Source organism: Sporosarcina sp. SAFN-015, assembly GCF_051966875.1.
In the GTDB taxonomy this organism is placed as follows: Bacteria; Bacillota; Bacilli; order Bacillales_A; family Planococcaceae; genus Sporosarcina.
Window position 1 is genome coordinate 476,893 of record NZ_JBQCKP010000002.1, and the last position, 48,088, is coordinate 524,980.

Genomic DNA, 48,088 nt, shown 5'->3' on the forward strand with positions numbered 1-48,088 from the left:
GCACTCACGCTCAAGAATCGCATATCGCCCCCGCGCTCAAGAATCCGCTTGCTCAACAAACGACCATCGCTCCACAGTCCGTCCATGCCTTCCAGTTGTCGTTTTTGCATGCATCAAGGATTGATAAACCGCTTCTTCCGTCGCCTCGATGGCTGCCTGGAAAAGTTTGTTCATCACTTTGGCATCGTCACGCAACAATGTATAAGTTACTGTATCTTCGTCTGCACCCGAATGTGGAATTGTATAAGCGTTAGAGAAAGCAATGATGATGTCTCCGCTGCCGTTATGGATATGAGAGCCTGTTCTACCGAGGCCGATAGAAGCGCGTTTCGCGAGCCGTTTCAATTGCCGGCTGTCAACCGGCGCATTCGTCGCAACGATGATCATGACGGAGCCGTCGGGTTTTTCGCTTTTCATCTCTGCGGAAGAATTCACTTTGTCAGCAGCCGACTTCAATTGTATTTCATTGCGCACAAGCCACTCATCAATCAAGCATTCTTCCGGACTACCGAAGTTTGTCAATGTTAGGACGCCGACTGTGTATGCATCATCTCCATGGGGAACGACTCTTGAAGAGGAGCCGATCCCGCCTTTCTGGCCGAAGCAGATCATCCCTTTCCCTGCACCGACATCGCCTTGCTCGAACTCGCCTCCGCCTGCATTCCGAATTGCTTCGATGGCATGTTCCGGTCTCACTTTCATTGACCGCATCGCATTTAAATAACTGTCATTACATTCGCCTACTACGATATTTAAAGAGCTTGTAGAATCGCCGATTGCGGTATTTTCCTCAAGCATATGACGCAGCGTCCCTTCGAGCACCGCCCCGACGCTGAATGTATTCGTAAGCATGATGGGGGATTCAATGACACCAAGTTCCTCCACTTGAATGAGTCCCGCTGATTTGCCGAAGCCGTTTAAGACGAAGCTCGCTGCAGGCAGTTTTTGCTCAAAGTAGTTTCCACCGTGCGGCAAAATGGCTGTCACACCTGTGCAAGCACTATCTGTATCGGGCTCTTCATATAAAGTCACATGTCCGACTTCTACACCCGGTACATCCGTAATCGCATTCCACTTTCCTCTTTGCATCGTTCCACACTCCTGTTTAACGTATTGATCAATACTCTGTTTCGCAATTTTATAGGAATGACTATCAAATTCCATACTGATGATTAAAACCCTTTATTTTTGAGTGAAATAAACAATCAAATGGTTGTTTGATTATCCTTGCATTCAGAAAAGGGGAAACATATACTGAATTATAATCAAACGATCATTTGAATGAGGTGTCGAAATGAATGTGAAAGATACATGTGATGTGACTGTTGTGCATGAAGATATAGTCAAAAATGTTCAAAAGGGACTGCCTGACGTTGGCGGCATGGTGCGAATTTTCAAAGCGCTGGCGGACGAAACAAGATTAAAAATCGCTTATTCGCTAACGTTGGAAGAGCAAATGTGCGTCTGCGACGTGGCAGCGGTCATCGGCGCATCAAACGCGACGGCTTCCCATCATTTGCGCTATTTGCGGGAGCATAGTCTTGCGAAGTCTGAGCGTAAAGGGAAGATGGTTTATTACTCCCTTGCGGACGCCCATGTATTTGATCTTGTGAAAATAGCCCATGACCATGCAGCGGAAAGGGAGGATGATTCGGATGGCCGCTAAAACAGAGTACAGACTTGAGAATTTATCTTGTGCAAACTGTGCGATGAAATTTGAAAACAATGTGAGGAGCATCCCGTCAGTAACGGAAGCGAACGTCAATTTCGGCGCGGCGAAGCTCTCTTTTGCAGGAGATGCAACGATGGAGGAGCTTCAGGCGGCAGGTGCATTCGATGGCATTCGAGTTGTGCCGTTGACGAAAAAAGAACCTGATCCGAAAATCCCGTTTTTCCGGAGGAAGGAAAATATCGTCACGTTGCTGTCCCTTATTTTCGTTATAGCGGGTATGTATTTCACCTATCGAAACGTCCCTTATCCAGCTGTCGCGACAGGCTTTTTTGCAGCCGCAATCCTGATCGGCGGAACGGGCATGTTCATTACAGGCATCAAAAACCTTGTAAGGCTTGATTTTGACATGAAGACACTGATGACGATTGCAATTATCGGCGCGGCTATCATCGGAGAGTGGCAGGAAGCGGCGGTTGTCGTATTTTTATTCGCAGTGAGTGAAGCTCTAGAAGCGTACTCGATGAATAAAGCGCGTCAATCGATCCGCCAGCTTATGGATATCGCGCCAGCATCCGCGCTAGTAAAACGAAATGGAAGCGTTATGGAGCTGTCGACGGAAGATATCCGAGTCGGCGACGTCCTGCTCGTGAAGCCGGGACAGAAAATTGCAATGGACGGCATCGTTCTGAGCGGTAAATCGACTGTCAATCAGGCAGCGATTACCGGGGAATCAGTTCCTGTATTGAAGCAGGCAGAGAACGAAGTATTTGCAGGCACGTTGAATGAAGAAGGTGCGCTCGAAGTGGCCGTAACGAAACTCGTCGGGGATACGACCATTGCGAAAATCATCCATCTCGTCGAGGATGCGCAAGCGGAGAAAGCACCGTCCCAAAAGTTCGTCGATCGGTTTGCGAAATATTATACGCCGATCATTATTGGCATTGCGATTTTAGTCGCCATCGTTCCGCCTTTATTCGGGGGAGATTGGCATACATGGATTTACCAAGGACTCGCAGTTCTTGTTGTCGGCTGCCCTTGCGCACTCGTAGTTTCCACCCCCGTTGCCATCGTAACGGCGATCGGGAATGCTGCCCGTCAAGGTGTCCTTATTAAAGGCGGCGTCTTTTTGGAGGAGATGGGCCGCATTCATGCAGTCGCATTCGATAAGACAGGCACATTGACGAAAGGATATCCCGAAGTGACGGATTTTATCGCAGAAGATGGAGAGAAGCAATCTATCCTACAAGCAGTCGCTGCAGTAGAATCGATGTCCCAGCATCCTTTGGCAAGAGCGATTGTCGACTTTGCGAAGGAACAAGGAACAGGCGCGGCCGAAATCCAGAACTTCCAGTCGGTCACCGGAAAAGGGGCTTTTGGGGAAGTGAATGGAACGATCGTCCACGTCGGAAGTATGAAGTGGGCGTCCGAACTTGCGGAACTTCCTGCAGAAATGAAAAAACGCGCGGAAGGCTTGCAAAAGGCCGGGAAATCCGTAATGGCGGTTGTTGTTGATCGTGCGTTCAAAGCGTTAATTGCGGTGACAGATCCATTAAGGGAGGAAAGTGCTGCTGTATTACGTCAATTAAAAGATGTCGGAATCCGGCATACAGTCATGTTGACGGGAGACGATGTAAGGACGGCCGAAGCGATTGCGAAACTAGCAGGCGTGACAGATGTGCGTGCAGGACTCATGCCTGAAGACAAGTTGACGGCTGTTAAAGGATTGATCGGTCAATACGACAGAGTTGCAATGGTCGGCGACGGCATCAACGACGCGCCAGCGCTTGCTGCGTCTTCAATCGGAATTGCGATGGGCGGTGCAGGGACGGACGCTGCTCTCGAAACGGCGGATGTCGCTTTAATGGCGGATGATCTTCGTCAATTGCCATATACAATGAAATTAAGCCGAAAAACGTTGCAGATTATTAAAGAAAATATTATGTTTGCATTAGGCTTAAAAATTGTAGCGCTGCTTTTGATCATCCCAGGATGGTTGACTTTATGGATTGCAATCTTCGCAGATATGGGTGCGACGTTGCTTGTCGTGTTAAATTCATTGAGGTTGATGCGGATCCATAAGTAATGTACGCAGCCCGAACGGGGGAATGAAAATGAAATTGCGAGAATGGACGATGGAAGAACAGGAACAGCTCATCCATTTTTTAACGACGAATACGTGGCCGTTTCATGGAAATGCACATCCGGAACGTGAATTGATAGAAAAAACGATAGAAGATGGCGGATATGAATCGGATGAAGTAAAGACGTTCTGGGTGCAAAACGATGAAGATGTCATCGTAGGTATCGTGAAAATCCATGATTTACAGGATGAAATTCCGTTATTCGATTTGCGGATTGCGGATCGTTATAGAGGATTCGGGTATGGACCAAAAGCGCTCCGCCTCATTACGGAGTTCGTCTTCGGAATGCCGGAGGAAAAAATCCGTTTGGAAGGCCATACGCGACAAGATAATTTAGCGATGCGAAAAACGTTTGAGCGCGCAGGGTTTGTTAAGGAAGCCCAATTGCGCAAAGCATGGTTTTCCCCGAAAGAGAATTCGTATTATGACGCTGTTACGTACGGGATGACAAGGGAAGACTTTTTAGCAGGCACAACAACGCCTGTCATGTGGGAAGATGCAAGCTATGGAGAAAAACCGAAAAAGCGAATTCCAAATGTCCCGACTGAAATCGAGTCGGAGCGGCTTATTATCCGGATGCCTGAAGTGGAGGATGCTCTTGACGTGTGGAATGCAATCCGTAATTCACAGCCTGCCTTAAAGGAATGGATGCCATTTGCGCAAAAGGCACCGGAACTTCATACGACGGAAGAAAATTTGCGACAGGCGATTGCGGATTTCATTACGCGGAAGGACTTGCGGCTGCATATGTTTTCAAAAGAAACCGGCGAGTTTGTTGGTTCGACTGGACTTCACCGCATTGACTGGGCAGTTCCGAAGTTTGAAATCGGTTATTGGCTCGACACGAAATTTGAAGGGCGAGGGCTTATGACGGAAGCTGTTGAGCGTTTGACTGTTTTTGCATTTGACGAGCTGGGCGCCCGAAGAGTGGAAATAAGATGTGATGAGGAAAATGTAAAAAGCCGTTCTGTCGCTGAACGGGCAGGATTTGAGCTTGAAGGGACGTTAAAATGCGATTCCCTTTCAGTGGATGGAAAGCAATTACGAAATACGTGCATATATGCGAAAATAAAATAAGAAAGGGTGCCCACGATAGGCACCCTTTCTTTAAACTGATCGTCTGCCGGTCAACAGCTGGATGACGAATATAATTCCTGCGATGACTAATAGTAGGTGGATAAGTCCGCCTCCAACCTTCATGACAAATCCAAGCAGCCAGAAGGCAATTAATGCTACGATAATAATCCAAAGTATTTTACCCATTATTTTCACTCCTTCGAAGTGGTATAGTGAATTTACCCGTAAGTTGTAAAATGTAAACTGCCTTGCATGCATGATTCATGATCAATTGGGCAGGGAATGTACATACTGGAGGTGGAACGATTGGCAACGCCAAGTATGGAAGATTATATCGAACAAATTTATTTACAACTTGAGGCGAGGGGAGAGGCCCGTGTCTCCGATGTGGCAGAAGCGCTTTCGGTATTACCTTCCTCTGTTACGAAAATGGCACAGCGGCTTGACCGTGAAGGGTATGTCGTTTATGAGCGATATAGAGGGCTGGAACTGACGGAAAAAGGTTTGGCGTTCGGAAAGAAGCTCGTCAGAAGACATGATCTTCTTGAACAGTTTCTTAGGATCATCGGTGTGGAAGAGAAGAACATCTATCAAGATGTTGAAGGGATTGAGCACCACTTAAGCTGGAATGCGATGGACCGGATTACGGATCTCGTGGAAGCGATGAGTGAGGACGAGGATTTCGTACGAAAATTGAAAGAACGGCAAAGCTTCTAAATGGAAGAGGGATTAGATGAAATGACAGAACACAAACCAGGGTATATTGCCCAACTGACCGTAATTGGCCAAGAAGGATCCAGATGGATTTTGGATGGCGGCGAACAAGAACAAAGGATTATGATCAATGCATCGGAATTCGATTCCCCGATCAAAGAGGGAGACGACGTTGAAGTTTTCCTTTACATGAACAGGAGAGGCGAACTAACAGCGACTGCAAATATTCCGAAGATGACGTGCGAATCATTCGGGTGGGGGAGAGTCATCCGGATCGATGAAAAGGAAGGCGCTTTTGTAGATATCGGTTCCTCATTTGAAGTACTTGTGAATAAAGCGGACTTGCCAAGAGTAAAAGCGTTATGGCCGAAGACGGACGATGAGCTGTTCATGACATTGCGCACCGATCTTGGCGGCAATATTTTCGGGCGTCTTGCGACAGAGGAGAGAGTGCTGGAATTGATTGCAGATGCACCTGAAACGACTTTCAATAAAAACTTGAAAGCGCGGGCATACCGTCTTTTGCCGGTAGGTTCCTTCTTTTTAAGCATTCCCGAAACATACCGTATTTTTGTCCATCATACAGAGCGATTGCAGGAGCCGCGTTTAGGAGAAGAAGTGGACGTCCGGATTATTGATGTGCGTGAAGATGGCACGTTGAACGGCTCGTTGCTTCCGAGGAAGGAAGAGCGTCTCGGTGATGATGCAGAAACTGTATACCGATATTTGACGGAAGTCGGCGGAAAGATGCCGTTTTCCGATAAGTCGACTCCGGATGAAATAAGTGAGATGTTCGGCATGAGTAAAGGCGCGTTCAAACGGGCGCTCGGCAAGTTGATGAAGGAAGGGAAAATCACGCAAAGTGAAGGCTGGACAACCTTGAAATAAAAGCTGGAACCTTTTTCAATTGCGCAACGTACTACTTCATAGTACTGGAGGGGAATACTTATGAAGAAATTATTGATGGCAGCGAGCGCATTGCTGCTTGTCGTTGGTGGAATGCTGCCGATGAATGCAAAAGCCGATACGGCCATTGATGAAAAATTAGGTGTGCCCATTGTCGTGTTAGGGGCAAACTTGACGGACGCGGAAAAAGAAAGTGTTAAAAAGAGCTTGAACGTTGAAGAGAATGCGGAAGTCGACGAAATTACGGTCGACGGAAATGATCTTGTGAAATATATTAAAGATGGAAATAGCCAGGCAAGAATGTATTCATCCGCTAAAATTACAAGGCAGGATGAAGGAAAAGGCCTCGTCATCAAAATTGTAACACCTGACAATATTACGCAAGTGACGAACGAAATGTATGCAACAGCGATGCTAACTGCAGGAATTGAGGATGCAATTGTTGAAGTTGCCGCTCCAAAGCCGGTGACAGGACATTCCGCATTAGTCGGGATTTATAAGGCGTATGAAGTATCCGGTGAAACACTCGATACCGAGCGGACGGATGTTGCGAATGACGAGTTGAATTTGGCGACGAAGTTTGCGAAGGATTCGGGCATCGATCAAGACAAAGTGGCAGAGCTTCTAACGGAAATTAAGAAGGCGATCGCTGATAACAAGCCAGCGACGAAGGAAGAAGTCGAGAAAATTGTAAATGATCAATTGTCGAAGCTGAATATCGAGCTGAACGAGGCCGACCGGCAAATGCTGATTGACTTAATGGACCGCATCCGGAACTTGGACATCGATTTTGGTAAATTGTCCGAGCAATTATCCGATATGGCGGCGACGATAAAAGAGAAGTTCGGCGAAATCGACCCGGGCTTTTGGGATAAAGTGAAACAGTTCTTTGAAGATCTTTTTGAATCGATCAAGTCTTGGTTCAAGTGATACATGCATGCAATATGATAGAATATTGTAAAAGGAGAGGATCACATGGAATTTGAATTTGTAGAGCTTGGCGGAGATGCCTTCGCATTCCGTAACGAAAAGGACGGGAAGATGCAAGCTGAAATCACATGGACGCTTCTCGGGGATGTCATGGTCATGGATCACACGTATGTGTCCGAAGAATTACGCGGCGGAGGCGTGGCGAAGCAACTGCTTGACCGCGCTGCAGATTACGCCCGTGAAAAAGGTTATAAAATGGAAGCCGTATGCTCCTTCGTCGTCTCGGCATTCGAGCGACTTAAGGATTACGACGATGTAAAGGCATAATCCCAAACCGAAGTCTAGACGATGAAAACAAAAAAAGGCAATCCTTCGATCATCAAAGGGTTGCCTTTTATTTATAATACCAATGAATTAAAGTCCCCATGCCATTGTAACGAAATAGACGATGCCAGTTAGGACAGATGCGCCTGCGACGGTGTAAAGCATGTCCGTCGAGGTGAACATTAGTTTTTTCCCCATATTTCATGCTCTCCTTTCGCTCCCTGTTGTAAATCCTTCATAGGAACATAGTACCCGAAATTAGTAATTCCAAAACTTCCCTTGTGAAAAGAATATAAGTGATATGAAACTTATTGTTTTATCTCTCGTATACTTGTTATGATTAAAAAAACTAGTAGAAGGAAAGGGTGCTTTACTTGAATCGTACAGCAGAAAAGGTATTATCAATCATTGCAGTCATAATGACTACAATTGGAGTAGTTTTTGGATTTTTAGGGATGGCGTTAATTAACTTAATGAAAAATGATCCGACATTCAAGCAGGAGTTCGAAATGGAAATGATGGCTGACCCAGCAATGACACAAGCTGATATGGACGCTATTTATTCAGTGTTTAGCGTCATGGGGGGGTTCATATGGCTAATCATCATCGGAATGATTATCAGTGTCGTATTGAATATTGTTGGGATCGTTAACATCTGGAAAAATAAAAATGCTAAGCTTGCAGGAATTATGTTCATTATCGCGGGTGTTCTTGGCGGGATTGTTTCGCTGCCTTCCATCTTGCTATATGTCGCAGCAATCCTTTGCTTTACGAAAAAGCCTACATTGCTGGATGATGTGCAACACGGAGATCAGTCGTATGACGGCGATGGAATGAGACCATTGTAAATATAAAAAGACGCTTTCCCACATCGGGAAAGCGTCTTTCGTTCTTATACGAGCACGGGCTCATGAATATAGTAAACATACTGAGCTGTTTCAACGGGATATCCTTCGAAATACTCCTCGAAGACTTCCAGCAATTCAAATCCTTGTTTTTCATAAAATGCACGACCGGCAGTATTTCGGCTATCTACGTAAACGAAAAGCTGTTTGGCGTTGCCAAGCATGTTGAGTGTTGAATCGAAAAGTTTTTTGCCATAGCCTGTATGTTGATAGGCTGGTAGGATATACATGGCAGTCAATTCTGAATCACCATCTTCGTCTTCCCTCGTAAAGTTGAGAAAACCTATCGGAGTCCCTTTATCACATTCAGCGACTAGCACATGTGTTTTTTCCATCCGTTTCATCATCATGGCATCGGAATAGTTGCTATTGAGAAATGCCGTCTGAATGTTTTCAGGAATGATCCCCGCATATGTATCATTCCACGTAATGTGGGCGATTTGTTGTATATAACTAATGTCTTCGGTAGTCATCGGTCTGATCATGACGAGTCACCTCCGCAATCCTTTTCGTTATCATAACAAAAATAAGGTCAATAAACTATGCTTGTAATCATAATGAAATATAAAAAAGTAAATTATCTAAAAAGTGAATATAATTAGTGAGGAATCAACTGAATTATTTGAAATGCAATTAGCTATGTGAGATGCTACTATCGAGGAAGATGCCCTGAATATCGAAATTGATTTCAGCTGCCTGAGAGTTTTCAAAATCGAGATAAGGGTATACTGCAAGTATAATACGATTTTTATAATAATGGAGGAATGATATTATGGCACGTAAAGGCGGAAATGGATTGCTTCTTGCTACGTTGGCAGCAGGTGCATACGCATATTTTAGTAAAAAGGAAAACCGGGACAAAGCTATGGTCGCGGTAAATAATATGAAAACAAAAGTTGATTCCTTTATACAATCGCAAAAATTGAACCGTTCCGATGATACGAAAGCCGGTCATTCGGATCCATACGATTTGCAAGATAATAAAATGGTGAGTGAAGGTGCACAAACAAGTGTCCATTACTATAACCAAGAAGTGGAAGATAAGTCCAAGGAGTCAGAAGTGGACGGTCTATACCATAAAAAAGAAGATCCAAGCCAAGCTCCACAAAACCAATAATAAAGTGAAACTTCACTCAGGGGGATCCTCCACTGAGTGTTAGTTGAACCAATCGTGCATTTTCTGGCAGTTGAACTCCCGCTAAAGTGGGAGTTTTACCGCCAGTTAATGCGGGACAAACTCGCTTCCGTTACGGAGGCGTTTTTTCTTTATTAGGATAAAATAGGATTGAAGCGAAAGGCGGAGACTCCCGCGGAAAGCACCTGCCTGTAGCGGAAATCCATTTAAATACTTACAAATAACGAACATTGATTGTAATTGCACAGTGAATTGATGTATACTTTTCAGTAGTTTGAAATAGTGAAGGTGAATTTATTGAAAAAGAAAATTGGTTTATTCACGATATTGATAACCGCTGCCGTTTTCTTGAGTGGTTGTTCCGGAGTCCAAAATAAAGAAGGAACGTTCTATAATATTTTCGTAAAGCCAATGGAATGGCTTCTTCATTATCTTGGTGAGACATTCAATGGGAGCTATGGGTTGGCAATCATTGTCATTACCGTTGCGATCCGTCTTGTGTTAATGCCGCTTATGTTGAAAAACTATAAGTCGCAGCAGGAAATGAAAGTAAAAATGGATGCTCTCCGTCCTGAAATGGAAGATATCCAAAAGCGTCTGAAAGCAGCGAAAGAAAAGGAAGATAAAGAAGAACAGATGAAACTTCAACAGGAAATGATGGGCTTGTATTCCAAGCACGGCGTCAATCCGTTGAACATGGGCTGTCTTCCGTTGATCATCCAAATGCCGATTATCATGGGTCTTTACTTTGCAATTCTTTACGCGCCGCCAGAAGTAAAGGAACATCAATTCCTATGGTTCAATTTGGGCGAGCCGGATAAAATTATGATGCTAGTTGCAGGTGCGGTCTATTTCGTCCAAGCCCGAGTGTCATTGTGGACGATGCCAGAGCAGCAAAAGCAACAGATGAAGCTGTTCATTTATATGTCACCGATTATGATCATGTTCATTTCATTCACAGTGATGGCGGCACTTCCGCTCTACTGGGCGGTCGGTGGGCTATTGCTTATATTCCAAACGTATTTGGGCCGGAAGTTTTATTATAAGGAAGTACAACCGGTCCCTGCTACGGATACGGAGAAAAAGAAAGATTGAACAAAGGCATACGAGAGGCTGGAGAGCAATCTCCGGCCTTTTTTGGAGGGATTTAACATGACGCAAAAGAAAGTGGGCATTGTCGCAATAGTTTTGTTAGGAATTGTGACTTTGTTTTTCGTCGTCAGAGGGAAATTAGATTTTGCGATTCTAACGATGATGGCTCTTTTTACGTTGACAAACGCATCGAGAGCAAAGTCGTTTAAGGAACAAGGATATGATAGAGAGTCCAAGTGGATGCGCTACCTATCCATCCTCTTCGCTATTGCATTCGTTGTCGTGTTATTACTCATTATTTTGTAAAAAAATAGACCCCCTTATGAAGGGGGACGTGTATATCAATAAGCTAATCGTTTACGAGTTACAAGTACAATAATGATAGCGGGTATTGAGCAGACGGTCATTCCTAAAAAAGCGGTTCCCGGTGAGATCTCATATAGATATCCGGCTGGGAACGTCAGGATCGCCGTGCTCAAACTCATTGCGAATGCGGCGTAAACCCCTTGCGCCGCAGCAATCTGCGAATTTGGAAGTTTTTTTGAAATATATTGGATGAATGCATAATGGGCAATGCCGAAAGATGCGGCATGCAAAACTTGCGTCGCGATAAAAACGATGGCGGTCGGGAAGAGAAAGACGAGCACCCATCGCAAAGTAGATCCGATTGCTGCAATCAGGAACATCGTTGAGATTCGAACGTCAGATAACAAGCGATCCGCTTTTGTGAAAAAAAGAATTTCAAATAAAATGGCGACATTCAAAATAATGCCGATATAAAACCCGTTGACATCCAAGTCATCGAGGAACAGGAAGCCGTAATTATAGTAAGATGCATGGGCGCCTTGCAAGAGGATAGCGAGTACCATGACGACTTGAAAGCCTTTTGTTGCAAATAACGTCTTCAATCCTATTTTTTGATTGCGAGAATCCTTTCGAACGGGCATGCTCTGTAAGGCGGCAGGCGCTGGACGGGAGTAGAAGATGGCTGCAAATGCGAGCCCGGCGATCATCATATATAGAATCGCTTTCTCAGTCCACAACGCTGTAGCGGCGCCGACGAGCAACAGTGCGATTGTATACCCGATCGAGCCGAACGAACGGCTTTTGCCATAATGGACATGCTCCTTTTGCATAAGGACGGACGCCCCGCTTTCGACAGCCGGCAAAATAATCGGATAAACGGCGCTGAACAAAACTGTAATAATAAATAATGCTATGAACGGCGAGTTGGGAATGTAGAGAATGGCAAGGAGCAATGACAATACAGTCATCCACTTCATGACACGTACATACGACATCCTTTCCGTCAAATACGGAAAGACGAGGAACGTTGAAAACGAACGGGCAATCATTCCGGCACCCATGACGATGCTTGCATCCTTTACAGTCAATCCTTTTTCAATCGTCAACCAGCCTGTCCAATAGGGAAGAAAAATGCCCCATGTAAAGAAAAACGTTAAAAAGCTTATCGAAAGCCACCGTTGATTATTCATAGATTACTCCTCGCGATCATTCATTTACACTTTAGCAAATAAATGATAGCATACACGGATTGGAAAGAACATCGTCATATGGCGATTTACTCATATTTGAAATAAGAGATACCTAGAATAGAAGGAAGGCCAACTAAGATGAATCAGAAACGAAAGTATAAAAGTCGGAAGAAATCCAACAAGACATTGACAATAACACTGCTTCTGACTGGCTTGATCATGACTGCAATTGTTGTGTGGATCGGTATGAACGGTTGGGATGTAAATAAAACATTGAGACAAGCCGGCGTCGGCGAAAAGCAAGCGCCACCTGTTGAAGAGCAAGTAATAGAGGAAGACACAAGCGAACCGGAAACGAATGAGGAAGTGGTTGAAGTGCCGGAAGAGGAAACACCGGTAGTCGAGGAGAAGCCTGTTGAAGAAGAAGAACTGCCTGCGGAAAAAGAAGAGACGGAAACAAAGGAGCAGGAGAAAAATGTGACTCCTGCAAAACCCGCTCCGAAAAAAGAAGAGAAGCCGAAAGTGACGAATCCGCCGGCAACCCCGAACAAAAGTGGCTATGTCGACGGTCAAAAGCTGCCTGCTGAACCGACAGTCATTGACGGGATCCTCATCGCGAATAAAAAACATCCTTTGCCGAGCACGTACGCACCTGGTGAAAGCAAAGAAGCCCGGGCTGCATTCGACGAGATGGCGGCTGAGGCTAAATTGTCAGGCATCAACTTGACGGCGTTCAGTACATATCGTTCGTTTGAGTACCAAACGTCGCTCTACGACCGGTACGTAAGCAAGGATGGTGTGGAGAAAGCGGACCGCTATAGTGCACGACCGGGCTATTCCGAGCACCAAACAGGTCTCGCGTTTGATATTGGAGAAGTGAATTACGAAAAGTATTGGGCTTCCAATAAATTTGCAGAAACGGAAGCTGGGAAATGGGTAGCGGCAAATGCGTACCGCTATGGTTTTATCCTCCGTTACCCGGAAGGCAAAGAGCACATTACAGGGTATATGCATGAATCGTGGCATTTCCGTTATGTCGGCAAAAGTCTCGCCGAAGAAATCTTTAAACGCAATATAACGTTAGAAGAATATCTTGGTTTATAATGAAAAAATCCTCCTCCATCCTATTACAGATGGAGGAGGATTTTTCTTTGTTTCGTTACAAAATAGGTGATAGTAATCGCGAAACGGATTCTTTAATTTTGATCCAACGTGTCCGATTCATATACATTTCATATGTCAGCTCTGTTGATAATTGCATATCCTGCTCGAATAGTTCGGCAAGTTCGTGGGACTTTTCGCGGTCATAAATAAATGCATTAATTTCAAAATTGAGCTTGAAGCTCCGTACGTCGATATTTGCAGTTCCGACGGTGGACAACTCGTCATCAACAACAATCTGCTTAGAATGAATGAATCCATTTTCGTAAATATACACCTTTGCGCCCGCTCTTAATAGCTTTCCGACGTTGGAATACGTCGCCCAGTAGACAAACATATGGTCAGGCTTATTCGGGATCATAATGCGCACATCGACTCCCGATAGACACGCAATCCGCAGAGCGTCAAGGAAGCTGACATCCGGGATGAAGTACGGCGTCTGGATATAAATATACTCCTTCGCCAGAAAAATCATTTTCAAATAGCCATCTTTAATCTGCTCCCACTCTGCGTCGGGACCGCTCGATACGATTTGCAGTCCTACCGATCCCTTTCGCGGAATTGCGGGGAAGTAGCGCTCGGCGTATTCGATATCTTCCATCTCGGCTGCTTGGTTCCAGTCAAGGATGAACCTTGTTTGTAGAGGGTGGATTGCGCTTCCTTCGATGCGAAGATGCGTATCGCGCCAATAGCCGAATCGTTTATTCAGCCCTAAATACTCATCACCGACATTGAAGCCGCCGACATACCCGACGCGCCCGTCAATGACAACGATTTTCCGGTGATTCCGGTAGTTAAGCCGAGGATTGATGAGTGGAAGGAGGGCAGGAAAGAACGCGGCCACTTCGCCTCCGCAATCGATCAACTCCTTTAAATGGTTGACGCGGAGTCCACGTGAACCGATATCGTCAAACAAGACGCGCACTTTGACGCCTTGCTTCGCCTTTTTGATCAAGACTTCCAATATCCGCTTCCCTAATGAGTCCAATCGTAAAATATAATATTGAAAATGGATATGGTCTTTCGCATTTTCAAGATCTTTCAGCAGGGCATCGAATTTTGCAACCCCGTCATTAAAAACCTGAACGTCATTATCTTGCGTTAAAACGGCGTGGTTATTGCGAAGATGTAGGTAAATCTTATCTTTGTAATGTGCGGTGTCATCCAGTCTGAAATCGAATGTCCCTTCTTCGATCGATTCGATTTGGTAATCGATCAATGTTTCAATTCCGATTCGGTTTTTTCCTTCCCATCTGAATAAATGCTTTTTCCGCAGCTTTCTTCCGAATAATAAATAGATGATAAAGCCGAATAATGGTACGAAGAAGAGGACGAGAATCCACGCCCACGTTGCGGTAGGATCTCTTCGTTCAAGGAAAATCAGCGCAATCGCAAGGAAGATGTTCAATATGAAAATGGATGTTACCGTAATCGTGATTAAACCGGCCATATAAGCCCTCCTTTAGTGACTGCTCATTATTAGTATACCGAAAACCAACCGAAAAAGAAGGGAATAACAACCACAAGTGGATACTATTGTAGTTTACACTCCACTTGTTGGAGAAGATTATAAGAAAGAGAGTTAATCCTACTTGACTGATATGATTTAAGGGTATATAGTCTATTATAGTTTTTTATTTATTCCTGAAGGGGGAAAAGAAGTGAATACAGTTTTATTACTTATAAATATAGTAGCGCTCTTGCTTTTAATAGGACTTCTATATACTATGCATCGGAAAAACGTTTCGTTTTCCAAAAGGGTTTTTACTGGGTTAGGACTTGGAATCCTATTCGGTTTCATCTTGAACATTGCTTACGGAGCCGACTCGGAAATACTGGCGAAATCGGTAAGCTGGTTTAACATTGTAGGGACAGGCTACGTTAAGCTGCTTCAAATGATTGTCGTTCCACTCGTTTTCATATCGATTCTTGGCGCATTCACGAAAGTGACAATCGGCAAGAACTTCGGAAAGATGGCGGGAATGATTTTAGGGATTCTCGTTGGGACAACTGCAATTGCTGCGGCGATCGGTATTTCAGCATCACTGTTGTTTGGCCTGGACGCTTCAGAAATTGTCCATGGCGATGCGGAAATTGAGCGCGGTGTCTCCATGGAAGAGCGTTCTGCGGAAATGGCTGGAAAAGCATTGCCGGATCAAATTCTCGACCTATTGCCAGCAAATCCGTTCCTAGACTTTACTGGCGCACGTCCGACATCAACGATTGGTGTCGTTATCTTCGCGGCGTTTCTTGGATTTGCCTATTTGGCATTAACGAGACGGGATGAAGAAAATGCAAGCCTAGTGAAGAAAGGGATTGACGCTCTTTATTCATTGATCATGGGTGTTGTACGGATTGTGTTGCGTTTGACGCCTTACGGAATTTTGGCGATCATCGCAAGGACTGTTGCAACGTCTGACTTTGCGGCAATTTATAGCTTAGGGAAATTTGTCCTTGCTTCGTATGCCGCTTTAATTGTCATGTATCTCATCCATTTGATCATCATTACGATTTCTGGACTGAATCCGATTACTTACGTCAAGAAGACAGCAGAAACGCTGCTGTTCGCTTTCTCGTCAAGATCGAGTGCGGGTACTTTACCACTTAACATCAAAACACAAACCGATCGTCTCGGTGTTCCAGATGGGGTTGCAAACTTTGCAGGCTCTTTCGGATTGTCGATCGGACAAAACGGTTGTGCTGGCGTGTATCCAGCGATGCTTGCTGTCATGATTGCACCGACTGTCGGCCAAAATCCATTGGAACCGACATTCCTGCTTACGTTGATTGCGATTGTGGCGATTAGTTCATTCGGAGTTGCTGGAGTCGGCGGGGGAGCTACATTCGCGGCAATACTTGTACTGTCTGCCTTGAATCTCCCGGTTGCATTGGCAGGTTTGTTGATTTCGGTAGAGCCGCTTATCGATATGGGCCGGACGGCATTAAACGTAAGTGGTTCGATGACTGCAGGTGTAGCCACTGCACGTATTAATGGCGAGTTGGATAAGGAAGTCTTTAACGGTCCAATTGAGCAACAATCAATTGAAGCATAATAGTAAAATGCCGAGGAAGCATATGTGCGCTTCTTCGGCATTTTTTATTTTTCGTGTAGCAGTTCATAAGTTTCCATAATGAAATCTTTATAAGGCGTGCGTGGCATATTGGACACATTCTTCACGGCAATTTCAATTGAACGGTGAGCTTCCGCTTTTTCCCCTAATTCTAAATGGCAAAGCGCGGCATATGCATCTTTTTCGAAAAAGATGGATAGATCGAATGGATGGTGGATATAGTCTGCAATCACCACTTTTTCAAAGCATGAAAGTGCCTCTTCATATCTTTTTATTCCATACAGTGCCTTTCCTTTTTCCACATAAGCATAGGCAGTGTATGAATTGGAGAGGTGGAGTTCATCGTAATAAGCGTCTAAAAGATGCGATGCCTCCTGATATGCTTTCTTGTAGGAAGTTAAATAATGGACACTCGCAAATTTAGTAAAAAGAACCGAATCTTCATCATCCGCAAACTCCCCATAGAGTAACAATTTTCGCTCGTAATACTCCATCGATTTTGTGTCTCTATTCATCATCGCATGAAAGGTCGCCAAGCGGTAAAGATGATCAATCCGATAAAAGACCTGTTTTTCCTTTGAGAATTCAACCCCTTCATTCATGACTCGAATTGCATCTTCCGAGTTACCAACTGCATAGTGCAGAACTGCTTCCAAATAATCAAAATCGAGACGTGTCAGGGGATCGATAAATCCATTTCTCGCTTCGATTTCGAATCGCTTTTCCAACAAAATTGAAAGGGCACTATTATAATCATGTTCATTGAACTTTACCATCGCAGGAAAAATTCCGACAGTTGCAAGGTGGCGCGTAATATTCAATTTATCGTAAATGTCCGCAGCTTTTTCTAAATACGCCATCCAACCGTCTTCTTTTTCATAATAAAGAGCGCGGCCGTAGATGTCATATAGTCTCGCAGCCTCGTAGCTTTGTGTCAATTTCTCAATATACGGCTCTATTAAAGCGAGAACCTGCTCATGTTCATCCGTTAGTTCATCAAAATCCACCCTTAAAAGTTGCTCAGCAGTTTTCAAAACATCCCGCAATTCCTGTGGATTCGTTTCTTCTAATAGCTCGGACGTTTCAACACCAAGCCGCTCAGCGATATACGATAGACTCTCCATCGAGGGATTCGCTTTATTATTCTCAATTAAACTGAGCATTCCTTTTGTCAGCTGCTCTCCCGCCAGTGCTTCCAATGTTAATTTTCGTTGTTTACGCAGCTTCCTAATACGTTCTCCTAATGTATTCAGCAGGAACACCTCCAATTATGTTTTGTATTTATATGAAAAACACATGTGTCTATCATTGTTTAATGATGAATGAGAACTCTTTGGTCGTAAATGAGAACTCATACACCAATAATGATTCATTTATCCCCGTTACACTTCACAAACAACCGTCATATTATAACTCTGTGAGTATTGTTTAATTATATTAAACTTTTGCTTGAAATGGAAGAGGGAGCATGATATTATTTGTTTAACTAAATTAAACTTATTGAATGGAGTGACTATTTTGAGTGAAGTGATAAAATTAAAGAGGGCGACGTATCATCTGTGGACGTTTACTATCAGTAAGCTGATTTCGTCATTCGGCGCGCAAGTGTATGCGTTTGCCATAAGTTTTTACATTTTACAACTGACAGGATCTGCAACCAGCTTTGCGACGAATCTGATTTGCAGCATTTTGCCGCGTACACTCATGGCGCCGTTTGCCGGTTATGTCGCGGATCGATATTCGAGGAAGACAATCGTCATAACTGCGCAGATTGCAACGACTTTAGCGATTGGCGGCCTTCTTACGGTCAGTCTTACTTTAGGGATTTCACTTCTCGCAATTTATGCAACTACAGCTGTTTTGGCTATCACTTCCACTTTTTCTGGTGTGACATTCAGTTCATCGATAACAGGACTGGTTGATGAAGCACGTATTCAAAAGGCGATGTCACTAAATCAAATGTCAATCTCCTTTGCTGCAATCGGCAGTCCGGCAATTGCTGGAGTGCTATATGGCACAGTCCCAATGCCTGTGTTCCTTATTATTTACATGACAGCTTCAATGATTGCAGTCCTTCTTGAATCTACGATGAATTTTAAGCTGTTTGCAAAAAGGAAAGAAGTCGTAGAAGGGGCGCCGAAAGAATCGATGCTGCAAAGTATGAAAGCAGGTTTTTCCTACTTGAAACTTCAGCCTGTGCTCATGGCAATCATTTGGATTTCGCTGTTTATCAACTTCTTATTCGGTGCATTCATGGTTGGCCACTCTTTCATCCTCATCGAAAAGTTGAAAATGGCACCGGAGCATTTTGGTCTAATTGATGGAGCATTAGCCGTTGGGATGTTGCTCATGTCGCTGTACTTATCAATGCGAAAAGAAGTGAAATTCCCTCTTTTAGTTGGAAAGCGAGGCATCATCGGAATGGCTTTTCTTATGAGCGGAGTAGCATTACCGCTTATCATTTCCCTGCCATATTCATTGATGTTCGCCTATTATGCAACGCTTTTGTTCGGTTTCGGATTGACTCAAATAATTGTCAATACACCATTGATGGTTATGATGCAAAAGACGATCGACGACGATTACAAAGGTCGTGTCTTTTCCATTCTCGAAACGATGGCAATGGCACTGATGCCTCTAGGAATGGTTTTATACGGGTTTCTGTACGATGTATTACCGGCACCGTGGATCCTGATTGTCTCTAGTCTGTTACTAATCGGGGTTGTCCTCGTATTGGCTAGGCCATCTGTTGTACGAATGGCGCATCCGGAATTAGATAAAACCAACATTGTAAAACCTGAAATTGTGCAAGAACAATAGAATGGGGGCAAAAGGAATGGAAAAGATCTTTAAGGAAATTGTGGATATTATGCATAACGATTATGCGGGTTGTCAGGATAAGCAAGGTTGTGACAGACCGGAGCATTTCCTCCGAATGATTAAAGGGAATGACCAGCTAACGAAAAAGGAATTCAAGGGGATTGTTGAAGATTACTTGTTAGATTTCAACGATCAACATATTCATTTCGTTATGGAAAGTGAAGGAAGTGAAACGCTGAAAAATCGTGGTTTCAAAGTACGCCGCTATGAAGAACGACTTTACGTTACGGAAGTGGATTCGGAGGAGCGTCTTCGGCCAGGAATGAGTTTTGTTTCGTTGGGGGGTAAAAGCATCCCTGAATTGAAAGAGCTGCATCATGCACGGTTGAATGAAAACCATCCAGAGCGGGAAAATTGGACGCCTTTACTGATGCTATACCCAGAAGGTGAAGTGGCAGACGAGAGTGGAAAGCGGACATTCACATTCGGCTCCTATGATAAAAAAACCTATGTTCCAACGTACACCGTAGAGAAAAGAGATGACGTGGTTTTCATTACGATGACCGACTTTGCAAACCCGGACGCCATTGTGGAAATGGTCGAGGGCAATAAAGAGCTCCTTGAAACTATGGATAAATGGATTATCGATGTACGCGTGAACTATGGGGGATCTGATTCCAGCATTTATCCATTACTGCCTTATTTGATGCCTGAAGAGGGCGTGGAACTTGCGGATTCTACTGGCGATAAAATGCTGTTCAATTGCACGGAAGCAAGTGCGGATCGTGTATTGCCTGAATTAAAAGAAATGCTCGAGGGAATAGATGATGAGCAAGCACGTCACGTACTGTCTGTTTTTAAGCGTGAATGGGAGCGCAACAGAGGAAAAGGCTTCGTCGAATTTAATTTTGGCGACATGGTCAGTGATACTTTCCTTATTGGAACGAAACACCCCTCGCAAATCATCGTATTGACGGATGTTTATTGTGGTAGTTCAGGAGATTCATTCGTGGAACTCGTGAAGAAATCTAATAAAGTGACGGTTATGGGCAGAGCGACGATGGGACTGAATGATTACGCAAACTTGGTGAGCATGAAGTGGGATGAAGGGTTTGAGCTAATGTACCCGTCATCGAGGCTTTCTCGAATTGATAAAGGGGAAGGGATGACTGGCATTGGCATCACACCGCATATCCACATCCCTTGGTCACCTGATCATATTGAAGTGGACGTTGACGTAAAGAAGGCCTTTGAGCTCTTATTACGAAACAATGCAGTGATAAATTGACGGTACTTCTTTGTAATGGTTAGGCATTTTGCATGATGGAATGAAACTATTTTCAAAATGTGCCGTATATTTATATGTTTAATTAACAGAAAAGTAGGAACAGGGGGAAGATTATGCTGAACAAAGCGCTTATTGAAGATGTGTTGCAAGCTGCACTTGAAACGGGCGGCGATTTCTCGGAAGTGTTTGTTGAGGATCGGTACACAAACCATATGGTCCTTCAAAATTCCCGATTGGAGAAGAATTTATCCGGACGCGATTTTGGCGTTGGGATTCGTGTATTTCATGGGCTGCAAAGCGTCTATGCTTACACGAATGATTTCTCAAGGGATGGACTTTTGAAAGCAGCTCGTACAGCTGCGAAAGCTATCCAAGGGAAAGAAGATGGAAAAACGACAATTATCCCGCTCCTTAAGGAAACGGCTCCGTTGCTCCATCCGATAAAAATCATGCCAACTGAAGCAGCGAAATCGCAAAAACTTGCTGTTATGCGAAATGCGAATGATATTATCAGAAACTACGATCCGGAAATCGTGCAAGCAATCATTAACTTGATTGACGAGGAGCAAAACGTGCTCATTGCCAATTCTGAAGGAAAGTTTGTGGAGGATCAACGCGTAAGAAGCCGAATGTCTATGGTATCGATCGCTTCAAATGGAGCGGATATGCAGACAGGTTTTTATGGTCCTGGCGCGTATCAAGGTTTTGAGTTTATTGAAAACCTTGATCTTAACCATTATGCGAAGGAATCTGCTCGGATTGCCAAAACGATGCTCCATGCTGATCCGGCTCCTAGCGGGAAGTTTCCTGTCATTATCGACAATGAATTCGGCGGCGTCATTTTCCATGAGGCTTGCGGCCATAGTCTTGAAGCGACATCAGTAGCAAAAAATGCTTCTGTTTTTGCGAATAAATTGGGCGAGAAAGTAGCGTCAGACCTTGTTACATACATTGACGACGGGACGCTAGAAAACGAATGGGGCTCACTCAATATTGATGATGAAGGGGAAAAATCCCGTAAAAATGTACTCATTGAGGACGGCATTTTGAAGGGATACATGATCGATAAGTTGAACGGCAGGCGGATGGGAATGGAGTCTACAGGCTCCAGCCGCAGGCAGTCGTACAGATTCGCTCCGACATCCCGGATGACGAATACGTATATCGCTCCTGGAAAATCCACTCCTGAAGAGATTATTGCGGATACAGAATTCGGCATTTACGCAAAATACATGGGTGGTGGTTCCGTCAATCCTGGAACCGGAGATTTCAACTTTGCCATCAATGAAGCGTACTTGGTCAAGAATGGCAAAATCGAGAAGCCGATCCGAGGAGCTACTTTGATCGGAAATGGAGCGAAAACAATTTTGAATATCGATCGCGTTGGCAATAATTTAGGCCACGGCGCAGGAATGTGCGGCGCATCCAGTGGCAGTTTGCCAGTGAACGTCGGGCAGCCGATGGTACGTGTCAGTGAAATTACAGTCGGTGGAAAGGAGGCGTAACAAATGAGCGTTGAACAATTGAAAGAGCGGCTGTTTGCTGAAGGTGAGAAATTGGGGTTTACCGATCTAGAACTATATTATGAGAAAAAAGAAAGTCTTACGATTGGTTTATATGAAGGTGAAGTGGATAAATACGACTTCTCCGATGTTCAAGGGGCATCTATCAGGGGGATGCATAATGGGAAAACCGGTTACGCCTTTACTGAAAAATTTGATGAGGATTCGGTTGCATTCTTGCTGAAGAATGCAGTAGAAAATGCGGAACTGATCGAAAATGAACCGGAAGAGTTATTTACGCAAAAAGCCGAGTATGAAGAAATCCAGTTTTACAGTCCAGAATTGGATACCGTTAAGCCGGAAGATATGATTCTATTTTTGCAGAAAGTGGAGAAGAAAATTCTATCATCTGATCCGCGGGTAAAGAAGGTCACTACATCCCAAATGCAGAACCAGAAATTTGAAAAAGGCCTTTTCCACGATAAAGGGTTGGAGCTTAAGGAAGCGAATAACTTTTTACTATTTTATGTATCCATTCTCGTGCAGGAAAAAGACGAATTGAAATCTGGATTTGTTTTTAGAATCAGTAAAGATTTTAATGAACTGGATATAGACGAAATCGTAAAAGAGGTCGTGGAACAAGGTGTTAGCATGTTAGGGGAAAGGAATTATCCTAATAAAAATTACCCTGTAGTATTGAAAAACGAGGCAGCTGCTTCTCTTTTGTCGACATTCACATCCTCTTTCTCGGCCGAAGCTGTACAAGATAACCGATCCCGCCTGAAAGGCAAAGTAGGCGAGAAGATTGCGGCGGCTCATGTGAATCTGATTGATAACCCATTTCTGCCCGCGGGGATTCAAAGTGCGACATTCGATTCTGAAGGAGTTCCGACGCGAAAGCTTAACATTGTGGAGGAGGGGAACTTACAAACCTACTTCCATAACTTGAAGACTGCGAAAAAAGATGGAGTGGAGACGACAGGTCATGCATATCGCAGTTCCTATAAGGGTTCTGTCGAAGTGAGCCCGTCTAATTTCTATATTGAACCTGCCTATCAAACGTATGAGCAGCTTTACGCAGGGTTTGAGGAAGGTATTGTCATTACTGATTTAGCTGGGTTGCATTCCGGTGCAGACCCGATTTCAGGTGACTTTTCATTGGCAGCAAACGGATATTTTGTAAAGGACGGCAAAATAGTCGGGCCGACGAAGCAAATGACTGTAGCGGGGAACTTCTTTGAAGTACTCCAAGACATTGAGGGTATTGGCAGTGACCTAGTCTTCTCGCCGATGAGCTTTAGCGGGTACATCGGTTCTCCATCGTTGAAAATTAAGGGTTTGGCGGTTACAGTGGATTAACAAATGATTGGAAGTAAATAAGACAGGGCACGGCATATTGCACGATAAATATGTTGTGTCTCTTTTTTTGCTACCGAGTTTTATACGCCTCAAGACTTAGCTTAAATTATATCTCAGGTCCATTACCGTGAATTCGCCTTTGCTGTACAATGAATTCAGTAATTATGTGAATTGTTAGGATGTGAGAATATGAAAAAAAGATGGCTTTTTTGGTGGGTTGCTAACGCTTTTTGGATTGTCGTTTTAGCAGTAGGTTCAGCTTTTGTTTGGCTGAGGGAAGTTGATGGTGCAGGTGTTATTCAGACGCCTGAAGCAAAATTAGTAGCATTTATAGTTTTATTAATCGCATTTATAATTCCGGTTATACTTCAAGTTGTATGGCTAATTGTTAATCTTGTAATCACTAGTAATAAAAAAATAGAATATCATAATGAATTATCGAGTTAAAGTATCATGCGTATTCTGAGAGTAAGAATCGACTTTTGCAAATGGGGACGCGAAAAAGTGAATAGTCAAGGGCATGCCATATTGTTTGTAACCAACAAGGAATGCCCTTAACTTTATGTCTACTTCAATTACGCTGAACGCAATGTCTTCGAAGATTTGCGATACATGAAAATGAAGACAATCGAAATGACAGCAAGTGCTGCGGAAATATAGTAGATTTCGCCTGTCATCCTTGTGAATAGCCATGTGAATAAAAGTGGTCCGATGATGCGTCCCATATTGTCCATCGAATACGTCATACCTGCAGCTGTCCCATATTTGCCGCCAGATTCCTTCGAAGTCAATGAAACAAGTACCGTACGGGCGAGTGCGTTCCCTGCCGTAAAGACGCTGAGCGCAACACCCGCCCAGAAAAGGCTCCCTGTGAAAGGAATCAAAATAAGTCCAACAGCCGTAACGATTTGGCCGCCTAAAATCCACTTCGTCTCCGAACCATTTTTTACCCGGCGGACGACTCCGCCTTGAATAGCCGCATCAACAAATCCGCTTGCCATGAATAAATAACCGACTTGCTGCGGTGTGATTTCAATCGCAGATATTTGGAACAATTGGAATGTCGATTCGATTCCTGCCAAGATCAATGTCACCATGAAGGAAAGCAAGAATAAGTTCCGGATCCTGTATTGCCAGAGCATAGCACCGCCTTTCGGTAACAATGCGCGCTTATTGGCCTCGCCGAGACGTTCCGGCTCTTTCAATATCGCGCCAGCATAGATGACCAATAACAGGGTCAGAATGCCGGACCCGATGAACGGTAGTTGCAAACTGTAATGACCTAGTACGCCTCCGATTGCTGGTCCGAAAATGAACCCGAGCCCGATTGACATACCGAGCAAGCCCATATACTTATTCCGATTTTCCTCCGTCGTCATATCTCCGACAAATCCGGTAACTGCCGTATACAATGCCCCAGAGAAAATCCCTCCAACAACACGTGAAAGATACATCATCGTAAGACTCTCAGTGAAGAACCCGAATAGGAAGAAGCTTAAGCTAAAGCCGATAAGTCCGACGATGATCAGTTTTTTACGTCCTGTGCGATCGGATAATGAACCCCAAAGCGGGGCAGTGAAGAACGATGCGAGAGAATAAACCGTCAACAATCCTCCGACATGTATTTCAGACAGATTTTGTTGCACGATCACTTCTGGCAAAATGGGAATGATAATGCCGAATCCGAGATATACAAAAAATTGTACAGACATAAGTAGTAGAATTGATTTTTTCATAAATGAACCCGCTTTCAATTGACATCAATATGACTATTTTACTCTGCCTTTCACATAGTGACAAAGGAAAAGGCATTGCGTGCGAATAAATCATCTCCTGCTCACTCATTTTTGTCTCGCCTGTTGCATAAAAGAGAAAGTCGGCCGGAAAGCAGCGTATAGACGTTAATCATTTCAATCGCAAGCTTTTATTTTTAGTTCTTGTATAAAGCATTTACAAAAGGCGAACAATTTGTAACATAATTGAAAGATTTAAAAGTGGACAGGAGTGGTATGATGTGTATAGATGAAAATTGGTATGAATTTCATATCAATGATGAAACTTTCCAATGCGAAGATACGTCAACAACATATAGAAAGGTCGAGGTGGAAAAGATGGCGAAAGAAAAAGTTGATTTGAAAAAAATCATCACCAACTTGGCGAAGTTGGGTGTTTCGGCAACAGCAACGAAATCCCGTATGGAAATGCTGAAAGCCCTCGCGCCACCTTCAAATGACCCACAAATTCAGTCATAACAAAAACCTCCCGCATGCGGGAGGTTTTTTTCGCTTTGCGGTATTGTCCAGCTCTGGGCGCCCTCCGCTTTTCTTACTGTCCAGCTCCAACGACCAGGTCCTCGGGTCATAAGCCGGATCGGCTGTGCGGCAAAAAGCGCCGCTTCGCCAATCCGTCTTATACCTTTCGGACCTAACCGGTCGTTTCCGCTTTTCTTATTGTCCAGCTCCAACTACCAGGTCCTCGGGTCATAAGCCGGATCGGCTGTGCGGCAAAAAGCGCCGCTTCGCCAATCCGTCTTATGCTTTTCGGACCTAACCGGTCGTTTCCGCTTTTCTATTCATCGTCATCCGAACTAAACATATACGTCCGATGATGGAACTTCATGCTGAAGACGAGGCCGATTGCGAGCATGTTGCCCATTAATGAACTGCCCCCGTAACTGATAAATGGCAATGGAATACCTGTTATTGGCAACAATTGGATCGTCATGCCGATGTTTTCGAACACGTGGAATGTGATCATTGCGATGATGCCTGCGCAAATGTATGTGCTGAATGGATCCTTAAGTTCAAGCGTGATTTTCGTCATATGATAGATCAGGAAGAAGTAAAGGCAAATAACGACACTCGCGCCGATGAATCCCCAATCTTCCCCGATGGTGCTGAAAATGAAATCGGTATGGCTCTCGGCCACATAAACTTCACGCCCTTGAAACCCTTTCCCGAATATTTCTCCCGACCCGATGGCATTCAGTGATGTGATGAGATGTCGCCCTTCATTCGACGCATACGAATAAGGATCGAGCCATGAGTAAATTCGTTCAAGCTGATACGGCTTAACGCCGAGTTTCGCCAAGAAGTCTTGAGCGTACAACGCCATCCACAGAAGTGTTCCCCCCAAGGCGGCAGTGCCGATGAAAATCGGAAGGATAATCCGCCAAGTGATGCCCGCGACGATGATTAAAGCAGTCGTAATGGCGATGAAGACGAGACCGGTACCCAAGTCAGGCTGAAGCATGATGAATAGAAATGGAATGCTGAAAACTGCAAAGATTTTACCGAGCAGCAGAAAGTCTGTCTGCAACGTCTTTTCCAAGTAGCGTTCATGGTGTTTCGTAATCGTGCGTGCCATCCCTATGATAAAGAACGTTTTCATAAATTCGGCTGGCTGAATGCTACCGATGCCGAATGGAAGGTGGAACCAGCTTTTTGCTCCGTTTCTGCGAGCGACAAGATCCAAGCTATCAGGCAAAATGTAAAGTGCAACTAAGAGGAATACCCCGCCTCCATAAATGATCCAGGCGGCTTTCTTATACTGTTCTGGCTCCAAATACATTGTAATTGCGATGATAATAGAGCCGATGACATACCATTGGATTTGCGACGGGATGAAGTTTATCGGGACGGAGTTTATCTTGTATTGTCCTGTCGTCTGAGCGGATGCGATGGCGATAATGCTGATCGTGAAGAATAAAAGCATAATGAACGCAAGCGGCCAGTCGAACCGGTCTACGGGTTTTTTATCTATATTCATATATTTCACCTTATCAGTTAATTGGTTTGGCATGGAAACCTCATATTATTATAACGGAAAACAGTTTGTTTGTACGGATTTTTCTATAAGTCAATTATTCAAACTACTCATTGCCCGTGCATACATATACAGTGAATGAAACTTTCAATCTATAGTATAGCGTATACCGTGTCCATATTCATGTCCTTCAAAGTGACGTCCCGCCAGGCAGGAAGTTGCCTAGAAACAAAAAGGTCCTTCTGTATCATGATATTTTACGAACGGGCAAGTCGTTTCGTGGTAAACTAAAGGAACGAAATCTAACGGTAAATGAGGGAGATCGATGAAAAAGAAATTGGGTTTAGTGTATGGCGGGAAGTCCGCAGAGCACGAAGTATCCCTATCGACTGCTACGGCGGTAACGAATGCAATTGACTTTGACAAATATGAAGTGATTCCTGTCTATATAACGTATGAAGGTGAATGGAGGAAAGGGGAACCGCTCGCCGCCCCTGCGGAATCGATTGAACAGCTGCGATTAAAGCGTGCTGATGGGAAGCCTGACAGCATCCACGATTTTCTAAACGGCAACGGAACGCCGGACATCATTCTGCCCCTATTGCACGGGACGAATGGGGAAGACGGAACAGTTCAAGGGCTGTTCGAAGTAATGAATATCCCATATGCAGGAAATGGAGTGCTATCTTCTTCTGCGGGTATGGATAAAGTAATTATGAAACAGCTTTTCAACCAAGTTGGGCTGAAGCAAGTTCCTTACGTCTATTTCATCCGAACTCAATGGAAAAAGGACCAAGAGCATTGGGTGAAGAAAATGGAGAAGGAATTGACGTTCCCGATGTTCGTAAAGCCGGCAAACTTAGGTTCAAGCGTCGGCATTAGCAAGGCGACTGATCGGGAAAGCCTTATTGCCGCAGTTGAATTCGCATTGAAATTCGACCGGAAAATTATCGTCGAGCAAGGTGTCACTGCGCGTGAAATCGAGGTTGCCATCCTAGGTAATGATGATCCGAAGTGCTCTGTCCTCGGAGAGATCAAACCGGTAGCGGCATTTTATGATTACGAAGCGAAATACCAAGACGGCAATACGGAGCTGCTCATCCCTGCTCCGGTAACCGACGAAGTGGAAACGACATTGAAGGATATGGCGATCCGGGCATTCAAAGTGCTTGATTGCGCTGGACTAGTGCGCGCGGACTTCTTCGTGACAGACCAGGATGAAGTGCTTATCAATGAGATCAATACGATGCCTGGCTTCACACCGACAAGCATGTTCCCGTTGCTCTGGCAAAACACAGGAACGTCTTACCCGGAATTGATTGATAAGCTGATTGAACTTGCACTTGAACGGCATGAAGAAAAGAAACAGATACAATATACAATGGATTGAGTGTGATAAAGAATGAGACGTTTATTGACTGAATTGGCGGGTTGGCTACAGGCTGAAGGGCAACAGATGGACGAAGTCGTTGTAACTGGTGTGTCGTTCGATACGCGCACATTGAAGGAAGGCGACCTGTTCATCCCGTTCCGCGGCGAACAGGTGAATGGCCACCAATTCGTCCGACAAGCGATTGAAAAAGGGGCGTCAGCGTCCCTTTGGATGAAAGATGAACCGAACGCACCTGCAGATATCCCGCTTATTTTCATCGATGATCCGGAACTCGCGCTGCAGCAGCTTGCACGCGCCTATCGGGATCAACTCGCATGTAAATTCATCGGCATTACCGGTTCGAACGGCAAGACGTCGACGAAGGATTTAGTTGCTAGCGTCCTATCGCCTTATTTCAATGTGCGAAAGACGGAAGGCAATTTTAATAATGAATTAGGATTGCCGTTGACTATCCTTTCATTGGATGAAAATACGGAAGTCGCTGTCCTTGAAATGGGGATGAGCGACTTTAACGAAATTTCGTTCCTCTCATATTTGGCGAAGCCACACTACGCTGTCATTACGAATATCGGTGAAGCGCATATGCAAAATCTCGGATCGCGTGAAGGGATCGCCAAAGCTAAATTCGAAATCATTGATGGCCTTCAGGACGATGGCGCTCTTATCTATGATGGCGACGAACCGTTATTAAATACGCTAGTTGCTGATCATCCGGAGCTGAGAGCGATTTCTTTCGGATACGGAGAACACGTGCGTCTTTCTCTCGATTCAACAGAATCGGGGGATGAAGGAAGCCGTTTTGCCGTCAAAGGAATTATCGATAGCCAATTTACAATACCGGTTTTTGGATCCCATCAAGTGAAAAATTCGCTCGCTGCGATTTTGATTGCGCATGAACTCGGTCTTAGCAATGAACAGATTGACACGGCACTTCGTCAGTCAAAGCTTACGGATATGAGAATGCAGCCGGTCGTCGCGCAAAACGGAGCGCTTTTCATTAATGACGCATACAATGCGGCGCCGACATCCATGCAAGCGGCCCTTTCATTCTTGAAAGAAACGAAGCTTCGTTCTAAAAAATGGGCTGTTTTGGGAGATATGCTCGAACTTGGCGAAAATGAACGGCATTACCACGAATCGATTGCCGGACAGCTAGGCACAATACATGCAAACGGAATTCTTTTATATGGCCCGCGAATGAAGTGGCTTTATGAAGAGCTTAAGAAAAATGGGAATGAAACAAAAGTCATCTGGTCGGAGAACGACTACGATCCATTGATTGCGGAGCTCCTTTCATCCATTGACAAGGACACAATCGTCTTGCTGAAAGGGTCAAGGGGAATGGCGCTGGAAACAATTATGGATGGCGTGCTGCAAGCATGAAAACAGGCGTGTTGTTCCTCCATGGCTTTACAGGAGGGACGTTTGAAGTCCGCCCTTTCATTCAGTATGTGGAGGAAAGGACGGACTGGATCACTTCTATCCCGATCTTGCCGGGACACGACTTTCCTATCGATTTACGCAAAGTATCGGCGGAATCGTGGATGATGGAAGCGGAGCTCGCCCTCAACCGGTTACGGAAGGAAGTTGACCATATCATCATTGTCGGCTTCTCGATGGGCGGCATCATCGCCCTGTACTTGGCATTGCGGTACAAAGTCGATAAGCTCGTACTGCTTAGTGCGGCAGCGAAGTATATTAGTCCCCGCATACTGCTGGAGGATGCAGCCATTATGCTTGCCGAATCCGTAACGAAAAAGTATCCGCCGAACACGTTTTATCATTTGTATGACTACAAGTTGCGGAATACACCGCTTCATGCCGCAAAGGAATTTGTGCGGGTCGTCAAAATGGTGGAACCGTATTACGGTAAGATCACAACGCCGGTTTGCGTTGTACAAGGAAAGAAGGACGGCATCGTTCCTTTTTCTACAGCGGAGCATCTATTGCGTTCTCTCGGTTCGGAGCAGAAGCAGCTCATCATCTCCGAAAACGGGAAACATCATATTTGCTATAGTGATGACTGCCATGAATGGTACACAAAAGTATATGAATTCATGAAGAAAGACTTATACGAATTCTGATTATTACTTTTAAGGCGGATTGATTGCGGATGACCGTCAAGCGTGATAAACTACTATAAGTATTGGATACATTTACACGAGACTCTTCCGGTGGCGAAGAGTACTTTTTTTTGAATAAAACGGTTTACAGTCTCTCGAAGCACTACACTGGAGACTAACCCGATCGGCAAAGACCAGCTTTCCTTTCACAATGCCTCTGAAATTTATGAAGTTCAGCCATTTGAACTTTTGCCCACTCCAGAGAAAACAAAATATCGGAAACGTTCCCATAGAAGTTTAAGGCTCGAATTTGCCGTGCTTTCATTTGCAAATGTAACCAATTGCTAAATGAAGAAACTAAAGGAGATTGAGAAGTTTGACGAAATTTTCAGAACTAAATATTAGCGAATCCACACAAAACGCTCTACAGCGCATGGGATTTGAAGAAGCGACACCGATCCAAGAAGGCACAATCACATTCGGCATGGAAGGCCGCGATGTAATCGGTCAGGCACAGACAGGTACAGGTAAGACTGCTGCTTTCGGTATTCCGATCATCGAAAAAATCGATGTGAACAATCCTGCAGTACAAGCACTAGTCATTGCACCAACACGTGAATTAGCGATCCAAGTGTCCGAAGAAATCTATAAAATCGGATACGGCAAACGCGCGCGTGTGTTAACTGTATACGGTGGCCAGGAAATTGGCCGGCAAATTCGAGCTTTACGCAATAATCCACAAATTGTTGTTGGAACTCCGGGACGTATTCTTGACCATATCAACCGTAAAACGTTGAAATTGAACAATGTAAATACGCTTGTCCTTGACGAAGCGGATGAAATGCTTAACATGGGCTTCATCGAAGACATCAATACGATTTTGGCAGCCGTACCGGCAGAACGCCAAACGCTTCTGTTCTCTGCAACAATGCCTCCAGCAATCCGTAAGATTGCGGAAACATTCATGAAAGAGCCGGAAATGGTGAAAATCAAGTCGAAAGAAATGACAGTCGAAAACATTGACCAATTCTTCGTGAAAGCACAAGAAAGAGAAAAATTCGATGTCCTTTCACGTTTGTTGAACGTTCACCAACCTGAACTTGCAATCATCTTCGGACGTACGAAGCGTCGTGTTGATGAGCTTTCACATGCATTAAGTATCCGCGGTTACCTTGCTGAAGGAATCCACGGCGATTTGACGCAAGCAAAGCGTATGTCGGTTCTACGCCAATTTAAAGATAATAAAATCGATATCCTTGTTGCAACAGACGTGGCAGCACGTGGATTGGATATTTCAGGCGTAACGCATGTTTACAACTTCGACATTCCACAAGATCCGGAAAGCTATGTACACCGTATCGGCCGTACAGGTCGTGCAGGCAAAAGCGGTATGGCGATCACATTCGTAACACCGCGTGAGATGGGTTACCTACGTGTCGTTGAAGAAACGACGAAAAAGCGTATGACTCCACTTGAGCCGCCGACAGAAGACGAGGCATTGATCGGACAACAACGTCTTGCGATAGAACAGCTATCGGAGATTGTTGAGAAAAATGAACTCAACGACTATAAGGCACTAGCATCTGAGCTTCTTGAGAAATTCGAAGCGAAGGATATCGTCGCGGCTGCGATTAGATCATTGACGAAAGAACCAGATGACACACCTGTTAAAATTACGGAAGAACGCCCATTGCCATCGCGCAAAACGGGCTCCCGTGATCGTGGCGGCTTTAAAGGAAGCCGTGGCGGAGGACGTTCACACGGTGGCGGACGCGGTTATGGCGGAGGCGGCGGTTCACGTCGTGGAAGCCGAGACGGCGGCGGACGCAGAGATCGTTCAAGAGGCAAATCGGAAAGATAATACACACCCCGGAGAGATGAAACTTCATCCTCCGGGGTTTTTTCTTTTTCGAAATGAAACATTTTTATTATCACTACGTATACAATGGAAGAATAGAAAGAGGTGTTGTGGAAATGAGAGTTCAACCTGCAAACAGGATTTCTCCGAAAGGCTTGAAAGTTTGGCGATTATACGGCTTAATTCAAACAATCATTCTCGCGTTGGTAGCCATTGGCGGCGGCGTGCTCGTATACATATTCGAATGGCCATGGTGGATCTATCCGATTGAAGCTATCGTTCTCGTACTATTCGCCTACTTCATCATCATTTTGTTTCCAAAGGTGAGATGGATGAGATGGCGCTATGAAGTGAGAGAATCTGAAATTGAATTGCAGCACGGCCTTTTCATCGTAAAAAGGACGCTCATCCCGATGGTTCGTGTCCAGCATGTCGACACATCACAAGGTCCGATTTTGCGGAAATATGGATTGGCTGAAATCTCGATATCAACAGCTGCCACAGTCCATACAATCCCAGCGTTGATCATGGAGGAAGCTGATGAACTGCGCGGCAGGATTTCCGTGCTTGCAAGGGTGGCGGAAGATGATGTCTGAACAGCAACGTTATAAACTTCATTGGATCACTGCAATTATCGAAGTGCTGAAAACCATGAAAGAGGCAATCCTGCCGCTCGTTGTTTTAATATTTGCGAATGGATGGAAACGTGGAGGGACAGGGCTATGGTACATTGATTATTTGTCCTTCATCATTTTCGGAGTCTTGATCATCGCGTTGGCCATTGCGGGAATTGTGAAATGGAGACGGTTTGAATATTGGTTTGAGGATGATGAGCTTAGGATCGAGTCAGGTTTATTCGTGAAAAAGAAACGATATATCCCGTTCGACCGAATCCAGAGCCTGGATTACACAGAAGGAATTTTCCATCGGCCGTTCGGGCTTGTGAAAGTGAAAGTGGAAACAGCGGGCAGCTCCTCGGCGAAGCAAGCGGAAGGGGAATTGACGGCGATTACGAAAGAAGCCGCTGAACGTGTCGAAAAGGAAATGGCCGAAGCGAAGAAACGGCAAAGGGAAATGCCGATCACAGAAGGCGAAATGGTGAATCTTATCGAGGAAGAGATACCTATCGAAGAGGTATCGAAGTTACGAAAGATCTTCACGATGACGACAAAGGATTTGTTGGTGCTCGCTACGACTTCTGGCGGTGTTGGAGTGATCTTGTCCGGGGCGGCAATTTTCCTTTCTCAGTTCAGTGATCTCATTCCGTTCGAGTGGATGTTTGAGGAAATTTCCGCATTCATCAAATTCGGTGTGTTAATTGTAGCAATTGCTGTGTTCCTTGGATTGCTCGGTGTATGGATATTATCTGTCGTGATGACATTCCTTTCTCATTTTAATTTTACGATTGAACTGGATAAGGAAGATATTATCATTACGAGAGGGCTGCTAGAGAAGAAGAAAGTAACCGTTCCTTTGAAGAGGATCCAAAGTGTTGTAGTCGTCGAAAATCCTTTCAGGAAGCTATTCGGCTATGCTTCCGTAGCAATCCATAGCGCAGGGGGAAGCATTGGACAAAGTTCGAAAATTAATTTATTCCCGATTGTGAAAAGGAACAAGGTGGAAGCTTATTTGGAGGAGATTTTCCCTGACTTGTGTTTGGAGGAGCCTACGAAAAAGCTGACGGCGAAGGGAAGGCCGTTTTACTATCGCATTGACTTTGTCTGGATGCTACCCGTCATCGGTGCCCTCATATACTTCTTTTTTCCGTACGGTCTGTTTTCGCTCGCAATCATTCCTGTCATCATCGCATACGGCATGTGGCAGCACCGCTCAGCTGCGTATGATATGATCGGGAACCAATTGACGATGCGGTTCAGGGCATTCAGTTTGCAGACGGCCTACATGATGAAAAAACGGGTCCAGTCGATGGAGATGAAACAAAGCTACTTCCATAAACGGAAAGGTGTAGCGACGATTATTGCCAATATTAAATCGGGCATGGGCAGCTATCACGCAACCGTTCAACATATGGAAGTGGAAGAGGCGGAAGAAATTTTGAGCTGGTATGAGAAAGGCAAATCTGTCGAATGAAAAAAGCCTGCGAGCGTTCGCAGGCTTTTAAATATCTAACGCCAACTGATGATCCTCTTCGGATGGAAGTAGCTTAATCCGATGATGAAGCCGACGATCAGGCCGGCGATATGTCCGATGACATTGACGCCAGGCTGAAGGAAGGTCATAATCACGCTAATAACGATGATCGGCAGCATAATTTGACGCAGCTGGGGAAATGCATTTTTCGTATAGTAGACGAGTGCACCAAAAGCGCCGAAAATACCGAATATCGCACCGCTCGCTCCGACATGGGGAATGAGGTCATCTCCGAGGAAGAAGTAGGCGATGTTCGCAAAAATCCCCGACAGCAAGTAGATCGTCAGAAAGCGCGCCTTGCCGGCAATCCGCTCAAGCTCGGGACCGAAGATGAACAGCGAAAACATATTGAACAATAGATGCATGAGACCTGCATGTAAAAACATCGGCGTGACGAGCCGCCACCATTCACCTTCGGAAATCAATGGATTGTACCCGACACCCATATAATACAAATACCGGCTCCCTTGAATCGGTAATCCCGTTACAATGTAAACGAGGATGTTGATTGCTAGCAATGCGGTTACGAACGGATATAAACGGATATATTGGGAGAAGTTTTCTCTTCGAATAAACATCTATTTCACCTGACCTTTGGTTTTTATTATACATAGTTTATGAACGGATAAGAAGTATGAACTACTAGCGAAAATAGTGCGTGAAAGGGACGAAGACAATGATAACAGGCATCGGATTGGATATTGTGGAATTGGAAAGGATTGCAAAGTTAGATGAAAGATCGGATAAATTCCGGCTGCGCATCTTGACTGCAAAAGAGTTGGAACTGTACGAATCACTCCAGCCGCATCGGAAGATTGAATTTCTCGCGGGGCGGTTTTCTGCGAAAGAGGCATTTGCGAAAGCGAGAGGAACAGGAATCGGCAATGGTTGCCGGTTCGAACAAATAGAAATACTCCCGGAACCGTCCGGGAAGCCGGTGTTGTCCTTCGATGGCAAGGCTGTGGCAGGGTTTGTCTCCATTACTCATACGAATACAGTTGCTGCCGCACAAGTCATTTTGATGAAATAATGTTTTTGAAATTGAACAAGCTCGCATAAATGACTGTCCACTCTCATAAGATGACCTACCCGATTGAAATGAGAAAGGATGAACTGTATGCGCAGCCGAATTTTTGTTTTATTGCTAGTTGCAATCATGACACTGCTAGCAGCTTGTGGATCACCGTCTAAAGAGGATGTCATGAAGAAGCTCAGTGGGAAGTGGAACGAGACGAAAGGGTATGAATTGCAGGCGACAATGGAAATTAAGACGGGGTCTGAACCAAGAGTGTACGACGTAACTGTATGGCACACGAAGCCTGATTTTTACAAAGTCAACGTTTCACAAGCGGGTAGCCAAGATTCTCAAATGATCGTCAGAAATGAAGAAGGTGTTTTTGTCATCACGCCGTCACTCGGAAAAACGTATAAGTTCCAAAGTGATTGGCCGACGCAAAACAGCATGCCGTACTTGATCGGAACATTATCGGACGATATCAAGGCGGATAAGAATTCTACGATGCAAGAAAAGGATAAGACGTATATATTCGAAACGGCATCAAGGAATAACCATAAGAAAGTCCTTCCGACACAACAAATCCATATTGATAAGAAAACATTGCTGCCGAAGTACGTGTCGGTCATGGATGAAAACAAGGAAGAAAAGATTCGTGTGACGTTTAATAAAATCACACTTGGTGTAGAGCATAAGGCATCTGACTATGCAGTCGATATGGAAGGCCAGCCCGTAAAAAAACCGCAATCGACTGAAGATGGCCAAACAGGAATGATGAAGTACTATCCTAACTTGGATTGGGAAGGTACAGTCGTTGAAGAAGAAATGGTCGCAACAGAGAACGGGGTTCGAACATTCATGACTTTCAGCGGCGCAGACAAGGAATTCGTAGTCGTACAAGAGCCGGCGGAAACTCCGGACAATGAACTGCCAGTCTCTATCGAAGGAGATCCGGTCGACCTGGGCTTTACAGTGGCGGCATTGACGGCTAACTCAATCCGTTGGGAGCAAGATGGAGTAGCTTTCTTTGTAGCATCCTCCACATTGACACCTGACGAATTAATAGAAGTGGCGTCTTCCATGCATCCGGAAGATAGCAAATAAGTTAGAATTAATTGACGTAGAAAGCTAATAGGATTGATAATAGAATCATCAATAGAAAAACGAGGGATTCATGTGGAATATTATCGTCCTACGAAAGCAATCGTCGATTTACATGCGATACAAGAAAACATTAACAGTTTGAAACAATATTTGCCTCATCATACTTCCGTCATAGCCGTCGTAAAAGCGGACGGCTATGGCCATGGTGAGGTTGAAGTCGCACAAGCCGCAATTGAAGCAGGGGCTCGGATGGTATCGGTTGCGACACCTGATGAAGCCTTACATTTGCGAGATGGGGGCGTTACTGCGGATATCCTTGTGATGGGCCCGTCCCCGGTTAGTTTTGCGGAAAAGGCTACAGAACTCGGAATCCGTGTCACTGTTTCGGATGCACAGTGGCTTCGTCAAGCAAGTGAGATGATTGAGAGAGTAGACCGCCCGTTGAATGTCCATGTGAAAATAGATAGCGGCATGGGTCGTATCGGTCTGCGAGATGAAAAAGCCATCCGAGAAATTAGTGAAGTAATTGAAGGAACGACTACTATACGTCTTGAAGGGACTTTCACTCATTTCGCCTGTGCGGATGAGGAAGACTCTTGCAGAACAGAGGAACAATTCAACCGGTTCATGGAATTGGTGGACAAATTCCCGCAAAGGCCACCACTCGTCCATGCTTCGAACAGTGCAGCAACGCTGCTATATCCGGAATATGCACTCGATGCTGTCCGTTTTGGCATCAGTCTCTACGGCATCGCGCCTTCATCATATGTCGGAACGAAATTGCCGTTTGAGCTGAAAAAGGCTTTCACGCTCGAGACAGAACTGGCTTATGTGAAAAAGCTTGAAAAGGGCAGCAAGATCAGCTACGGGGGAACATATGAAACCGAGCAGGATGAATGGATCGGCACATTGCCGATCGGCTATGCAGACGGTTTGAAACGTGGGCTTCGCGGGCAAGAAGTGTTGATCGCTGGCGAACGGATGCCGATTGTCGGAACGATTTGCATGGACCAATGCATGGTAAAGCTGCCTCGTGAATTGCCGGTCGGTGAGAAAGTGACATTGCTCGGACGACAAGGCGAGGAAGAGATCACGATGGAAGAATGGGCGGACCGGCTCGGGACGATTCCTTACGAGATTGCGGTTACAATTGGAAAACGTGTACCGAGAATATATTGAACCTCACATGGATAAGATGTATACTGTTCCAACTTTCGACAAAAGACCACTTTATTTGAAGATTCTTGTCAATAAAAATCCTTCTTTGTCTTCTCATTGTCGAAGTTCAATGGTAAGATAGATTTTGAATAGAATCGATCGAGGGAACGGGGTCTGTCGGAGGTGCTAGAATTGCGAGAGAAAAACATAAAAATCGTAAAAGTATCTAAAGGGAATGAAATTGAACATACGGCCGTCCATCAGGAGCCGGAGCGTGGAGAATTCGTTTACGTTTCAACGAAGCGGAATATGACAGATCGTGAAGCGGATACGATCCGTGAAGCGATGATGATCGGCTACGTTGAAATGTCGCAAATCAACTTACGAATTGCAAAGGAATGCTTGCATGCGGAACTCGAAGCCCAGCATACGGTGGAACGTCTCGTAAGCGGAGGATGAAAAGTTGGCAATAAAACGTGGGGACGTCTTTTTTGCAGACCTGTCACCCGTCGTTGGTTCAGAACAGGGAGGGACGAGACCGGTCCTTGTTATCCAAAACGACATAGGCAACCGGTTCAGCCCTACAGTGATTGTTGCAGCAATTACTGCACAAATCCAAAAGGCTAAATTGCCGACACACGTTGAAATTGATGCGGAACGGTATGGGTTCGAGCGGGATTCCGTAATCCTGCTCGAGCAAGTTCGCACAATCGACAAGTCAAGGCTGACGGATAAAATTACCCATTTGGATGAACCATTGATGGAAAAGGTAGACGAAGCGTTAGAAATCAGCTTCGGGTTAGTTAAATTTTGAATACATATGTAAAAGCACTGCGGACCTCGACTTCCGGAGTGTTTTTTGTTTTGTGGGTAATCTTGAGCATGCGGCATTCACAGTTAGGTGTATATTACGCGCTTTATGCGTTGTTTTAGCGAATTATGCGCTCGTTGTTGCATTTATGCGTCGTTTTATCCATTTATGCTTCGAATTCAGGACTTATGCACTTAATCGGTGTTTTATGAGCTATTACGGCATGCTGCGCGTTTTTCCAACCTTAGTTGAAATAGCTGTCCAATTCAACTTTTTTCTGTACAATGGACATATGGGATTTTCATTTTGGCGAGGAGGCAATTTGACGTAATGAATAAAATAATGGTAGAAGGCATCAATCAGAATATGGATGAAATCATCGACCGTTGGATAAAAAGGATGAAGGAAGAGAAGGGAGAACGTTTCTTCCACTTCATGCCTGACCATCTTGTCGAAAAAACAAGCCGAGAATTCGCAGTGCTTATGACTTCCAATATTACCGATTCATCCGCTGCAAATACCGAAAGGATTAACGACTTCACCGAGAAAGTTGTACGGTTCGGCTGGGCGATCAAGTTTGTGAATAAGGCAATCGACAATTTTTCAGATGTCGTATACGAATTTCTGGAAGAGAAAGAGATCATTAACGACAGCAATCTGAGGGCTTTCAACGTCCTGTTCAGAAATTGGATCAATCCATTGCGGGAAAGCATTATTGATGCATATTCGACGGAATGGGAAAGAACGGTCAGCTTGCAAAAAATCGCATTGCAGGAGCTGTCCGCGTCTTTGATTCCAGTATTCGACAAAATTTCGGTCATGCCTTTAGTCGGAACGATCGACACAGAACGCGCGAAGTTGATTATGGAAAACCTTTTGGAAGGCGTAGTGAGCCAGCGGGCTGATGTAGTACTGCTCGATATTACCGGAGTCCCGGTCGTGGATACAATGGTTGCGCATCATATCATTCAGGCGGCGGAAGCGGTGCGTTTAGTCGGAGCGAAGTGCATGCTTGTCGGTATACGACCTGAAATCGCACAAACAATTGTAGCCCTTGGTATTGATTTACACGAATTCACGACAAAAAGCACATTGCAAAGGGGAATGCAAGCTGCTTTGGGAATGACGAATCGAGCAATCGTGGAGGTGAAAGCTAATTGAATGCACGTATACCGATTTTGAAATTGAATGAAGTCCTCATCGTCTCTATCCAATGGGAACTGGATGACCAGACGGCTATTCAATTTCAAGAAGATCTGTTAAATAAAATGCATGAGACTGCGGCACTCGGAGTTGTAATCGACTTGACGCCGATTGATTTCATTGATTCCTTCATCGCAAAAGTATTGGGGGATGTGATCAATATGACAGGATTGATGGGCGCAAAAGTTGTAATTACTGGCATTCAGCCAGCAGTCGCCATTACATTGATCGAGCTTGGTATTCGATTGAATAATGTAATGACAGCACTAGACTTGGAAAACGGTTTGGATAAACTTTATAAAGAATTGGAGGCCTGACAATGAACTTTAGGTCTTCTGTAGAGATAATCACGGAATGGGATATCGTTGCTGCAAGGCAGTTAGGGCGTAACGAAGCAAAGAAGGCCGGTTTCGGAACCGTCGACCAAGCGCGTATCACGACCGCAATCAGTGAATTGGCGAGGAATATTTATTTGTATGCGGGTATGCGGGAAAAGGGAAGATCGAGATTGAAAGAGTAACGGAGGGCGGGTTATTCGGCATCAAGATCATCGCCTCCGATGAAGGACCAGGAATTCCTGATTTGCGTAAAGTGATGGAAGACGGCTTTTCAACTTCGGGCGGTCTCGGAGCAGGAATGCCGGGAGTAAAGCGGCTTATGGACGAGTTCAAAGTTGTTTCGGAACCTGGGGCAGGGACAACTATTACGACAACAAAATGGCTTCATTGAGGAGGTGATGGTGGATGCCACAAGAAGTCGGAAGGCAGTACAAAGAGATAATGAAAAAATATTTGGAGAGCCATAGCGAAGAGGATCTCTATGTCGGGCAACAATTTAGCAGGCGATTCATTGAAAAAGAGATTGCGCCGGAAGATGTTATCAGCATACACAAAAACGCATTACTCGAGCTTCATCCTCAACTGCGAAACGAAGTGTGGGATTCACTGGACTTTCTGATCGAAATGATGATCCACTACGGGCTTACATTGCGTGAGCATCAAAGCCTCATTCGTAAACAGGAAGCGATCCAAATGGAAATGAATGTCGCGACGAAAGTGCAAGATACTTTGCTGAAAACGAAAATGCCAAGCGTCAGCGGGCTGGACGTCGGGTATATTTCGCAGCCGGCAAAACAGATGAATGGGGACTATGTCTATTTCCTTAATAAGGAGCATGAATCGGGCGTCGCCGTAGCAGATGTGATCGGTAAAGGGATTCCTGCGGCGTTATGCATGTCCATGATCAAATTCGGCATGGACGGCTTGCCCGATGAAAATACGAGCCCCAAAAATGTACTTGGCATCATTAATCGAATTGTCGAGAAAAGTGTTGACGACTCGATGTTCATTTCCATGTTTTACGGCAAATATAATTCCGAGGATACGACGTTCTCGTATGCATCTGCTGGACATGAACCGGCATTGCATTTCGATTCCAGAGCTGACGTGTTTTCAGAATTAGACGCAAAAGGACTTCTTCTCGGCGTCAAACCGGATGCTCAATATGAGGAGCATTCGGTAGTGCTTAACGACGGGGACTTCATTGCAATGATGACGGACGGCGTTACAGAAACAAGAACTGCAGATGGATTTATCGACATTGCAACAATTCAAGATCTTCTTCACGAAGTGAAAGATCGATCTGCCCAGCAAATTGCGGAGCATGTCTATCATACTCTTTCTGATCTTCAAAACTATCGACTGAGCGATGACTTCACGATTGTAATTTTTAAAAAAGAGCCGAAACGGGTTTAATTTTTTGAGTGGCGGGTATGAAGATGTGTAGTGTATTATCCAACACAAAAATCGAGAGTCGGGGTGCAGAAATGAATTTACAGGTTGAGTTACTAGAAGAAAATAGTGTTCAATACTTTAAGGTTGTCGGGGAAATAGATGCATTCACGGCACCTGTGCTGAGAGAACGTTTAGCGGCCGTGGAAAATATTCAAGGATTGAAAGCTGAGCTGGACCTATCCGAAGTGGACTATATGGACAGTACAGGCCTCGGTGTTTTCGTCGGTTTTTATAAGGCCGTTTCCGCAAATGGCGGACATGTGAAGATAACGGGCTTAAACAAACGTTTGAACCGCCTATTTGAAATTACCGGTCTGAATGAAATTATCGATATTGAACAGAAGGAAAGTGAGGACAATAATGCAACATTATGATTATATAGAAATCAAAATACCCGCAAAAGCTCAATACGTTGGTGTTGCAAGATTGATGATTTCGGGAATCGCAAGCCGGCTAGGGTTTACATACGATGACATCGAAGACTTGAAGATCGCTTCAAGCGAAGCAATCACGAACGCTGTCCAGCATGCTTACGGCGAGGATGAAGAGGGAGAAGTCGTTGTCGGGTGCGCTTTGTATGAAGAGCGGTTGGAAATCATGATTGCAGATCACGGAGCGAGTTTCGACTTTGAAGAAACAAAAAAACATATTGGACCATATAGCGACACATCAGATGCTCGTTTCCTCCGCGAAGGGGGACTTGGGCTTTATTTGATGGAGACGCTCATGGATGAAGTGAAATTTCATCATGAGGAGGGCGTGACGGTCTTTATGACCAAATATCTCGGCAGAGAGCGGGGCGAAGAAGATGTCAAACGAACAGCCAACTCATAAGCCGGATACGAAAGAACAAGTATTGGAATGGATCAGGCAATACCAAGAGACAAATGATGATGAAGCGCAGACGAATCTCGTCCTTCATTATGAACGGCTCGTCCACTCCATCGCCCGTAAATATTCAAACGGGAAACCGTATCATGAAGATATTGTCCAAGTCGGCATGCTTGGGCTCCTCGGAGCGATCCGCCGATATGATCCGGAACTAGGGCGCAGCTTCGAAGCTTTTGCCGTACCGACGATTGTCGGGGAAATCAAACGGTTCTTGCGCGATAAAACATGGGCAGTACATGTGCCTAGGCGCATCAAGGAGCTCGGTCCGAAAATTAAGGCCGCGGTCGAAGCGTTGACGATTGAAATGCAACGTTCACCTCTCGTAAGTGAAATTGCGGAATACTTAGGTACCGATGAAGAATTAGTCTTAGAAGCGATGGAGATGGGAAGGAGCTACCAAGCTCTTTCGATGGACCATACGCTGGAAGCCGATTCGGAAGGCGGCACAGTCACCTTGTTCGATATTATTGGTGAAGCGGATGATGGTTTTGAGCGAACGGACCATCGACTCGTTGTGGCGAATGCGCTCAATGTGTTGTCGGAACGTGAAAAGCAGATCATCCAGTATACATATATCGAGCAGTTGAGCCAAAAAGAAGCGGGTGAACGTCTCGGTATTTCGCAAATGCATGTTTCAAGACTGCAACGGAAAGCGATTAAGAAACTTCAAGAAGCCATAGTGGCAGCCGGTGGTGCATCGTAGTGGAGACGTTCAAAAATGATCATGTAGAGGCGTATGTCTATAACGCAGCAAAGCATGGCAATATGGAGTCGGGGGATACGTATTATATCCATTCCGAAGAAGATTACTTCATCTGTGCGATTGCTGATGGTTTGGGAAACGGAGTAGTCGCAAGACAATCCGCGGAAGTCATCCCACATGTCCTCGAGCGCTATCATCATGAATCTCTCGATGAACTGCTGAGCCGGTGCAATGAATATATGGTTCAAAAACGCGGTGCGGCCGTTGCGATCGTGCGCGTGAATTATAAGGAAGGCACGATTGAATACAGCTGTGTCGGAAACGTCCGACTTTACATTCTACACGGCTGCGACAAGATGATATATCCTCTGCCTGTCATGGGATATCTTTCAGGAAGACCGCAAAAAATGAACACGCAAAAATATAAGTACGACGTAGGCGATTTATTTTTCCTTCACTCGGACGGAATTACGCTGAACAGTCCGAAAGCAAGTATGAAGCAAAGCTCTAACGCCTATGACTTGTACAAAATCGTAAAAGAATCCGCACAATCCGGCGACGACGCGACATTCATCGCCGGTAGCCTGCTTCAGTAAATTGAAGCAGGTTTTTTTCATGGGCTGGATTGGAGTAAGTGCAACGGGAAATGGTAAACTTATAATAAGAAAGAAAGGGTGGGAATGAATGACGGATAAACTAATAGCAGCAACAGCAAAAAGAGCATCGATCAGTACGAAGCAAACCGCAAATGTCATCTCTCTTCTTGACGAAGGCAATACGGTCCCTTTCATCGCGCGGTACCGGAAAGAAGCAACCGGATCCCTCGACGAAGTGGAAATCAAGGCGATCGAGGACGCGTATCATTATGAAAAAGGACTGGAGCAGCGGAAAGAGGAAGTCATCCGGTTAATTGAAGAGCAAGGAAAACTGACTGACGAGCTGAAGAAGGACATCGAATCTGCCACTGTTTTGCAGCGGATTGAAGACTTGTATCGGCCGTACAAGCAGAAAAGACGCACCCGTGCGATGATTGCGATCGAAAGTGGACTTGAACCGTTGGCGGACAAATTGATGGCATTCGGTCCGGAAAATCCGGAAGACTTTGCATTATCATTTGTGAATGAAGAAAAGAATATTGCATCCGTAGAAGAGGCACTTGCGGGAGCGCGCGATATTATTGCAGAACGGATTGCAGATGACGCAGCGCTCCGGGAAATCGTTCGGAAACTTGCCTGGTCGGACGGTCAAATGGCTTCCACGTTCCGTAAGGGCGCTGAAGATGAACGTGGCGTATATGAAATGTACTACGAATATGAGGAACCGTTGAAAAAAATTGTTCCACACCGTGTGCTTGCTTTAAATCGAGGTGAAAAAGAAGAAGTTTTACGCGTAGGTGTAGCATTTCCGACAGAGCGGATTGTCGGCACCCTCGAACGAGAATTAATTAAAAAACAGCAATCTCCATCTGCGGTGCATGTGAAAGCAGCGACGGAGGATGCATTCAAACGGCTGATCGCACCATCTGTCGAGCGCGAAATTAGGACAGCTCTGACGGAAAAGGCGGAAGCCCAAGCAATTCATGTATTCTCGGAAAACTTGAAGAGCCTTCTATTACAGCCGCCGCTAAAAGGCAGAATGGTACTAGGCGTCGACCCCGCTTTTAGGACAGGCTGTAAATTAGCGGTCATTGACGAAACTGGGAAGATGCTCGAAGTGTCGGTTATTTATCCGCATCCTCCGAAGACAGACAAGGAATCTTCTAAGAAAACGATTCTTTCGCTACTAGCGAAATACAATATACCGATTATCGCAATCGGAAACGGAACTGCATCGAGGGAAACGGAAAAATTCATCGCGGATTGCATTAAGGAGTCGAAGGATCCGGTTGCATACGTCATTGTCAATGAAGCAGGAGCGAGTGTTTACTCGGCATCCGCTCAAGCGCGAGAAGAGTTCCCTGATCTGCAGGTCGAACAGCGGAGCGCCGTTTCCATTGCGAGGCGATTGCAGGATCCATTGTCCGAACTCGTGAAAATCGATCCTGAATCGATCGGTGTTGGACAATACCAGCATGATGTTGCCCGGAAGAAATTGTCCGAGTCTTTGTCGTTCGTCGTTGAAACAGCAGTAAACCGGGTAGGTGTGAACGTAAATACCGCCTCTTCTTCGTTGCTGCAATACGTGGCGGGCCTTTCAAAGACGGTTGCAGAAAACATCGTCAAGGCGCGTGAGGAAGAAGGGCTCTTCCACAAACGTACCCAACTGAAGAAAGTTCCGAGACTCGGTGCGAAGACATATGAACAAGCGATTGGCTTCCTTCGTATACCGGAAGCAAAAGACCGTTTCGATTCGACAGGTCTCCATCCTGAAAGTTACTCTATTGCGGAACAAGTATTGTCGGAAGCCGGAGTGGACAAAAGTCTGTTAGGGAAGGAAGAGGCGGTCGATGCTTTATCCGCATTGGATAGCAAGGCGCTTGCAGAGAAACTGGATATCGGCGAAGTGACATTGCGCGATATTATAGACACATTGAAGCGGCCGAACCGAGATCCGCGGGACGACTATCCGCAACCGATTTTAAAAGCGGACGTTCTCGACATGAAAGATTTATATGAAGGACTTGAGATGCAAGGGACCGTACGGAATGTTGTCGACTTTGGCGCATTTGTCGATATCGGCGTTCACGAAGACGGCCTTGTCCATATATCGAAATTGAAAAAAGGCTTCGTCAAACACCCACTGGACGTCGTCGCTTCTGGTGACATCGTAACCGTCTGGGTGGAAGCTGTAGATAAAAACAAAGGCAGAATTTCATTGACAATGATTCCGCCTAAAGGGAATTGATTCACAAACGTGAAAACGAGCATGACTCAAAGTGAATTGCAGCAACTCGTCCAACGACTATCTATAGAAGCATTCGGAAAACCATTCAAACACGAAGCCCGATTCAACGCCCGTCTTCGAACGACGGGCGGACGCTATAAATTGCTCGACGGCTCCATCGAAATCAACCCTGCTGTTCTTGCACTTTACGATAGGGAAGAACTCGTCGGCATTATTAAACATGAGCTATGCCATTACCATCTGCACCAAGAAGGAAAAGGATATCGCCATGGGGACGTGGACTTTAAAAAACTATTACGAGAAACCGGCTCGCCAAGATATTGCAAGCCACTAGGGAAGGCAAACAGCAAATCCAAAAAGATCTATCTATATGAATGCAAATCCTGCCGTCTTGAATACAGACGGAGAAAAAGAATGGACGTACGGAAATATCGTTGCGGTAAATGTGCCGGTGAGATTGTCTTCATACAAAATTAAAGCCCTCGCCAAGCCGCTTAGCTATGGGCTTGGCAAGAGCTTACTCACATCTTCAAAAAAAAGTTCAACAAAAGTATTGACGGATGGATGATCAGTGTCTATAATAGGAAAAGTCGATTAGGGAATGACGTTAAAGCAAATTGAACTTCCTACTCGAATTAATAAAACGGCCCCTTGGTCAAGCGGTTAAGACACCGCCCTTTCACGGCGGTAACACGGGTTCGAATCCCGTAGGGGTCACCAACTTTTTATGTATAACTTCTATGTTTATGTTCATAGTAAAAAGGGTAAACGAAATAAGCGCCTTAATTTACAAAGAGAAAGACATGAAGATTAATCAAATCGTTGGGGTATAGCCAAGCGGTAAGGCAACGGACTTTGACTCCGTCATTCGTTGGTTCGAATCCAGCTACCCCAGCCAAACTTTTTAAGCGCTTCGCGATTAAAAAGTTTTGCGAGAAACGCCTTTGGCGTTTGGAGCAAATCGGTTTTAATAACCAAAGCACTAATCCTTAAAAGGAATAGATGCAAAATAGCTTTAAAACAAAAGCAATCCAACGTCTTCATATAAAAGGATCTCATTCCTTAACAACAAGACATAACACCAAGCACGAGCCATTAGCTCAGTTGGTAGAGCATCTGACTTTTAATCAGAGGGTCGCAGGTTCGAATCCTGCATGGCTCACCATTTTCTTTAAAAAACTTATTGACATTCTTACTGAGAGTTGTATAATAAAGTGTGTCGCAAATAATGCGGTAGTGGCGGAATGGCAGACGCGCTAGGTTGAGGGCCTAGTGGGGGTTAACCCCGTGGAGGTTCAAGTCCTCTTTACCGCACCAAATTCCATATTAAAAAACCGAGCGCCCGTAGCTCAATTGGATAGAGCGTCTGACTACGGATCAGAAGGTTATGGGTTCGACTCCTGTCGGGCGCGCCAAATTTCATACGCGGGTGTAGTTTAGTGGTAAAACCTCAGCCTTCCAAGCTGATGATGAGGGTTCGATTCCCTTCACCCGCTCCAATTATTTTTAAAAAAACGCTTGACGCGTTTTGGGTAATGTGTTATATTAGTAAAGTCGCTAAAAGATAGCGATGAAATGAACCTTGAAAACTGAACAGCAAAACGTCAACAAATAAAGTCTTGCAGCCGACTTGTCGGTGAAGAGACGAAACGAATCTTTGGATTCAAAATTGACATCTTAAATGATGCCAGCAAGAAACTCGAGCTACTCGAATTTCTCTATTATGGAGAGTTTGATCCTGGC

The 48,088-nt window shown here is 44.9% G+C and carries 48 protein-coding genes, 6 tRNA genes and 1 pseudogene; 46 read left to right on the forward strand and 9 right to left on the reverse strand.

Annotation, left to right across the window (positions count from 1 at the left end):
• Positions 1-36 precede the first annotated feature (36 nt).
• Positions 37-1,089: a P1 family peptidase gene (locus ACTHPA_RS05505; RefSeq protein ID WP_440499155.1), complete on the reverse strand. Its 1,053-nt coding sequence runs from the start codon at positions 1,087-1,089 to the stop codon at positions 37-39.
• 205 nt (positions 1,090-1,294) lie between these two features.
• Here ACTHPA_RS05505 and ACTHPA_RS05510 point away from each other — a divergent pair, with 205 nt between their 5' ends.
• From ACTHPA_RS05510 to ACTHPA_RS05520, 3 genes are read left to right on the forward strand one after another with little or no spacing between them, the layout of a single operon-like run.
• A complete protein-coding gene (locus ACTHPA_RS05510; protein WP_440499156.1) occupies positions 1,295-1,666 on the forward strand; it encodes an ArsR/SmtB family transcription factor in 372 nt (123 codons plus the stop codon).
• Entirely contained in the window at positions 1,647-3,755 is a 2,109-nt protein-coding gene (locus ACTHPA_RS05515; protein WP_440499157.1) for a heavy metal translocating P-type ATPase, read from the forward strand. Before ACTHPA_RS05510 ends, ACTHPA_RS05515 begins: the two co-directional genes overlap by 20 nt.
• Positions 3,756-3,783: 28 nt before the next feature.
• On the forward strand, positions 3,784-4,890 hold the full coding sequence (locus tag ACTHPA_RS05520; RefSeq protein ID WP_440499158.1) for a GNAT family N-acetyltransferase: 1,107 nt from the start codon (positions 3,784-3,786) through the stop codon (positions 4,888-4,890).
• A 30-nt stretch (positions 4,891-4,920) separates the two neighbouring features.
• On the opposite strand, the gene ACTHPA_RS05525 is transcribed toward ACTHPA_RS05520, so the two are convergent.
• Complete coding sequence (locus tag ACTHPA_RS05525; RefSeq protein WP_153009923.1) at positions 4,921-5,076, reverse strand: lmo0937 family membrane protein; 156 nt, start codon at positions 5,074-5,076, stop codon at positions 4,921-4,923.
• A gap of 120 nt (positions 5,077-5,196) precedes the next feature.
• Here ACTHPA_RS05525 and mntR point away from each other — a divergent pair, with 120 nt between their 5' ends.
• The 5 genes from mntR (at position 5,197) to ACTHPA_RS05550 (ending at position 8,612) form a co-directional block, all read left to right on the forward strand.
• Positions 5,197-5,607: a transcriptional regulator MntR gene (mntR, locus tag ACTHPA_RS05530; RefSeq protein WP_440499159.1), complete on the forward strand. Its 411-nt coding sequence runs from the start codon at positions 5,197-5,199 to the stop codon at positions 5,605-5,607.
• A 21-nt stretch (positions 5,608-5,628) separates the two neighbouring features.
• Positions 5,629-6,492, forward strand: a complete 864-nt coding sequence (locus ACTHPA_RS05535) for a CvfB family protein (protein WP_440499160.1) — start codon at positions 5,629-5,631, stop codon at positions 6,490-6,492.
• Between the two features lie 60 nt (positions 6,493-6,552).
• Positions 6,553-7,440 (forward strand): DUF1002 domain-containing protein, encoded by an 888-nt coding sequence (locus ACTHPA_RS05540; protein ID WP_440499161.1) that lies wholly within the window; start codon positions 6,553-6,555, stop codon positions 7,438-7,440.
• Positions 7,441-7,485: 45 nt separating this feature from the next.
• A complete protein-coding gene (locus ACTHPA_RS05545) occupies positions 7,486-7,767 on the forward strand; it encodes a GNAT family N-acetyltransferase (RefSeq protein WP_440499162.1) in 282 nt (93 codons plus the stop codon).
• Positions 7,768-8,138: 371 nt separating this feature from the next.
• Positions 8,139-8,612: a DUF4064 domain-containing protein gene (locus tag ACTHPA_RS05550; protein ID WP_440499163.1), complete on the forward strand. Its 474-nt coding sequence runs from the start codon at positions 8,139-8,141 to the stop codon at positions 8,610-8,612.
• A gap of 44 nt (positions 8,613-8,656) precedes the next feature.
• Here ACTHPA_RS05550 and ACTHPA_RS05555 read toward each other — a convergent pair whose 3' ends face one another.
• The gene (locus ACTHPA_RS05555; RefSeq protein ID WP_440499164.1) at positions 8,657-9,154 is read right to left on the reverse strand and encodes an N-acetyltransferase family protein; all 498 of its coding nucleotides are present in this window, start codon (positions 9,152-9,154) and stop codon (positions 8,657-8,659) included.
• 287 nt (positions 9,155-9,441) lie between these two features.
• Between ACTHPA_RS05555 and ACTHPA_RS05560 the strand changes: the two genes are divergently transcribed.
• The 3 genes from ACTHPA_RS05560 (at position 9,442) to ACTHPA_RS05570 (ending at position 11,202) form a co-directional block, all read left to right on the forward strand.
• Positions 9,442-9,786, forward strand: a complete 345-nt coding sequence (locus tag ACTHPA_RS05560) for a hypothetical protein (protein ID WP_440499165.1) — start codon at positions 9,442-9,444, stop codon at positions 9,784-9,786.
• A gap of 315 nt (positions 9,787-10,101) precedes the next feature.
• A complete protein-coding gene (gene yidC, locus ACTHPA_RS05565; protein ID WP_440499166.1) occupies positions 10,102-10,899 on the forward strand; it encodes a membrane protein insertase YidC in 798 nt (265 codons plus the stop codon).
• 57 nt (positions 10,900-10,956) lie between these two features.
• A complete protein-coding gene (locus ACTHPA_RS05570; protein WP_440499167.1) occupies positions 10,957-11,202 on the forward strand; it encodes a hypothetical protein in 246 nt (81 codons plus the stop codon).
• Positions 11,203-11,237: 35 nt separating this feature from the next.
• Here ACTHPA_RS05570 and ACTHPA_RS05575 read toward each other — a convergent pair whose 3' ends face one another.
• Positions 11,238-12,392 (reverse strand): MFS transporter, encoded by a 1,155-nt coding sequence (locus ACTHPA_RS05575; protein ID WP_440499168.1) that lies wholly within the window; start codon positions 12,390-12,392, stop codon positions 11,238-11,240.
• 138 nt (positions 12,393-12,530) lie between these two features.
• On the opposite strand from ACTHPA_RS05575, the gene ACTHPA_RS05580 reads away from it, so the two are divergent.
• Positions 12,531-13,496 (forward strand): M15 family metallopeptidase, encoded by a 966-nt coding sequence (locus ACTHPA_RS05580; RefSeq protein ID WP_440499169.1) that lies wholly within the window; start codon positions 12,531-12,533, stop codon positions 13,494-13,496.
• Between the two features lie 55 nt (positions 13,497-13,551).
• On the opposite strand, the gene cls is transcribed toward ACTHPA_RS05580, so the two are convergent.
• The gene (gene cls / locus ACTHPA_RS05585) at positions 13,552-15,003 is read right to left on the reverse strand and encodes a cardiolipin synthase (RefSeq protein WP_440499170.1); all 1,452 of its coding nucleotides are present in this window, start codon (positions 15,001-15,003) and stop codon (positions 13,552-13,554) included.
• Positions 15,004-15,280: 277 nt separating this feature from the next.
• Here cls and ACTHPA_RS05590 point away from each other — a divergent pair, with 277 nt between their 5' ends.
• Positions 15,281-16,606: an L-cystine transporter gene (locus tag ACTHPA_RS05590; RefSeq protein ID WP_440499219.1), complete on the forward strand. Its 1,326-nt coding sequence runs from the start codon at positions 15,281-15,283 to the stop codon at positions 16,604-16,606.
• Between the two features lie 44 nt (positions 16,607-16,650).
• On the opposite strand, the gene ACTHPA_RS05595 is transcribed toward ACTHPA_RS05590, so the two are convergent.
• Positions 16,651-17,823, reverse strand: a complete 1,173-nt coding sequence (locus ACTHPA_RS05595) for an XRE family transcriptional regulator (protein WP_440499171.1) — start codon at positions 17,821-17,823, stop codon at positions 16,651-16,653.
• A gap of 319 nt (positions 17,824-18,142) precedes the next feature.
• On the opposite strand from ACTHPA_RS05595, the gene ACTHPA_RS05600 reads away from it, so the two are divergent.
• The 5 genes from ACTHPA_RS05600 (at position 18,143) to ACTHPA_RS05620 (ending at position 24,040) form a co-directional block, all read left to right on the forward strand.
• Positions 18,143-19,444 (forward strand): MFS transporter, encoded by a 1,302-nt coding sequence (locus tag ACTHPA_RS05600; protein WP_440499172.1) that lies wholly within the window; start codon positions 18,143-18,145, stop codon positions 19,442-19,444.
• Positions 19,445-19,460: 16 nt separating this feature from the next.
• On the forward strand, positions 19,461-20,732 hold the full coding sequence (locus ACTHPA_RS05605) for a S41 family peptidase (RefSeq protein WP_440499173.1): 1,272 nt from the start codon (positions 19,461-19,463) through the stop codon (positions 20,730-20,732).
• A gap of 113 nt (positions 20,733-20,845) precedes the next feature.
• Positions 20,846-22,237 (forward strand): TldD/PmbA family protein, encoded by a 1,392-nt coding sequence (locus ACTHPA_RS05610; protein WP_440499174.1) that lies wholly within the window; start codon positions 20,846-20,848, stop codon positions 22,235-22,237.
• A gap of 3 nt (positions 22,238-22,240) precedes the next feature.
• Positions 22,241-23,593, forward strand: a complete 1,353-nt coding sequence (locus ACTHPA_RS05615) for a TldD/PmbA family protein (RefSeq protein ID WP_440499175.1) — start codon at positions 22,241-22,243, stop codon at positions 23,591-23,593.
• A 189-nt stretch (positions 23,594-23,782) separates the two neighbouring features.
• Positions 23,783-24,040, forward strand: coding sequence for a DUF3923 family protein (locus ACTHPA_RS05620; RefSeq protein ID WP_440499176.1), 258 nt, complete (start codon positions 23,783-23,785; stop codon positions 24,038-24,040).
• Between the two features lie 128 nt (positions 24,041-24,168).
• On the opposite strand, the gene ACTHPA_RS05625 is transcribed toward ACTHPA_RS05620, so the two are convergent.
• Positions 24,169-25,329 (reverse strand): MFS transporter, encoded by a 1,161-nt coding sequence (locus ACTHPA_RS05625; RefSeq protein WP_440499177.1) that lies wholly within the window; start codon positions 25,327-25,329, stop codon positions 24,169-24,171.
• Between the two features lie 375 nt (positions 25,330-25,704).
• Between ACTHPA_RS05625 and ACTHPA_RS05630 the strand changes: the two genes are divergently transcribed.
• Positions 25,705-25,845: an Lmo0850 family protein gene (locus tag ACTHPA_RS05630; RefSeq protein ID WP_440499220.1), complete on the forward strand. Its 141-nt coding sequence runs from the start codon at positions 25,705-25,707 to the stop codon at positions 25,843-25,845.
• A 316-nt stretch (positions 25,846-26,161) separates the two neighbouring features.
• Here the strand turns inward: ACTHPA_RS05630 and ACTHPA_RS05635 are convergent, their stop codons facing one another.
• Positions 26,162-27,394 (reverse strand): FtsW/RodA/SpoVE family cell cycle protein, encoded by a 1,233-nt coding sequence (locus tag ACTHPA_RS05635; protein WP_440499178.1) that lies wholly within the window; start codon positions 27,392-27,394, stop codon positions 26,162-26,164.
• A 289-nt stretch (positions 27,395-27,683) separates the two neighbouring features.
• Here ACTHPA_RS05635 and ACTHPA_RS05640 point away from each other — a divergent pair, with 289 nt between their 5' ends.
• From ACTHPA_RS05640 to ACTHPA_RS05665, 6 genes are all read left to right on the forward strand, one after another.
• Positions 27,684-28,748: a D-alanine--D-alanine ligase gene (locus ACTHPA_RS05640; RefSeq protein ID WP_440499179.1), complete on the forward strand. Its 1,065-nt coding sequence runs from the start codon at positions 27,684-27,686 to the stop codon at positions 28,746-28,748.
• A gap of 12 nt (positions 28,749-28,760) precedes the next feature.
• On the forward strand, positions 28,761-30,134 hold the full coding sequence (locus ACTHPA_RS05645; protein ID WP_440499180.1) for a UDP-N-acetylmuramoyl-tripeptide--D-alanyl-D-alanine ligase: 1,374 nt from the start codon (positions 28,761-28,763) through the stop codon (positions 30,132-30,134).
• Positions 30,131-30,835, forward strand: coding sequence for an alpha/beta hydrolase (locus ACTHPA_RS05650; protein ID WP_440499181.1), 705 nt, complete (start codon positions 30,131-30,133; stop codon positions 30,833-30,835). The genes ACTHPA_RS05645 and ACTHPA_RS05650 overlap by 4 nt, the downstream gene beginning before the upstream one ends.
• A 355-nt stretch (positions 30,836-31,190) precedes the next feature.
• A complete protein-coding gene (locus ACTHPA_RS05655) occupies positions 31,191-32,675 on the forward strand; it encodes a DEAD/DEAH box helicase (RefSeq protein ID WP_440499182.1) in 1,485 nt (494 codons plus the stop codon).
• A 113-nt stretch (positions 32,676-32,788) separates the two neighbouring features.
• Positions 32,789-33,268 carry a PH domain-containing protein gene (locus ACTHPA_RS05660; RefSeq protein ID WP_440499183.1) on the forward strand — a complete coding sequence of 160 codons (480 nt, stop codon included), beginning with the start codon at positions 32,789-32,791 and terminating at the stop codon, positions 33,266-33,268.
• A complete protein-coding gene (locus tag ACTHPA_RS05665) occupies positions 33,258-34,763 on the forward strand; it encodes a PH domain-containing protein (RefSeq protein ID WP_440499184.1) in 1,506 nt (501 codons plus the stop codon). Before ACTHPA_RS05660 ends, ACTHPA_RS05665 begins: the two co-directional genes overlap by 11 nt.
• 35 nt (positions 34,764-34,798) lie before the next feature.
• On the opposite strand, the gene ACTHPA_RS05670 is transcribed toward ACTHPA_RS05665, so the two are convergent.
• On the reverse strand, positions 34,799-35,401 hold the full coding sequence (locus ACTHPA_RS05670) for a rhomboid family intramembrane serine protease (protein WP_440499185.1): 603 nt from the start codon (positions 35,399-35,401) through the stop codon (positions 34,799-34,801).
• Positions 35,402-35,499: 98 nt separating this feature from the next.
• Between ACTHPA_RS05670 and acpS the strand changes: the two genes are divergently transcribed.
• The 21 genes and pseudogenes from acpS (at position 35,500) to ACTHPA_RS05775 (ending at position 47,844) form a co-directional block, all read left to right on the forward strand.
• Complete coding sequence (acpS, locus tag ACTHPA_RS05675; protein WP_440499186.1) at positions 35,500-35,853, forward strand: holo-ACP synthase; 354 nt, start codon at positions 35,500-35,502, stop codon at positions 35,851-35,853.
• Positions 35,854-35,940: 87 nt separating this feature from the next.
• On the forward strand, positions 35,941-36,942 hold the full coding sequence (locus ACTHPA_RS05680) for a LolA family protein (RefSeq protein ID WP_440499187.1): 1,002 nt from the start codon (positions 35,941-35,943) through the stop codon (positions 36,940-36,942).
• 72 nt (positions 36,943-37,014) lie between these two features.
• On the forward strand, positions 37,015-38,121 hold the full coding sequence (alr, locus tag ACTHPA_RS05685) for an alanine racemase (RefSeq protein WP_440499188.1): 1,107 nt from the start codon (positions 37,015-37,017) through the stop codon (positions 38,119-38,121).
• Between the two features lie 171 nt (positions 38,122-38,292).
• On the forward strand, positions 38,293-38,559 hold the full coding sequence (locus tag ACTHPA_RS05690) for a transcriptional regulator (RefSeq protein ID WP_440499189.1): 267 nt from the start codon (positions 38,293-38,295) through the stop codon (positions 38,557-38,559).
• Between the two features lie 4 nt (positions 38,560-38,563).
• Entirely contained in the window at positions 38,564-38,914 is a 351-nt protein-coding gene (locus ACTHPA_RS05695) for a type II toxin-antitoxin system PemK/MazF family toxin (protein WP_060205884.1), read from the forward strand.
• A 327-nt stretch (positions 38,915-39,241) separates the two neighbouring features.
• Positions 39,242-40,072, forward strand: a complete 831-nt coding sequence (locus ACTHPA_RS05700) for an RsbT co-antagonist protein RsbRA (protein WP_440499190.1) — start codon at positions 39,242-39,244, stop codon at positions 40,070-40,072.
• On the forward strand, positions 40,069-40,431 hold the full coding sequence (locus tag ACTHPA_RS05705) for an STAS domain-containing protein (protein WP_060205888.1): 363 nt from the start codon (positions 40,069-40,071) through the stop codon (positions 40,429-40,431). Before ACTHPA_RS05700 ends, ACTHPA_RS05705 begins: the two co-directional genes overlap by 4 nt.
• A 2-nt stretch (positions 40,432-40,433) precedes the next feature.
• Positions 40,434-40,843, forward strand: a pseudogene (locus tag ACTHPA_RS05710) (anti-sigma regulatory factor).
• Between the two features lie 14 nt (positions 40,844-40,857).
• Positions 40,858-41,868: a PP2C family protein-serine/threonine phosphatase gene (locus ACTHPA_RS05715; RefSeq protein WP_440499191.1), complete on the forward strand. Its 1,011-nt coding sequence runs from the start codon at positions 40,858-40,860 to the stop codon at positions 41,866-41,868.
• Positions 41,869-41,939: 71 nt separating this feature from the next.
• Positions 41,940-42,281, forward strand: a complete 342-nt coding sequence (locus ACTHPA_RS05720) for an anti-sigma factor antagonist (protein WP_440499192.1) — start codon at positions 41,940-41,942, stop codon at positions 42,279-42,281.
• Entirely contained in the window at positions 42,268-42,741 is a 474-nt protein-coding gene (gene rsbW / locus ACTHPA_RS05725) for an anti-sigma B factor RsbW (protein ID WP_440499193.1), read from the forward strand. Before ACTHPA_RS05720 ends, rsbW begins: the two co-directional genes overlap by 14 nt.
• Positions 42,716-43,501 carry an RNA polymerase sigma factor SigB gene (sigB, locus tag ACTHPA_RS05730; RefSeq protein ID WP_440499194.1) on the forward strand — a complete coding sequence of 262 codons (786 nt, stop codon included), beginning with the start codon at positions 42,716-42,718 and terminating at the stop codon, positions 43,499-43,501. The genes rsbW and sigB overlap by 26 nt, the downstream gene beginning before the upstream one ends.
• Complete coding sequence (locus ACTHPA_RS05735; RefSeq protein ID WP_440499195.1) at positions 43,501-44,097, forward strand: PP2C family serine/threonine-protein phosphatase; 597 nt, start codon at positions 43,501-43,503, stop codon at positions 44,095-44,097. Before sigB ends, ACTHPA_RS05735 begins: the two co-directional genes overlap by 1 nt.
• An 88-nt stretch (positions 44,098-44,185) precedes the next feature.
• Complete coding sequence (locus ACTHPA_RS05740) at positions 44,186-46,345, forward strand: Tex family protein (protein ID WP_440499196.1); 2,160 nt, start codon at positions 44,186-44,188, stop codon at positions 46,343-46,345.
• 21 nt (positions 46,346-46,366) lie between these two features.
• Entirely contained in the window at positions 46,367-46,822 is a 456-nt protein-coding gene (locus ACTHPA_RS05745) for a SprT family protein (protein WP_440499197.1), read from the forward strand.
• A 168-nt stretch (positions 46,823-46,990) separates the two neighbouring features.
• A tRNA-Glu gene (locus ACTHPA_RS05750) sits at positions 46,991-47,065 on the forward strand.
• Between the two features lie 103 nt (positions 47,066-47,168).
• Positions 47,169-47,243, forward strand: a tRNA-Gln gene (locus ACTHPA_RS05755).
• A 191-nt stretch (positions 47,244-47,434) separates the two neighbouring features.
• A tRNA-Lys gene (locus ACTHPA_RS05760) sits at positions 47,435-47,510 on the forward strand.
• Between the two features lie 65 nt (positions 47,511-47,575).
• Positions 47,576-47,662, forward strand: a tRNA-Leu gene (locus ACTHPA_RS05765).
• A gap of 21 nt (positions 47,663-47,683) precedes the next feature.
• A tRNA-Arg gene (locus tag ACTHPA_RS05770) sits at positions 47,684-47,760 on the forward strand.
• Positions 47,761-47,770: 10 nt separating this feature from the next.
• Positions 47,771-47,844: transfer RNA gene (locus tag ACTHPA_RS05775), tRNA-Gly, on the forward strand.
• The last annotated feature ends 244 nt before the right edge of the window (positions 47,845-48,088 follow it).

Coding starts and splice junctions, on each gene's coding strand:
- ACTHPA_RS05525 (WP_153009923.1), bottom strand. CDS start 5,076: ATGGGTAAAATACTTTGGATTATTATCGTAGCATTAATTGCCTTCTGG.
- ACTHPA_RS05660 (WP_440499183.1), top strand. CDS start 32,789: ATGAGAGTTCAACCTGCAAACAGGATTTCTCCGAAAGGCTTGAAAGTT.
- ACTHPA_RS05745 (WP_440499197.1), top strand. CDS start 46,367: ATGACTCAAAGTGAATTGCAGCAACTCGTCCAACGACTATCTATAGAA.
- ACTHPA_RS05605 (WP_440499173.1), top strand. CDS start 19,461: ATGGAAAAGATCTTTAAGGAAATTGTGGATATTATGCATAACGATTAT.
- sigB (WP_440499194.1), top strand. CDS start 42,716: ATGTCAAACGAACAGCCAACTCATAAGCCGGATACGAAAGAACAAGTA.
- ACTHPA_RS05520 (WP_440499158.1), top strand. CDS start 3,784: ATGAAATTGCGAGAATGGACGATGGAAGAACAGGAACAGCTCATCCAT.
- ACTHPA_RS05650 (WP_440499181.1), top strand. CDS start 30,131: ATGAAAACAGGCGTGTTGTTCCTCCATGGCTTTACAGGAGGGACGTTT.
- ACTHPA_RS05615 (WP_440499175.1), top strand. CDS start 22,241: ATGAGCGTTGAACAATTGAAAGAGCGGCTGTTTGCTGAAGGTGAGAAA.
- ACTHPA_RS05570 (WP_440499167.1), top strand. CDS start 10,957: ATGACGCAAAAGAAAGTGGGCATTGTCGCAATAGTTTTGTTAGGAATT.
- ACTHPA_RS05515 (WP_440499157.1), top strand. CDS start 1,647: ATGATTCGGATGGCCGCTAAAACAGAGTACAGACTTGAGAATTTATCT.
- ACTHPA_RS05640 (WP_440499179.1), top strand. CDS start 27,684: ATGAAAAAGAAATTGGGTTTAGTGTATGGCGGGAAGTCCGCAGAGCAC.
- ACTHPA_RS05720 (WP_440499192.1), top strand. CDS start 41,940: ATGAATTTACAGGTTGAGTTACTAGAAGAAAATAGTGTTCAATACTTT.
- ACTHPA_RS05625 (WP_440499177.1), bottom strand. CDS start 25,329: ATGAAAAAATCAATTCTACTACTTATGTCTGTACAATTTTTTGTATAT.
- ACTHPA_RS05740 (WP_440499196.1), top strand. CDS start 44,186: ATGACGGATAAACTAATAGCAGCAACAGCAAAAAGAGCATCGATCAGT.
- cls (WP_440499170.1), bottom strand. CDS start 15,003: ATGGCCGGTTTAATCACGATTACGGTAACATCCATTTTCATATTGAAC.
- ACTHPA_RS05510 (WP_440499156.1), top strand. CDS start 1,295: ATGAATGTGAAAGATACATGTGATGTGACTGTTGTGCATGAAGATATA.
- ACTHPA_RS05545 (WP_440499162.1), top strand. CDS start 7,486: ATGGAATTTGAATTTGTAGAGCTTGGCGGAGATGCCTTCGCATTCCGT.
- ACTHPA_RS05540 (WP_440499161.1), top strand. CDS start 6,553: ATGAAGAAATTATTGATGGCAGCGAGCGCATTGCTGCTTGTCGTTGGT.
- ACTHPA_RS05630 (WP_440499220.1), top strand. CDS start 25,705: ATGGCGAAAGAAAAAGTTGATTTGAAAAAAATCATCACCAACTTGGCG.
- acpS (WP_440499186.1), top strand. CDS start 35,500: ATGATAACAGGCATCGGATTGGATATTGTGGAATTGGAAAGGATTGCA.
- ACTHPA_RS05535 (WP_440499160.1), top strand. CDS start 5,629: ATGACAGAACACAAACCAGGGTATATTGCCCAACTGACCGTAATTGGC.
- ACTHPA_RS05580 (WP_440499169.1), top strand. CDS start 12,531: ATGAATCAGAAACGAAAGTATAAAAGTCGGAAGAAATCCAACAAGACA.
- ACTHPA_RS05645 (WP_440499180.1), top strand. CDS start 28,761: ATGAGACGTTTATTGACTGAATTGGCGGGTTGGCTACAGGCTGAAGGG.
- ACTHPA_RS05715 (WP_440499191.1), top strand. CDS start 40,858: ATGCCACAAGAAGTCGGAAGGCAGTACAAAGAGATAATGAAAAAATAT.
- ACTHPA_RS05700 (WP_440499190.1), top strand. CDS start 39,242: ATGAATAAAATAATGGTAGAAGGCATCAATCAGAATATGGATGAAATC.
- ACTHPA_RS05620 (WP_440499176.1), top strand. CDS start 23,783: ATGAAAAAAAGATGGCTTTTTTGGTGGGTTGCTAACGCTTTTTGGATT.
- ACTHPA_RS05680 (WP_440499187.1), top strand. CDS start 35,941: ATGCGCAGCCGAATTTTTGTTTTATTGCTAGTTGCAATCATGACACTG.
- ACTHPA_RS05505 (WP_440499155.1), bottom strand. CDS start 1,089: ATGCAAAGAGGAAAGTGGAATGCGATTACGGATGTACCGGGTGTAGAA.
- ACTHPA_RS05635 (WP_440499178.1), bottom strand. CDS start 27,394: ATGCCAAACCAATTAACTGATAAGGTGAAATATATGAATATAGATAAA.
- ACTHPA_RS05590 (WP_440499219.1), top strand. CDS start 15,281: ATGCATCGGAAAAACGTTTCGTTTTCCAAAAGGGTTTTTACTGGGTTA.
- rsbW (WP_440499193.1), top strand. CDS start 42,268: ATGCAACATTATGATTATATAGAAATCAAAATACCCGCAAAAGCTCAA.
- ACTHPA_RS05555 (WP_440499164.1), bottom strand. CDS start 9,154: ATGATCAGACCGATGACTACCGAAGACATTAGTTATATACAACAAATC.
- ACTHPA_RS05560 (WP_440499165.1), top strand. CDS start 9,442: ATGGCACGTAAAGGCGGAAATGGATTGCTTCTTGCTACGTTGGCAGCA.
- ACTHPA_RS05670 (WP_440499185.1), bottom strand. CDS start 35,401: ATGTTTATTCGAAGAGAAAACTTCTCCCAATATATCCGTTTATATCCG.
- ACTHPA_RS05665 (WP_440499184.1), top strand. CDS start 33,258: ATGATGTCTGAACAGCAACGTTATAAACTTCATTGGATCACTGCAATT.
- ACTHPA_RS05610 (WP_440499174.1), top strand. CDS start 20,846: ATGCTGAACAAAGCGCTTATTGAAGATGTGTTGCAAGCTGCACTTGAA.
- ACTHPA_RS05575 (WP_440499168.1), bottom strand. CDS start 12,392: ATGAATAATCAACGGTGGCTTTCGATAAGCTTTTTAACGTTTTTCTTT.